Origin of the sequence: Paraburkholderia sp. GAS448, from assembly GCF_050435685.1 — a bacterium.
In the GTDB taxonomy this organism is placed as follows: Bacteria; Pseudomonadota; Gammaproteobacteria; order Burkholderiales; family Burkholderiaceae; genus Paraburkholderia.
The window spans coordinates 171,790-229,460 of the sequence record NZ_JBNDKT010000011.1 but is presented as its reverse complement, the minus strand read 5'-3'; the positions used below and the strand labels follow the sequence as shown (position 1 = coordinate 229,460).

Annotated in this window: 50 protein-coding genes (2 of these 50 only partly in view); 16 read left to right on the top strand and 34 right to left on the bottom strand. The window is 63.4% G+C overall.

The annotated features are described in order from the left end of the window. The 3 genes from guaA to guaB form a co-directional block, all read right to left on the bottom strand. Positions 1 to 242: the beginning of a glutamine-hydrolyzing GMP synthase gene (guaA, locus tag P3T23_RS21575; protein WP_429318152.1), read on the bottom strand. It extends 1,342 nt beyond the left edge of the window; the window shows 242 of its 1,584 coding nt (coding positions 1-242); its start codon is at positions 240 to 242; its stop codon lies beyond the left edge, outside the window. Positions 243 to 460: 218 nt separating this feature from the next. After that, a complete protein-coding gene (locus tag P3T23_RS21570; RefSeq protein ID WP_429318151.1) occupies positions 461 to 1,183 on the bottom strand; it encodes a hypothetical protein in 723 nt (240 codons plus the stop codon). Between the two features lie 6 nt (positions 1,184 to 1,189). Further along, positions 1,190 to 2,650: an IMP dehydrogenase gene (guaB, locus tag P3T23_RS21565; RefSeq protein WP_429318150.1), complete on the bottom strand. Its 1,461-nt coding sequence runs from the start codon at positions 2,648 to 2,650 to the stop codon at positions 1,190 to 1,192. Positions 2,651 to 2,944: 294 nt separating this feature from the next. Here guaB and P3T23_RS21560 point away from each other — a divergent pair, with 294 nt between their 5' ends. Then, on the top strand, positions 2,945 to 3,919 hold the full coding sequence (locus P3T23_RS21560; protein ID WP_429318149.1) for a DMT family transporter: 975 nt from the start codon (positions 2,945 to 2,947) through the stop codon (positions 3,917 to 3,919). Between the two features lie 136 nt (positions 3,920 to 4,055). On the opposite strand, the gene P3T23_RS21555 is transcribed toward P3T23_RS21560, so the two are convergent. Together P3T23_RS21555 and P3T23_RS21550 are read right to left on the bottom strand one after the other, a co-directional pair. Further along, positions 4,056 to 4,388, bottom strand: coding sequence for an RnfH family protein (locus tag P3T23_RS21555; RefSeq protein WP_429318148.1), 333 nt, complete (start codon positions 4,386 to 4,388; stop codon positions 4,056 to 4,058). Beyond that, positions 4,385 to 4,822: a type II toxin-antitoxin system RatA family toxin gene (locus tag P3T23_RS21550; RefSeq protein WP_429318147.1), complete on the bottom strand. Its 438-nt coding sequence runs from the start codon at positions 4,820 to 4,822 to the stop codon at positions 4,385 to 4,387. Before P3T23_RS21550 ends, P3T23_RS21555 begins: the two co-directional genes overlap by 4 nt. Before the next feature lie 100 nt (positions 4,823 to 4,922). On the opposite strand from P3T23_RS21550, the gene smpB reads away from it, so the two are divergent. Next, a complete protein-coding gene (gene smpB / locus P3T23_RS21545) occupies positions 4,923 to 5,369 on the top strand; it encodes an SsrA-binding protein SmpB (RefSeq protein ID WP_133662873.1) in 447 nt (148 codons plus the stop codon). A 114-nt stretch (positions 5,370 to 5,483) separates the two neighbouring features. Here the strand turns inward: smpB and P3T23_RS21540 are convergent, their stop codons facing one another. The 3 genes from P3T23_RS21540 to ppsA all read right to left on the bottom strand — a co-directional run bounded on the left by P3T23_RS21540 (position 5,484) and on the right by ppsA (position 9,401). Beyond that, the gene (locus P3T23_RS21540; RefSeq protein WP_429318146.1) at positions 5,484 to 6,413 is read right to left on the bottom strand and encodes an SPFH domain-containing protein; all 930 of its coding nucleotides are present in this window, start codon (positions 6,411 to 6,413) and stop codon (positions 5,484 to 5,486) included. 50 nt (positions 6,414 to 6,463) lie between these two features. Continuing rightward, positions 6,464 to 6,907: an NfeD family protein gene (locus P3T23_RS21535; RefSeq protein WP_429318145.1), complete on the bottom strand. Its 444-nt coding sequence runs from the start codon at positions 6,905 to 6,907 to the stop codon at positions 6,464 to 6,466. A gap of 88 nt (positions 6,908 to 6,995) precedes the next feature. Next, a complete protein-coding gene (ppsA, locus tag P3T23_RS21530) occupies positions 6,996 to 9,401 on the bottom strand; it encodes a phosphoenolpyruvate synthase (protein WP_429318144.1) in 2,406 nt (801 codons plus the stop codon). Positions 9,402 to 9,952: 551 nt separating this feature from the next. On the opposite strand from ppsA, the gene ppsR reads away from it, so the two are divergent. After that, positions 9,953 to 10,768: a posphoenolpyruvate synthetase regulatory kinase/phosphorylase PpsR gene (ppsR, locus tag P3T23_RS21525; RefSeq protein WP_429318143.1), complete on the top strand. Its 816-nt coding sequence runs from the start codon at positions 9,953 to 9,955 to the stop codon at positions 10,766 to 10,768. A gap of 30 nt (positions 10,769 to 10,798) precedes the next feature. On the opposite strand, the gene P3T23_RS21520 is transcribed toward ppsR, so the two are convergent. The 16 genes from P3T23_RS21520 to rpsB all read right to left on the bottom strand — a co-directional run bounded on the left by P3T23_RS21520 (position 10,799) and on the right by rpsB (position 26,785). Beyond that, a complete protein-coding gene (locus P3T23_RS21520; RefSeq protein ID WP_429318142.1) occupies positions 10,799 to 11,581 on the bottom strand; it encodes a TrmH family RNA methyltransferase in 783 nt (260 codons plus the stop codon). 60 nt (positions 11,582 to 11,641) lie between these two features. Next, the gene (rnhB, locus tag P3T23_RS21515) at positions 11,642 to 12,397 is read right to left on the bottom strand and encodes a ribonuclease HII (RefSeq protein ID WP_429318141.1); all 756 of its coding nucleotides are present in this window, start codon (positions 12,395 to 12,397) and stop codon (positions 11,642 to 11,644) included. After that, positions 12,394 to 13,563: a lipid-A-disaccharide synthase gene (lpxB, locus tag P3T23_RS21510; RefSeq protein ID WP_429318140.1), complete on the bottom strand. Its 1,170-nt coding sequence runs from the start codon at positions 13,561 to 13,563 to the stop codon at positions 12,394 to 12,396. Before lpxB ends, rnhB begins: the two co-directional genes overlap by 4 nt. Before the next feature lie 3 nt (positions 13,564 to 13,566). Continuing rightward, positions 13,567 to 14,355 (bottom strand): acyl-ACP--UDP-N-acetylglucosamine O-acyltransferase, encoded by a 789-nt coding sequence (lpxA, locus tag P3T23_RS21505; protein WP_429318139.1) that lies wholly within the window; start codon positions 14,353 to 14,355, stop codon positions 13,567 to 13,569. Between the two features lie 49 nt (positions 14,356 to 14,404). Continuing rightward, complete coding sequence (gene fabZ / locus P3T23_RS21500) at positions 14,405 to 14,869, bottom strand: 3-hydroxyacyl-ACP dehydratase FabZ (protein ID WP_429318138.1); 465 nt, start codon at positions 14,867 to 14,869, stop codon at positions 14,405 to 14,407. A 163-nt stretch (positions 14,870 to 15,032) separates the two neighbouring features. Next, the gene (gene lpxD, locus P3T23_RS21495) at positions 15,033 to 16,112 is read right to left on the bottom strand and encodes a UDP-3-O-(3-hydroxymyristoyl)glucosamine N-acyltransferase (RefSeq protein WP_429318137.1); all 1,080 of its coding nucleotides are present in this window, start codon (positions 16,110 to 16,112) and stop codon (positions 15,033 to 15,035) included. 20 nt (positions 16,113 to 16,132) lie between these two features. Further along, positions 16,133 to 16,663 (bottom strand): OmpH family outer membrane protein, encoded by a 531-nt coding sequence (locus P3T23_RS21490; protein ID WP_429318183.1) that lies wholly within the window; start codon positions 16,661 to 16,663, stop codon positions 16,133 to 16,135. Between the two features lie 41 nt (positions 16,664 to 16,704). After that, complete coding sequence (gene bamA, locus P3T23_RS21485) at positions 16,705 to 19,017, bottom strand: outer membrane protein assembly factor BamA (protein ID WP_429318136.1); 2,313 nt, start codon at positions 19,015 to 19,017, stop codon at positions 16,705 to 16,707. A gap of 67 nt (positions 19,018 to 19,084) precedes the next feature. Beyond that, a complete protein-coding gene (gene rseP, locus P3T23_RS21480) occupies positions 19,085 to 20,473 on the bottom strand; it encodes an RIP metalloprotease RseP (RefSeq protein ID WP_429318135.1) in 1,389 nt (462 codons plus the stop codon). Between the two features lie 7 nt (positions 20,474 to 20,480). Next, positions 20,481 to 21,686 carry a 1-deoxy-D-xylulose-5-phosphate reductoisomerase gene (locus P3T23_RS21475; protein WP_429318134.1) on the bottom strand — a complete coding sequence of 402 codons (1,206 nt, stop codon included), beginning with the start codon at positions 21,684 to 21,686 and terminating at the stop codon, positions 20,481 to 20,483. Positions 21,687 to 21,696: 10 nt separating this feature from the next. Then, complete coding sequence (locus P3T23_RS21470; protein ID WP_429318133.1) at positions 21,697 to 22,518, bottom strand: phosphatidate cytidylyltransferase; 822 nt, start codon at positions 22,516 to 22,518, stop codon at positions 21,697 to 21,699. Then, positions 22,512 to 23,294: a polyprenyl diphosphate synthase gene (gene uppS, locus P3T23_RS21465; protein ID WP_429318132.1), complete on the bottom strand. Its 783-nt coding sequence runs from the start codon at positions 23,292 to 23,294 to the stop codon at positions 22,512 to 22,514. The genes P3T23_RS21470 and uppS overlap by 7 nt, the downstream gene beginning before the upstream one ends. A 64-nt stretch (positions 23,295 to 23,358) precedes the next feature. After that, entirely contained in the window at positions 23,359 to 23,919 is a 561-nt protein-coding gene (gene frr / locus P3T23_RS21460) for a ribosome recycling factor (RefSeq protein WP_429318131.1), read from the bottom strand. A gap of 93 nt (positions 23,920 to 24,012) precedes the next feature. Continuing rightward, entirely contained in the window at positions 24,013 to 24,726 is a 714-nt protein-coding gene (pyrH, locus tag P3T23_RS21455) for a UMP kinase (protein WP_429318130.1), read from the bottom strand. Between the two features lie 234 nt (positions 24,727 to 24,960). Continuing rightward, positions 24,961 to 25,842, bottom strand: a complete 882-nt coding sequence (gene tsf / locus P3T23_RS21450) for a translation elongation factor Ts (protein ID WP_429318129.1) — start codon at positions 25,840 to 25,842, stop codon at positions 24,961 to 24,963. 190 nt (positions 25,843 to 26,032) lie between these two features. Beyond that, positions 26,033 to 26,785 (bottom strand): 30S ribosomal protein S2, encoded by a 753-nt coding sequence (gene rpsB / locus P3T23_RS21445; protein ID WP_133662855.1) that lies wholly within the window; start codon positions 26,783 to 26,785, stop codon positions 26,033 to 26,035. Between the two features lie 405 nt (positions 26,786 to 27,190). Between rpsB and map the strand changes: the two genes are divergently transcribed. From map to P3T23_RS21430, 3 genes are read left to right on the top strand one after another with little or no spacing between them, the layout of a single operon-like run. Further along, positions 27,191 to 28,000, top strand: a complete 810-nt coding sequence (map, locus tag P3T23_RS21440; RefSeq protein WP_429318128.1) for a type I methionyl aminopeptidase — start codon at positions 27,191 to 27,193, stop codon at positions 27,998 to 28,000. A 31-nt stretch (positions 28,001 to 28,031) separates the two neighbouring features. Then, positions 28,032 to 30,608, top strand: a complete 2,577-nt coding sequence (locus tag P3T23_RS21435) for a [protein-PII] uridylyltransferase (protein ID WP_429318127.1) — start codon at positions 28,032 to 28,034, stop codon at positions 30,606 to 30,608. A gap of 6 nt (positions 30,609 to 30,614) precedes the next feature. Then, positions 30,615 to 32,570: a pseudouridine synthase gene (locus P3T23_RS21430; protein ID WP_429318126.1), complete on the top strand. Its 1,956-nt coding sequence runs from the start codon at positions 30,615 to 30,617 to the stop codon at positions 32,568 to 32,570. A 105-nt stretch (positions 32,571 to 32,675) separates the two neighbouring features. Here the strand turns inward: P3T23_RS21430 and def are convergent, their stop codons facing one another. The 5 genes from def to P3T23_RS21405 all read right to left on the bottom strand — a co-directional run bounded on the left by def (position 32,676) and on the right by P3T23_RS21405 (position 41,602). After that, positions 32,676 to 33,209 carry a peptide deformylase gene (gene def, locus P3T23_RS21425; protein WP_429318125.1) on the bottom strand — a complete coding sequence of 178 codons (534 nt, stop codon included), beginning with the start codon at positions 33,207 to 33,209 and terminating at the stop codon, positions 32,676 to 32,678. Continuing rightward, positions 33,206 to 35,257, bottom strand: coding sequence for an NAD-dependent DNA ligase LigA (ligA, locus tag P3T23_RS21420; RefSeq protein WP_429318124.1), 2,052 nt, complete (start codon positions 35,255 to 35,257; stop codon positions 33,206 to 33,208). The genes def and ligA overlap by 4 nt, the downstream gene beginning before the upstream one ends. Positions 35,258 to 35,614: 357 nt before the next feature. Beyond that, complete coding sequence (locus P3T23_RS21415) at positions 35,615 to 36,859, bottom strand: cell division protein ZipA C-terminal FtsZ-binding domain-containing protein (protein WP_429318123.1); 1,245 nt, start codon at positions 36,857 to 36,859, stop codon at positions 35,615 to 35,617. 122 nt (positions 36,860 to 36,981) lie between these two features. After that, a complete protein-coding gene (gene smc / locus P3T23_RS21410; RefSeq protein WP_429318122.1) occupies positions 36,982 to 40,500 on the bottom strand; it encodes a chromosome segregation protein SMC in 3,519 nt (1,172 codons plus the stop codon). A gap of 148 nt (positions 40,501 to 40,648) precedes the next feature. Then, entirely contained in the window at positions 40,649 to 41,602 is a 954-nt protein-coding gene (locus P3T23_RS21405; RefSeq protein WP_429318121.1) for a DMT family transporter, read from the bottom strand. 289 nt (positions 41,603 to 41,891) lie between these two features. Here P3T23_RS21405 and dapC point away from each other — a divergent pair, with 289 nt between their 5' ends. The 6 genes from dapC to cls all read left to right on the top strand — a co-directional run bounded on the left by dapC (position 41,892) and on the right by cls (position 48,141). Then, the gene (gene dapC / locus P3T23_RS21400; RefSeq protein WP_429318120.1) at positions 41,892 to 43,112 is read left to right on the top strand and encodes a succinyldiaminopimelate transaminase; all 1,221 of its coding nucleotides are present in this window, start codon (positions 41,892 to 41,894) and stop codon (positions 43,110 to 43,112) included. A gap of 54 nt (positions 43,113 to 43,166) precedes the next feature. Continuing rightward, positions 43,167 to 43,994, top strand: coding sequence for a 2,3,4,5-tetrahydropyridine-2,6-dicarboxylate N-succinyltransferase (gene dapD, locus P3T23_RS21395; protein WP_429318119.1), 828 nt, complete (start codon positions 43,167 to 43,169; stop codon positions 43,992 to 43,994). Beyond that, positions 43,994 to 44,359, top strand: a complete 366-nt coding sequence (locus tag P3T23_RS21390; protein WP_429318118.1) for an ArsC family reductase — start codon at positions 43,994 to 43,996, stop codon at positions 44,357 to 44,359. The genes dapD and P3T23_RS21390 overlap by 1 nt, the downstream gene beginning before the upstream one ends. A 124-nt stretch (positions 44,360 to 44,483) precedes the next feature. After that, complete coding sequence (gene dapE, locus P3T23_RS21385; protein WP_429318117.1) at positions 44,484 to 45,623, top strand: succinyl-diaminopimelate desuccinylase; 1,140 nt, start codon at positions 44,484 to 44,486, stop codon at positions 45,621 to 45,623. A 16-nt stretch (positions 45,624 to 45,639) separates the two neighbouring features. Continuing rightward, positions 45,640 to 46,524, top strand: a complete 885-nt coding sequence (gene prmB, locus P3T23_RS21380) for a 50S ribosomal protein L3 N(5)-glutamine methyltransferase (protein WP_429318116.1) — start codon at positions 45,640 to 45,642, stop codon at positions 46,522 to 46,524. Between the two features lie 177 nt (positions 46,525 to 46,701). Next, positions 46,702 to 48,141 (top strand): cardiolipin synthase, encoded by a 1,440-nt coding sequence (gene cls, locus P3T23_RS21375; protein ID WP_429318115.1) that lies wholly within the window; start codon positions 46,702 to 46,704, stop codon positions 48,139 to 48,141. Between the two features lie 94 nt (positions 48,142 to 48,235). Here cls and P3T23_RS21370 read toward each other — a convergent pair whose 3' ends face one another. Then, positions 48,236 to 48,715: a glutathione peroxidase gene (locus P3T23_RS21370; RefSeq protein WP_429318114.1), complete on the bottom strand. Its 480-nt coding sequence runs from the start codon at positions 48,713 to 48,715 to the stop codon at positions 48,236 to 48,238. A gap of 123 nt (positions 48,716 to 48,838) precedes the next feature. On the opposite strand from P3T23_RS21370, the gene P3T23_RS21365 reads away from it, so the two are divergent. Then, a complete protein-coding gene (locus P3T23_RS21365; RefSeq protein ID WP_429318113.1) occupies positions 48,839 to 50,779 on the top strand; it encodes an ATP-binding cassette domain-containing protein in 1,941 nt (646 codons plus the stop codon). Positions 50,780 to 50,825: 46 nt separating this feature from the next. After that, positions 50,826 to 51,899, top strand: a complete 1,074-nt coding sequence (locus tag P3T23_RS21360) for a CaiB/BaiF CoA transferase family protein (RefSeq protein WP_429318112.1) — start codon at positions 50,826 to 50,828, stop codon at positions 51,897 to 51,899. A 63-nt stretch (positions 51,900 to 51,962) separates the two neighbouring features. Here P3T23_RS21360 and P3T23_RS21355 read toward each other — a convergent pair whose 3' ends face one another. The 3 genes from P3T23_RS21355 to alr form a co-directional block, all read right to left on the bottom strand. Continuing rightward, the gene (locus P3T23_RS21355) at positions 51,963 to 52,229 is read right to left on the bottom strand and encodes a DUF2866 domain-containing protein (RefSeq protein ID WP_133662838.1); all 267 of its coding nucleotides are present in this window, start codon (positions 52,227 to 52,229) and stop codon (positions 51,963 to 51,965) included. 174 nt (positions 52,230 to 52,403) lie between these two features. Beyond that, a complete protein-coding gene (gene radA / locus P3T23_RS21350; protein ID WP_429318111.1) occupies positions 52,404 to 53,780 on the bottom strand; it encodes a DNA repair protein RadA in 1,377 nt (458 codons plus the stop codon). A 50-nt stretch (positions 53,781 to 53,830) separates the two neighbouring features. Further along, a complete protein-coding gene (alr, locus tag P3T23_RS21345) occupies positions 53,831 to 54,901 on the bottom strand; it encodes an alanine racemase (protein WP_429318110.1) in 1,071 nt (356 codons plus the stop codon). A 218-nt stretch (positions 54,902 to 55,119) separates the two neighbouring features. Between alr and lplT the strand changes: the two genes are divergently transcribed. Both lplT and thiD read left to right on the top strand, forming a co-directional pair. Then, the gene (gene lplT, locus P3T23_RS21340; protein WP_429318109.1) at positions 55,120 to 56,427 is read left to right on the top strand and encodes a lysophospholipid transporter LplT; all 1,308 of its coding nucleotides are present in this window, start codon (positions 55,120 to 55,122) and stop codon (positions 56,425 to 56,427) included. A gap of 124 nt (positions 56,428 to 56,551) precedes the next feature. Further along, on the top strand, positions 56,552 to 57,358 hold the full coding sequence (gene thiD, locus P3T23_RS21335; RefSeq protein ID WP_429318108.1) for a bifunctional hydroxymethylpyrimidine kinase/phosphomethylpyrimidine kinase: 807 nt from the start codon (positions 56,552 to 56,554) through the stop codon (positions 57,356 to 57,358). Between the two features lie 107 nt (positions 57,359 to 57,465). On the opposite strand, the gene P3T23_RS21330 is transcribed toward thiD, so the two are convergent. Then, positions 57,466 to 57,671 carry the end of a DUF1853 family protein gene (locus P3T23_RS21330; protein ID WP_429318107.1) on the bottom strand. It continues 769 nt past the right edge of the window, so only the last 206 of its 975 coding nucleotides appear in the window; its start codon lies off the right edge, out of view; the stop codon is at positions 57,466 to 57,468.

Sequence of the window (57,671 nt, the reverse complement as noted above, 5' to 3'; positions counted from 1 at the left end):
CAGATACCCAGCACCGGCACACCGAGTTCGAACACGGCTTGCGGGGCGCGCGGCGTGTCGGCGTCGACAACCGAATTCGGGCCGCCCGACAGGATCACGCCCTTCGGCGCGAATTCGCGGATGAATTCGTCGCTAACGTCGTACGGGTGAATTTCCGACAGCACGTGCGCCTCGCGGATGCGTCGTGCGATCAGTTGGGTGACTTGCGAACCGAAGTCGAGAATCAGGATCTTGTCATGCATGGCAGCGGACGGAATCAAAAGTGAACGGATAGGGAAAGCCGCGCAGGAAGCGCGGCTGTGAATTCAAAAGCCGGCAACAAGCGGCGCGCGGCAGGGCGACTCTGGAACAGCCGTCAACGCAGCTCCAGGCAGGCGTCGCGACGGCTGGAACTCGCAGGTCTGGCAAAACGGGCAGGCAGAATGCGGGAGCGTCGGCAGGTGGCGCGAACGTTCGCCGGTCACCCATGGAACGGAGGCCGCGGCGCGCCGGGCGAATCGGCCGCGGCGTCGCGCGCTTCGTCGGCTGCGGTGTGGGGCTGCGTCGTGCGCGTCTCGACAGTCCGGGTCTCGGCCGTGACGACGCCAGGCTGGTGCGCCGCCGTGAAGTCCGGCTCGACCCGGCGGCCCGTTGCGGGAATCACCGGAGGTGAAACCTTCATCACAGGCTCCGTCTGGTAGACATTAGCCTCGCGCGCCTTCGCGGTCTGCGGTTCAGCCTTTTCGGCCTTCTCAGCCTGCTTCTGTTCGCGCCCGGTCGCCCCGGCCCCGGCGGCCTGCACCTTCTCGCGCCGCCGCACCGCCGCAGCAAGCCGCACGCCACCCAGGCCGAACAGCACGAGCGCCACGGCGACCACCGCGCCAACCAGCTGCCCGAAAGCACTCAGCGAAGGCGAACGCAAAGCAACCAGCCAGACCAGCATCAGGACGCCCGTCAGCCAGTTGACGTGGCCGACCGTCCGGGCGACAGCCCGAGTCATTGCACCGTCGATCGACGCATGCAGCGCGAGCCACGCGAGACCCAGCAGCGCAATCCCGAAGCCCTGCCCGACCAGCGCAGGCTCAACCTGCGCCAGTTGCAGCGCGTTGTACAGCGACGTCCAGGGCGTCAGCAGAAACAGCAGCCCGAATGCGAACAGCAGCAACGCATCGATGACGAGTACAACGCGCAGCAATGGCTTCATTGGCGATTAGTCCACGTGGTAGTTGGGGGCTTCCTTCGTGATCTGCACATCGTGCACGTGCGACTCGCGCATGCCCGCCGACGTGATTTCCACGAACGACGCCTTGTCGTGCATTTCGTCGATCGTACGGCAGCCGCAGTAGCCCATGCTGGCGCGGACGCCGCCGATCAGCTGGAACAGGATCGCGTTGACCGTGCCCTTGTACGCGACGCGGCCTTCGATGCCTTCCGGCACGAGCTTGTCGATGTTCGCGGAGTTGTCCTGGAAGTAGCGATCGGCGGCGCCGTCCTTCATCGCGCCCACCGAGCCCATGCCGCGGTACGACTTGTACTGGCGGCCCTGATACAGGAACACGTCGCCCGGCGCTTCTTCGGTGCCGGCGAACATGCTGCCCATCATCACGGCGTTCGCGCCGGCGGCCAGCGCCTTGCTGACGTCCCCCGAGAAACGCACGCCGCCATCGGCGACGACCGGCACGCCAGAGCCCTTGAGCGCATCCGACACGTTCGCGATTGCACTGATCTGCGGCACGCCGACACCTGCAACGATGCGCGTCGTGCAGATCGACCCCGGGCCGATACCGACCTTGACGCCGTCCGCGCCGTATTCGACGAGCGCCTTCGCGGCATCCGCCGTGGCGATGTTGCCGCCGATCACCTCGACATGCGGGAAGTTCTTCTTGACCCAGCGGACGCGCTCCAGCACACCCTTGCTGTGACCATGCGCCGTATCGACGACGATCACGTCGACGCCGGCCTGCACCAGCAGTTCCACGCGCTCTTCGTTGTCCGCCCCGACGCCGACCGCAGCGCCTGCGCGCAGCTTGCCGTGTTCGTCCTTGCAGGCGTCCGGGTGCTCGGTCTGCTTGGTGATGTCCTTGACGGTCATCAGGCCCCGCAGTTCAAACGAATCGTTGATGACCAGCACGCGTTCCAGACGGTGGCTGTGCATCAGCGCCTTGGCTTCGGCGAGCGGCGTGCCTTCCTTGACCGTCACGAGGCGTTCGCGCGGCGTCATGATCGTGCGGACCGGATCGTCCAGACGCTCCTCGAAACGCAGGTCGCGATTCGTGACAATGCCGACCAGCTGTGCACCTTCGACGACCGGAAAGCCCGAAATGCCATGCTGCCGCGACAGCGCGATCACGTCGCGAACCTTCATCTGTGGCGGAACCGTGATCGGATCGCGCACGACGCCCGACTCGAAACGCTTGACCTTGGCGACTTCGCGAGCCTGTTCGGCGGGCGTGAAATTCTTGTGAATGATGCCAACACCACCCATCTGCGCCATTGCGATAGCGAGGCGAGCTTCGGTGACCGTATCCATGGCAGCGGACACGAGGGGCATGTTCAGGGAAATATTACGGGTCAGCCGGGTCTTGAGGCTGGTGTCGCGCGGCAAAACGTCGGAGAAAGCCGGGACGAGGAGCACGTCATCGAACGTGAGTGCTTTTTGGATCAGACGCATGGCAAATCCTATAGGCGCAAAAGCGAATTATACGCGATACCTCCCCGGTTTTCACTGCGCGAACAGCAGCTTAGCGAATTTTCGAAGATTTTTTCGGGGTTCCGGGACCGGTCAATTTCGGTTCGCGGTTCAGGTCGCTTTCGATCCGGTTTCGTTTGCGCGTTCGGGTGCACAGCGCCGGATTGAGTTCGGTCCGGCACTTCCGGGGAAGCGAAATGCAGGATTGAACAAGACGGGCACTCCCCCTGCCGTGTTAACCTGCGCGCCTTTCCAGCAATTCGATTCGAGGTAGCAATGCAGCGCGGTGTGGCATATGGCGTGATGGCCGGGGCTTTATGGGGCATGGTTTTTCTGGTGCCGCGGCTACTGCCCGATTTTTCACCGCTGCTGCTCGGTGCGGGCCGCTACACGATGTATGGCGTCGTCTCGCTCGTCGCCGCGCTGCCGGCCGCGCGCTCGCTGCTCGCCCGCCTGAGCCGCGAAGACCTCCGCGCGCTCGTCACGCTGGCGCTTGCCGGCAACATCCTTTACTACATCCTGCTGACGAGCGCGGTGCATATGATCGGCATCGCGCCGTCGTCGCTGATCGTGGGCGTGCTGCCGGTCACCGTGACGCTGCTCGGCCGGCGCGACCACGGCGCCGTGCCGCTCGCGCGCCTCGCGCTGCCGCTTGCCATGGTCGTCGCCGGCATCGCCTGCATCAATATCGATGTCTTTACGGTCGACGGCGGCAGCCCCGGCAGCGTCCTGACGAAACTCACTGGCCTCGCCTGCGCAACCGGCGCGCTGGCCTGCTGGACATGGTTCGCGGTTGAAAACGCCCGTTATCTGCAGCGCAACACCCGTTTTAGCGGCAATGAATGGTCACTGCTGTGGGGCGTCGTGACGGGCGGGCTTGGTGCGGCGCTCTGGGTCGTGATCGCCCTGTTGCCTTCTGGCGCGCTCCAGATGCCGCTCGCGGACGAACGCTGGCATCTGTTCTGGATGCTGAATCTGGTGCTGGCGATCGGCGCTTCGTGGCTTGGCAACGGGCTGTGGAACGCGGCGTCAAAGCGGTTGCCGCTGACGCTGTCGGGTCAGTTGATTGTGTTTGAGACACTTTTTGCACTGCTCTACGGCTTTATCTACGACCACCGGATGCCGAGGCCGCTCGAAATAGCCGCCATCGCGCTGCTCGTGGCCGGCGTGAGCTGGTCGGTGCGGCAGCACGCGGATGATGGGTCGGACAGCACGACCATCGAGGAAAAAGCGCAGGTGTCGGCGCACTGATCCGTCGGGATCACGCACGCGGATGGCGGGTGCCGGGTGGCGGGTGGCGGGTGGCGGGTGGCGGGTGGCGGGTGGAGGTGGGCCAGCATTTTGCCGCTGCAGCGGCGACCGATGCACAGTTCGCGACAGCCAGGCACTAGCGCGAATCTTTCGCCAGCCACTTGCGTCCTTCGATCGAGCCCTCCTTGCGGGTTTTCTCGACGCGGCGCTGACGCGCCGACTTGGGATCGACAATCAGGGGCCGGTAGATTTCCACCCGATCGTATTGCGCGAGCACCGTGTCCATCGGCTTGAGCTTGCCGAAGATGCCGACCTTCTGCTTCGCGAGATCGATCTCCGGATGGCGCGCAAGAATGCCGCTGGCTTCGATTGCCTGCTGCAACGTAGAGCCCTCGGGCAATTCGAGCGGAATGAGTGTCTGCGCTTCGGGCAGCGCATAGCAGACTTCGATCGACAGCATCGCGCTCATGCCTTACCGTAGCGCTGGTTGGCGCGCTTCACGAACGATTCGACGAACGTGTTCGCGATGTGGCTGAACACCGGCCCGATGAGCTTCTCGAGGATGATGCTGGAGAATTCGTAATGCAGCGCAAACTCGATCTTGCAGGCGTCCGCGCGCAGCGGTGTGAAGCGCCAGAAGCCGGTGAACTTACGAAACGGGCCGTCCGCGAATTCCATATCAATACGTGTCGGCCGCTGCTGGGTATTGTGCGTGGCGAAATGCTGCTTGATGCCCTTGAAATTAATGTCGATTTTGGCTTCCATCCCGTTTTCGTCCTGCCGGCGGATTTCGACGCCACCGCACCAGGGAAGGAAATTGGGGTAGTCGGCCACGTCGGTGACGAGGTCGAACATCTGTTCCGCCGAATGGCGTATCAACACGGTTTTCTGGACATCTGCCATAAATTCCACGACGCGTGGCAAGAGTGGACAAGCGCCGCGGGCTTTCCTTGCCCCGCTTTGCTAAAATCGTGATTTTAAACGAGTTGGGCACTTTCCATTCATGAGCATCATCGACAACAGAAAAGCCTTCTTCGACTATTTCATCGAAGAACGCTACGAAGCGGGGCTCGTGCTCGAAGGATGGGAGGTCAAGGCGCTGCGCGCCGGGCGCGGCCAGATCAAGGAAGGTTACGTCGTGATCCGTAACGGCGAGCTGTTTCTGATCGGCGCGCACATCAGCCCGTTGCCGGAAGCCTCGACCCACATCCACCCTGACCCCGTCCGCACGCGCAAGCTGCTGCTGCACAGCGAAGAGATCAGCAAGCTGATCGGCAAGGTCGAACAGCGCGGCTATACGCTCGTGCCGCTGAATTTCCATTACAAGGGCGGCCGGGTGAAATGTGAAATCGGCCTCGCGAAGGGCAAGAAAATGCACGACAAGCGCGACGTCGAGAAAAAGCGTGACTGGGAACGCGAAAGAGCGCGCCTGATGCGCACGCCGACGTAAAAACGGCCGCTGTTTTACGCTAAGGATGAAAAAAGCCCGCACTACGATCACGTGCGGGCTTTTTTGTGTCGGCTCGCAGCGTCCGCGGCAGAGTCTCCGCCGCGAAGCCTCTGGTTAGCGCGCCTCGGCTGCTTTCCCACGATTCACGATCGTCAGCGCCGACGCGATCATCGTGCTCATGTCCGCCAGATTGCCCGGCACAATCAGCGTATTGCCCTGCTTCGCCAGATTGCCGAATGCGTTCACGTATTGCTCGGCAACCTTGAGGTTCACCGCTTCCATACCGCCATTCGACTGGATCGCCGCCGCGATCTTCTGGATCGCCTGCGCGTTCGCCTCGGCTACCGCGAGGATCGCCGCCGCCTGCCCCTGCGCCTGATTGATCGCGGCCTGCCGCTCGCCTTCCGACTTCTGGATCGCCGCCTCGCGCCCGCCCGACGCGATATTGATCTGTTCCTGCTTGCGCCCTTCCGACGCTGCGATCAATGCGCGCTTCTCCCGCTCGGCCGTGATCTGCGCCTGCATCGCGTGAAGGATCTCCTTCGGCGGCGTCAGGTCCTTGATCTCGTAACGCAGCACTTTCACGCCCCAGTTCGCTGCCGCTTCATCGAGCGACGAGACGATGCTGTGGTTGATGAAATCACGCTCTTCGAACGTCTTGTCGAGTTCGAGCTTGCCGATCACCGAACGCAACGTGGTCTGCGACAGCTGGGTGATCGCGAATACGAAGTTGCTCGATCCATACGACGCCTTCATCGGATCGGTCACCTGAAAATACAGCACACCATCGACCTGCAACTGCGTGTTGTCGCGCGTGATACACACCTGACTCGGCACTTCGAGAGGAATCTCCTTGAGGATATGCTTGTAGGCGATTCGATCGACAAACGGCACGACGATGGTCATGCCCGGCGTGAGCGTCGCATGATAACGGCCTAACCGCTCAAGCACCCACGCATGCTGCTGCGGCACGATCTTGATGGTTTGCGCCGCGATCACGATCACGATCAGCAGCACGACCGCCCCGACGATAGTCATATCCATCCTTGCACTCCTTATTATGTTTCGCTGATGGTTCAATCCACTGGTCGCGCTCAGGCCCGTACAGGCTGCTTCTTTGCCGCCACGATCAGACAGCTTCCGCGCAGCGCGGTAATCTCGTAGAGCCGCGCGTCTTCGGGTTCGCCCGGAGCGAGTTCGACGTCCCAATCCGCACCACGGTAACTGGCGCGGGCCCGTCGGTCGTGCCAGTCCGGCACGGTCAGCGTCGCACCGATGTCCAGGTTGACGTCGGGATTGCGCGACGCGTCCTTGCGCACCCTGCGGCCAAAGCGCGAACGTCGCAGCAGGAACACTGCCGCCGCCGCGACACCCGCCGCGATCGCTAGTTGCGGGTCCAGACCGATGCCCGCCCAGTGCGCGATCCCGGCCGCGACGAAACCCAGCGCGACCATCAGCATATAGAAGGTACCGCTGAACAACTCCAGTACGACGAGTACACCGGCACCCAGCCACCAGAACAGTCCACCTGTTGCCACGTCGGTCTCCCAAAAGCAAAACACCCCGGATATACCGGGGTGTTTATAGCACGAACGCGAGGCGCTTTTTCAACGCCTCACACCCCGCTTACTTCGTCGATGACTTTGCCAGCGCCTGCCAGGTCTCGATGACCGTGTCAGGGTTGAGCGAAATCGAGGCGATGCCCTCGTCCGTCAGCCATTGCGCGAAGTCCGGATGATCCGACGGGCCCTGACCGCAGATGCCGACGTACTTGTTCAGACGCAGACACGTTTCGATCGCGCGCTTGAGCATGAACTTGACGGCCGGGTCGCGCTCGTCGAAATCGACGGCCAGCAGTTCCATGCCGGAGTCGCGGTCGAGGCCAAGCGTGAGCTGCGTGAGGTCGTTCGAACCGATCGAGAAACCGTCGAAGAACTGCAGGAACTCTTCGGCGAGGATCGCGTTCGACGGCACTTCGCACATCATGATCAGACGCAGGCCCTTCTCGCCGCGCTTCAGGCCGTACTTCGCCAGCAGCCCGACGACGCGTTCCGCCTGCTTTAGCGTACGCACGAACGGCACCATGATCTCGACGTTATCGAGGCCCATCTCTTCACGCACCTTCTTCAGCGCGATGCATTCCATTTCGAATGCCTGCGCGAAGTCGTCAGCGATGTAGCGCGACGCGCCGCGGAAACCGAGCATCGGGTTTTCTTCGTCCGGCTCGTAGCGCGAACCGCCGATCAGCTTCTTGTACTCGTTCGACTTGAAGTCCGACAGACGCACGATCACGGGCTTCGGATAGAACGCCGCGGCGATCGTTGCGATACCTTCGGTCAGCTTGTCGACGTAGAACGCGCGCGGCGATGCGTGACCGCGTGCAACGCTTTCGACGGCCTTCTTCAGATCCTGATCGATGTTCGGATACTCGAGGATCGCCTTCGGGTGCACGCCGATGTTGTTGTTGATGATGAATTCCAGGCGCGCGAGGCCCACGCCGGCGTTCGGCAACTGCGAAAAGTCGAACGCGAGTTGCGGGTTGCCGACGTTCATCATGATCTTCACCGGAATCTGGGGCAGTTCGCCACGCTGGATTTCGGTCACTTCGGTTTCGAGCAGGCCGTCGTAGATCTTGCCCTCGTCGCCTTCCGCGCACGACACCGTGACAAGTGCGCCGTCCTTCAGCACATCGGTCGCATCGCCGCAGCCCACGACCGCCGGCACACCCAGTTCACGCGCGATGATCGCCGCGTGGCAGGTACGGCCGCCACGGTTGGTGACGATCGCCGACGCGCGCTTCATCACCGGTTCCCAGTTCGGGTCGGTCATGTCGGCGACCAGCACGTCGCCCGGCTGCACACGCTCCATTTCCGACGGATCGTGAATCACGCGAACCGGACCCGCGCCGATCTTCTGACCGATCGCGCGGCCCGTCGCGATCACCTGAGACTGGCCCTTCAGCTTGAAGCGCTGCTCGACCTTGCCCGCGGCCTGGCTCTTCACAGTTTCCGGACGCGCCTGCAGGATGAAGATCTTGCCGTCGCGACCGTCCTTGCCCCACTCGATGTCCATCGGACGCTGGTAGTGCTTTTCGATGATGACCGCGTACTTCGCGAGTTCGATCACGTCTTCATCGGTGATCGAGAAACGGTTGCGTTGCTCGTGCGTCACGTCGACCGTCTTCACGCGGCCCGCTTCGCCCGCCTTCGTGAATTCCATCTTGATGAGCTTCGAGCCGATCGAACGGCGGATGATCGGGTACTTGCCCTGTGCGAGGGTGGTCTTGAAGACGTAGAACTCGTCCGGGTTGACGGCGCCCTGCACGACGGTCTCACCGAGGCCATAGCTCGACGTGATGAACACGGCGTCCTTGAAACCCGATTCGGTGTCGAGCGTGAACATCACGCCGGCGGCGCCAACGTCCGAGCGCACCATGCGCTGCACACCCGCCGAAAGCGCGACTTCAGCGTGCGTGAAACCCTTGTGGACACGATAGGAAATGGCACGGTCGTTATACAGCGACGCGAAGACGTGCTTCATGCGATCGAGCACATCCTCGACGCCGACCACGTTCAGGTAGCTTTCCTGCTGGCCGGCAAACGAAGCATCCGGCAGATCTTCTGCCGTGGCCGACGAGCGGACAGCAAACGAAAGTTCTTCAGGCGAGCTGTTCTGGAGCGTGTCGAAGCCTGCACGGATTTCCTGTTCGAGACGCGGCTGCAGCGGCGCGTCGACGATCCACTGACGGATCTCCTTGCCCGCTTCGGCAAGCGACTTCACCTCGTCGACGTCGAGCGTCTCGAGACGTTTCGCAATGCGTTCGGTGAGATTGTTGTGATGCAGGAAATCGCGGAATGCGAGCGCCGTCGTGGCGAAACCGGTTGGCACGCGCACGCCTGCTTCGGCGAGTTGACTGATCATCTCGCCCAAGGAGGCGTTCTTGCCGCCCACGATCTCCACATCGGTCATCCGCAACTGCTCGAACGGAACTACATACGCCTGATCCTTTGTGACGTTGACTGCGTTAGTCATACAAGCCCCTAAGTGTGAAAAAAATTCACGGCTGTGCAAGTGGGCTCGGACGCGGCCGCCTGTAAGAAGCGGTGGCGCGTCTTGCACAACCTGTTGGAGAAGCAATCGCGTTTCCATCCCTCTGCGGGCGGCGGGTTGCGGCCCCAAACGTGCGCACGAAGCGCGACGAAACAGAAAATTCCGCGAACTTGAAGCGATTCCGCAAGCGTTACGAACCAAAAGCGTGACGATGAACGTCCGATAGCTGGGTGTTCGGCGCGGATTGCCTGCAATTGCTTATCCAACAGGTTGCCGCTATTCTACCGTGCCGACCCCCGAAATGTGGCGGTCGGCCGAGAATTGCGCCTCGAAACGCGCCCCGGACCGTCAGGCGGGCCTCAGCGAGGACTCAATCAAGACCTGGCGGAGCCCTGAGCCGCTCCGGGAACGTGTTTTCTGGCGTCCACAGCGCGCTGCTGCGACGCCGCTGCGAGCGGTCATTCGCCGCGCAGCGGTTCATGCGGCGATGTTTTCTTCGAGTGCCTGGCCGCGCTCATGTTCCCTGCCCTACGATGCCGCCAACCGTATTCATCGTCTCTGACGGTACCGGGATCACTGCCGAAACTTTCGCGCATTCGATCCTCTCCCAGTTCGACCAGAAATTCCGCCTGGTCCGCGTGCCTTTCGTCGACTCGACGGAAAAAGCCTATGCCACGCTCGAAAAGATCAACGAAGCCGGTCTGCACGAAGGCCGTCGGCCGATCGTGTTCACGACGCTCGTCGACAGTTCGTCAAACCAGATCGTCAAGGACTCGAACGCGCTCGTGCTCGACATGTTCCAGACCTTCGTCGAGCCGCTCGAACTGGAACTGGAGTTGAAGTCGAGCCACGCGATGGGCCGCGGACACCAGAACGCGGACACCGAGGAATACAAGAACCGCATCGAGGCGATCAACTTTTCACTCGCTCACGACGACGGCCAGTCGAACCGCAATCTGGCCGACGCGGATGTGATTCTGGTCGGCGTGTCGCGCAGCGGCAAGACGCCGACAAGCCTCTATCTCGCGATGCAGTACGGCGTGAAAGCGGCGAACTATCCGCTGATTCCGGAAGACTTCGAGCGCGCGAAGCTGCCGACGCCGCTGCTCGAGCATCGTCAGAAAATGTTCGGCTTATCGATCGATCCGCAGCGTCTGTCGGAGATCCGCAACGAGCGCCGGCCTGGCAGCAAGTATGCGGCGCTGGAAAACTGCCGCTACGAGATCAACGAGGCGGAAGCGATGATGCGGCGGGAAGGCATCAAGTGGCTGTCGTCGACGCACAAGTCGATCGAAGAGATTGCGACGACGATCCTGCAGGAAATCAAGCTGGACCGTCCGTCGTATTGATGGACAGGCGCGTGGCGCGCTGACTGGAGGTCACGCGCCGCGCTGCTGACGGCACTGCTCGAAGAGACACACAGCGGCGGCCGCCGCGACATTCAGCGATTCCATGCCGCCCGGCTGCGGAATCGTCACGCGGTGCGTGACTGCGGCGCGCCACGCGTTCGACACGCCCGCCCCTTCATTGCCGAACACCCAGGCGAGCGGCCCGGACAGATCGCAATCGTAAATGTCCTGCGCGCCGTGCGAATCGGTGATCGCGACCGGCACTGCAAGCCGCGCGATCAGCGGTTGCGCCTCGACATCTTCATGAATCTGCAGCAGAAAATGCGCGCCCATCGCCGAGCGCAGGACCTTCGACGACCACGCGTACGCCGTCCCCGGCGCGCAGAACACGTGCCCAATGCCAGCGGCCGCGGCACTGCGAAGGATCGAACCGACATTGCCCGCATCCTGCACACCGTCGAGCACGACGCACGTTTCATTCACCTGCTCTGGCAGCGGCGCGTCGATCTTTTCGACAAGCAGCAGAAGGCCCACACCGTGGACCACATTCGACAGTTGCCCGAAGAGCGCGTCCGGCAGCGTGACGACACGATGCTCGTCAATGCGCGAGACGATCGCCTGCGCTTCTTCATGACGCAACGCGCCGTCAGTCACGATGCAGGTTTCCGGCTGGCCAGCGGCATCGAGATATGCGCTTGCCAGGTGGAAGCCTTCGAGCAGCGCGTGGCCGCTGCGGCGCTGCTGGTGCGTCGAACCGGCCAGAGCCTTCAGGCGTTTGTAGAGCGGATTGTCCCGCGACGTGATGGCTTTCACAGGCAGTGAAGACGTTAGGAGAAGAACGGAAACCGGAAACGGAACGCCGTTGACCGGGCGTCAGAAGGCAGGCGCGCTGTCGTCAAAGGCGTCGTCGAATGCATCGTTGTGCAAGGCCGGCAGCACGACCGGCACATTTCCCGGCACTTTGACCTGCAGGCTCATGCGTGCATGCGCCTCCCGCACCGGCGCAAACGAGCGCCGATGATGCTCGCACGGCCCATGCGCGAGCAGTGCAGCGAGATGTTGCGGTGTGCCGTAGCCCGAATGCGCATCGAAGCCATACATCGGAAACGCCTGATGCAATTCGAGCAGCATGCGGTCACGGGTGACTTTCGCGAGGATCGACGCCGCCGATATGCTTTTCACCAGTGCATCGCCACCAACGATTGCCTCGCTTCGGATACTCAGCACCGGGCAGCGATTACCGTCGATTTTCACGAGCGTCGGTGTGACGGCGAGCCCCTCTACCGCGCGCTTCATCGCCAGCATCGTCGCGTGCAGGATGTTGAGCGTATCGATTTCCTCAACCGAAGCCGACGTGATGCAGTAGGCCAGCGCCCGGTCGACGATCTTGTCGTACAGTTCGTCACGCTTTTTTGCGCTAAGCGCCTTTGAATCGTCCAGACCGCGAATCATCGGCCGGTCGGGATCGAAGATCACCGCAGCGGCCACGACGGGCCCGGCCAGCGGCCCGCGCCCAGCCTCATCGACACCACAGACGATTTCCACCGGCGAATCGAAATTCAGACCCACCTGGATCGCGGCCGCGCCCGAAAGAGCGGCCTTGCGGCGCGGCGCACGGCCGGCCGTCATCGCCGCCCCCTGCGGGTGTCGATGACGCTCGCCACCACTTCCGCGGCGCGCTGGGCCGTATTCTGCTTCAGCACGTGATGCATTTCCGTGAAAATTTCCGTGAGCGTGCTCCGGTTGGCCTCGTCGCGCAACTGGGTCAGCGTGGCCTCGGCCAGCGCCTCGGGCGTCGCGAAGTGCTGGAGAATTTCCGGCACCACGAAGCGCCCGGCCAGAATGTTCGGCAAGCCGACGTACGGCAGATAACCCTGCCGCCGCATGATCTGGCCCGTGAGCCACGGCACCTTGTACGAGATCACCATCGGCTTTTTCAGCAGCGCGGCTTCCAGCGTCACCGTGCCGCTTTTGACGAGAATCGCATCGGCGGCGGTCATCGCAGTTTGCGACTGGCCGTCGGTGATCGTCAAGGCGAGGCGCGGGTGCGCGTCCACGAGCGGCTGCAGCAGCTCGCGCAGCACAGGCGTCGCCGCCGGCATCACGAAACGCACACCAGGTTCACGCTGCTGCATCAGTTCCATCGCATCGAAGAACGTCGGTCCGATCAGGCCGATCTCCGAGCGCCGGCTGCCCGGCAGCACGGCGATCACTGGCCCGCTTTCCGGCAGACCGAGCATGCGCCGCGCGCCGGCCGTGTCAGGCACGATCGGGATTTCGTCGGCGAGCGGATGGCCGACGTAGGACGCCGCCACCCCCGCTTTTTCCAGCAGCGCCGTTTCGAACGGGAACACGCACAGCATGTGGTCGACCGCTTTCGCGATCTTCTTGATGCGGCCGCCGCGCCACGCCCAGATCGAAGGGCAGACGAAATGAATGGTCGGAATGCCCGCGTCACGCAGCGGATGCTCGAGGCCGAAGTTGAAATCGGGTGCGTCGACACCGATGAACGCGTCAGGCGGTTCGGCCAGCAACTGGCGCTTCAGCTCGTTGCGAATGCCGAGGATTTCGGGAATGTGCTTCAGCGCTTCGACATAGCCGCGCACGGTCAGCTTTTCCATCGGCCAGTGCGCGTCGAAGCCGGTTGCGATCATGCGTGGGCCGCCGATGCCATAGTACTGCGTGGACAACGGCAGACGACTCGACAGACCGTCGAGCAGCGACGCCGCCAGCAGATCGCCCGATGGCTCGCCGGCCACCATTGCGAGCCGCAGCGGGCGGGGTTGCAGCGCCATCGGTTAGCGGATGATGCCGCGCTGCGACGCTTCGACGAAGTCGACCAGCGCCTGCACCGGAGCATCGCCGTCACCGCCTGCGGACGCGAGTTCGCGCAACTGCAGCTTCGCCTCTTCGAGCGACAGCCCGTTCTTGTAGAGCAGACGATAGGCCGCGCGCAGCGCCGAGATCGCGTCAGCCGAAAAACCGCGGCGGCGCAGACCTTCGACGTTGATGCCGTGCGGCTCCGCCTTGTTGCCAGCGGCGATCACGAACGGCGGAATGTCCTGTACCAGTGCCGACGCGCCTCCGAGCATCGCATGCGCGCCGATGCGCACGAACTGGTGCACGCCCGACATGCCGCCGATGATCGCATGGTCGCCGATCGTCACGTGGCCCGCCATCTGCGCATTGCTCGACAGGATCACATTGCTGCCGACGCGGCAGTCGTGGCCGATGTGCACATACGCCATGATCCAGTTGTCGTCGCCGAGCGAGGTCACGCCCGCGTCCTGCACCGTGCCGGTGTGGATCGTCGTGAACTCGCGGATCATGTTGCGGTTGCCGATCTCGAGCCTTGTCGGCTCGTCCTTGTACTTCATGTCCTGTGGCCTGCCGCCGACCGACGCGTAGTGGCCGATACGGTTGTCTTCGCCGATCGTCGTGTGACCTTCGATCACGCTGTGCGACCCGACTGTCGTCCGTGCACCGATCGTGACGTGTGCGCCGACGATGGCATATGGCCCGATTTCGACCGACTCGTCGAGCTGCGCGCCCGACTCGATGATCGCAGTGGGATGAATCCTGCTCATGCGCCCTCGCTTCTCATTCTGTTGCGTTGTCTGGATGCTGCGCGGTGACTTACTGGCCGTCGTCCGATTGCCGGACTGCGCACATCAGATCGGCTTCCGCCGCCACCTGGCCATCCACCTCGGCACGTGCCTTGAACTTCCAGATGCCGCGCATATGCCGCTCGAACGTGACGTTCAGGATCAGCTGGTCGCCCGGTTCGACTACACGCTTGAAGCGCGCGTTGTCGATACCGACGAACAGATACAACGTGTTGTCCGGATCGTGCGGCTCTTCGGCGAACGTCAGGAGCGCGGCCGTCTGCGCGAGCGCTTCCAGAATCAGCACGCCGGGCATCACCGGGCGCTTCGGGAAGTGGCCCATGAAGTACGGTTCGTTGATCGACACGTTCTTCAGCGCTTTGATGTTCTTGTGCGGCTCGAGTTCGAGCACCCGATCGACCAGCAGGATCGGATAGCGATGCGGCAACAGCGTGAGAATCTTATGGATGTCGAGATTGATTTTTTCGGTGCTCATGGTGTTTCTGCTCACGCATGGTCTGCGCGATGATGACTGCGGATGCTTATGCAGGCAGGTTGATAACGCATGCGGCCGTCGCGTTGCGCCGGTTGCCCCGACCCGGGCGGCGTCTCCTGCCACCCTGGCCAGCAACCCGTACGCGTAAGCCGTGCTCTTGCTGTTACCCCTTGTCGCCGGAAGCGCTCCCGGCAACAGTGGCTTCCAGCGCCTTGATTCGGTCCCGCAGTTTGTCGAGATTGCGCAGCAACGCCGCGCTCCTGTTCCAGGACGCATGGTCGACGGCCGGGAACGCGCTCGTGTACATGCCGGGCTTCAACAGTGACTTCGACACCCCGGACTTCGCCGTCACAATCACATGATCGGCCAGCGTCACGTGTCCGGCAATGCCTACCGCCCCGCCGATCATGCAGTGCCGGCCAATCGTCGTGCTACCGGCAATGCCTGCGCAACCCGCGATGACGGTGTAAGCGCCGATCCTGCAGTTGTGGCCGATCTGAACGAGATTGTCGATCTTCACGCACTCTTCGATGATCGTATCGGCCATCGCGCCGCGATCGATCGTCGTGTTGGCGCCGATCTCCACGTCGGGCCCGATCGACACGCCGCCGACCTGCGGAATCTTGACCCAGCTACCCGTGCGCGCGTCGCCTTCGCCGGTGAAATCCGGGGCGAACCCGAAACCGTCCGATCCGATCACGGCGCCCGCATGAATGATCGCGCGCGGACCGATCCGGCAGCCGTGGTAAACCGAAACGTTGGGATACAGATGCGAACCGTCGCCGATCTGGGTGCCACGGCCGATCACCACGTTTGCATCGAGCTGCACGTTCTCGCCGATCACGGCGCCCGCTTCGACCGTCACATTCGGACCGATCACCGCGCTCGCCGCGACTTTCGCCGACGGGTCGATCGTCGCGCCCGGATGGACGCCGGGTGCGGGCTTCGGTGCGGCGAGATCGATGAAAGCCTGCGCAAGGCGCGCGAAGTAAGCGTAGGGATTCGGCGTGACGATGAAGTTACGGCCCTCGCTGGAAGCGAGCCTGGCGAGGTCGCCGGCATTGATCAGCACGGCGCCCGCACGGGTTGTCTCAACCTGTGACAGATATTTCGGGTTCGCGAGGAATGCCAGTTGTTCCGGGCCAGCCTGATCCAGCGGCGCCAGGCTGCCGACGCGATGCGCCGGATTGCCAACTACTTCGCCGCCAAACCGCCGGGCAACTTCCTCGAGCGTAAAAGCCATGCGTGTGCTGCTCCTGCGTTTCAGTTGGCGTTGTTCGACGCCGCCAGTGCCTTCAGCACCTGATCCGTGATATCGATGCGCGGGCTGACGTAAACCGCCTCCTGCACGATCAGGTCGTAATGCTGCTGCTCGGCAATCTGCTTGATCACCTTGTTCGCACGATCCAGCACCGCCGCCAGTTCCTCGTTGCGACGCTGGTTCAGATCTTCGCGGAACTCACGCTGCTTGCGTTGGAAATCGGTGTCCAGTTGCGACAGGTCGCGCTGTTTCTGCGCGCGGTCTGAGGCCGACATCGACGGGCCGTTCTTGTCGAGCGAATCGGACATCGATTTCAGACGCTGCGCCATGTCCTGCAGATCCTTGTCGCGCTTTGCAAATTCGGCTTCAAGCTTGGTCTGCGCCGCCTTCGCCGCCGTCGACTCACGCAGGATCCGATCGGAATTCACCGCCGCGATCCTGGCTTCCTGCGCCTGTGCCGCGGCGCTTACGCCGAGTGTCATCGCCAGCGCCAGCATACACATAGCACGTTTCGAAAACATACCGGTTAGCAAAGTCATCCTCTCGATACTGTAAGTGATTCCGGACTGCGCGCTCAGAATGCCGTCCCGATCTGGAACTGGAACTTCTGGTACTGGTCGCCTGTGTGTTTCTGGAGCGGGAAGCCAAGGCTCAGCTTGAGCGGCCCGATTGGCGAAATCCAGGCAAGACCCACACCGTAGCCATACCGCAGCCCGTTCGCACCGGTCGAGTTCGCGGAAGCGCTGGCATCCGCCCACACGTTACCGGCGTCGAGGAACGTGAACACCCGCAGCGTGCGGTCATAACCCGTACCCGGCAGCGGGAACGTCAGCTCGATGTTGCCGACCACCATCTTCGAGCCACCGATCGGGTCATTCGTGGTCTTGTCCCGCGGACCCAGCGAGCTCGGCTCGTAACCCCGCACCGAACCAATACCACCCGCGTAGTAGTTCTTGAAGATCGGGAACGGCTTGCCGGAGAGGCCGTTACCATAACCGCCCTGGAAGTTGAAACCAAGCACGAAGCCACGCGCAAACGAATAATAGTACTGCGCCTGGATGTCGGCCTTGTAATACTGTGTGGCGCCGATCGGCGTGCCGTATTCCGCGTTGGCCTGCGTGAAGTAGCCGCGGCTCGGGACGAGCGCGCTGTCACGCGCATCGCGCGACCAGCCGACGGTAAGCGGTACGTTGTTCGATACGCGGCCAAACTCCTGAACGTATTGCTGGTACGAGGCCGGCGTGTTCGCGTCGACGTCGAGCGTGTTCTGTTCGAAGCCAGCGCCGAAGTAGACGGTATCGACTTCGGAGAACGGGATCCCAAACTTCAGATCAGCGCCCATCGTGACGATCTTGAAGCTCGAATCCGTCGAGTAATACAGCGGCTCGTAGGTCCGGTAGTAGACGTCCGTGATTCGTTTGATGCCGTCGACCGTGAAGTACGGGTCGACCTGCGAGACCGTCAACGTACGGTAAGTTTTCGCCGTATTCACGTTGACCGACAGACTCGTGCCGGAACCGAACACGTTGTCCTGCGACACGCCTGCCGACAGCACCACCTTGTCGGTCGACGAGAAGCCCGCACCCAGCGTAATCGCGCCAGTCGGCTTTTCGGCCACCTTGACGTCCACGTCGACCTGGTCGGGCGTGCCTTCCACCGGAGTCGTCGTCACGTCGACATCGGTGAAGTAGCCGAGACGGTTGATGCGGTCTTTCGACAACGCAAGCCGGTTCGAATCGAACCACGAGCTTTCGAGCTGACGCATTTCACGGCGCACGACTTCGTCGCGCGTTCGCGTATTGCCGACCACGTTGATCCGGCGCACATACACGCGGCGGCTCGGATCGACCTGCAGCGTCAGGTCGACCGTGTGATGTTCCTGATCGATCTGCGGCAGCGCGTTCACGGTGGCGAACGCATACCCGTACTCGCCGAGCTTGTCGACGATCGCCTTCGTGGCGGCCTGCAGCTTCTCGGCGGAGAACCGGTCACCCGCCTTGATCTTGACGAGCTTGTTGAGTTCCGCCTCGCGATCAAGCAGATTGCCCGCGAGCTTGATGCTTGAAATCGTGTACGGCTCGCCTTCGTGCAGCGAGATCGTCAGATACATGTCCTTCTTGTCCGGCGAGATCGAGACCTGGGTCGACTCGATGCTGAACTCCAGATAGCCGCGGTTCAGGTAGTACGAACGCACGTTCTCGAGGTCGCCGGTGAGCTTTTCCTTCGCGTACAGGTCGTTCTTCGTGTACCACGAGAACCAGTTCGGCGTGGACAGCTGCATTTCGTCGAGCAGCGTGCCGCTGCTGAACGTCTTGTTGCCGATGAAGTTGATCTGGCGGATCTTGGCGCTCGGACCTTCGACCACCGAGAACAGTACCGACACGCGGTTGCGGTCGATCGGAGTAATCGTGGTGGTGACCTCTGCGGCATAGAAGCCGCGCGTCAGGTACTGGCGCTTCAGTTCCTGCTCGGCCTTGTCGACGAGTGCCTTGTCGTAATAACGGCCTTGCGACAGCCCGACGGCGCGCAGCGCCTTGATCAGGTTATCCTTTTCGAATTCGTGGATGCCGGCGAAATCGATCGTGCCGATGGCCGGTCGTTCCTGAACCTGCACGACGACGACGTTGCCTTCGGTAGCAATCTTGACATCGTTGAAGAAGCCCGTTGCATACAGCGCGCGAATCGCTTCAGAAGCCTTGTCGTCGCTGAAGGTGTCGCCCTGCTTGATCGGCAGATACGAGAACACGGTACCGGGCTCGACGCGTTGCAACCCCTCGATCCGAATGTCTTGCACCACGAAAGGTGTCGTCGCGTGAGCCACCAGCCCATGCGCGGCAAATGCCGCGGCTACAACCGTCTTTGGAACAAAGCGATGAGGTTTAAACAACGTGCTTCCCCAGTATGTATAGCTGCATCGGGTCGGGCGGTCGCCATCGTGAACGCCGCCAGACACTTTAAAAATGGATTAAACGAGCCAGATCGTTGAAGAGCGCAATCGCCGACAGTGCGACGATGCAAACCAGCCCCGCTCTTTGCAAAACGAGCTGCCAGCGATCGGATACGGCCTTGCCGGTTACAGCTTCAACCAAATAATATAACAGATGCCCCCCGTCCAATACCGGAATTGGTAAGAGGTTTAGCACGCCAAGGCTGATACTGACGAGCGCGAGGAACGACAAAAACGCAGACGGACCAAGGCGCGCGCTCTTACCCGCATAGTCCGCGATGGTCACCGGACCGGACAGGTTCTTCAGCGACGCCTCGCCGACGATCATCCTGCCGAACATCCGCAACGAGTAAATCGCGATATCCCACGTGCGGCGCACACCGAGCTGGAGACTCTCAACCGGGCCGTAACGCACGTCGACAGACGGCACCTGGGTTGCGAGCGCCGCACCGATACGGCCGACGTTCTGCCCTGTCGCGCCGTCGCGCGACATCACTGGAACGAGGCTGATGTCATGCCGCGTACCCGCTTCCTTACCCTGCGCGCCACGCTCGATCTGCAGCGAGATCGTCTTGCCCGCGTGTGCCTTCACGTATGCGATGAAAGCCGTCGCGCTGTCGACCGGTTTGCCATCGACGGCACGCAGAAGGTCACCTGCAATGAGACCGGCATGTTGCGCCGGGCTACCCGGCTCCACGCCTGCCACCGACAACGTCCCGCCGCCCGGCTCGAAGCCGAGTCGCGTCATGAAGTCGTCGTCGACATCGTGTTCGGTGACGCCACTCAGGTCCAGCGCGAAATCAAACGTGCCGCGGCCGTCCTTCGCACCGAGCACGACGCGGCGCTGATCGAACGCCGCGCCCATCAGCTTCCACCGCAGGTCCGACCACGAGCGGACCGATTCGCTTTCGCTGGCGTTAGCATCGCGGATCGAGACGATCTTTTCACCGCCGTCGAAGCCCGCCTGCGCAGCCGGCGTATTCGGCGCCGGGGCCGCGACAATCGCGGCCGGCTCGGTCACCCCGCCTGCAAACACGGCGGCGAACAGCACGATGGCCAGCAGGAAATTGGCGATCGGGCCGGCCGCCACAATCGCGATCCGTTTCCCGACCGACTGCCGGTTGAACGCGCGCGGCAACTCGTCGGCAGGAATGGGCGCACCTTCCTCGCGCTCATCGAGCATCTTCACGTAACCGCCGAGCGGGAGCGCCGAGATCGTCCATTCGGTGCCGGTCTTTTTGCTGACCCACTGCACCAGGGGCTTGCCGAACCCGATCGAAAAACGCAGCACCTTCACGCCGCACAGGCGCGCGACGCTGTAATGGCCATACTCGTGGACGACGACGAGCACGCCAATCGCAACCGCGAAGGCAACGAGTTCGATCAACAGGTTCATGAACGCCTCACTGGACGGCGCGTTCCGTGCGGCGGGCACCCGCAGGCAGGCTGTCGATGAAAGTGGCAGCGGCACGGCGCGCGACGGCGTCGGCGTCGATCACGTCGTCGAGTACCGCCGCGCTGCGGTTCGGCAGCGCATTCAGCACGGCATCGACAACCTGGGCAATCGCCATGAAACCAATCCGGCGCGACAGGAACGCTTCGACGGCAACCTCATTGGCGGCGTTCAGCGCCGCACTTGCGATACCACCTTCGGCCAGCGCTTCCATCGCCAGCGCGAGACACGGGAAACGCGCGTAATCGGGTTTCTCAAATGTCAGCGACGCGACCTCGACCAGGTCGAGCTGCGCAACGCCGGAATCGACGCGATCCGGGAACGCCAGCGCGTGCGCGATCGGCGTGCGCATGTCGGGGTTGCCCAGTTGCGCGAGCACCGATCCATCAGCGTACGACACCAGCGAATGGATCACGCTCTGCGGGTGGATCAGCACCTCGATGCGCTCGCCTGGCAGACTAAACAGCCAGTGCGCCTCGATGACTTCAAGACCCTTGTTCATCATCGTTGCCGAGTCGACCGAAATCTTTCGGCCCATTACCCAGTTCGGATGTTTGCAGGCTTCGTCGGGCGTGACGTCGACGAGCGTCGACGGTTCGCGTGTGCGGAACGGGCCGCCCGAGGCTGTCAGGATGATTTTCGAAACGCCGCCATGCAGCGCAGCTTCGCGCGGCAGGCACTGGAAGATCGCGTTATGTTCACTGTCGACCGGCAGCAGGATCGCGCCGTGATCGCGCACGGCGTCCATGAAGATCGAGCCGGACATCACCAGTGCTTCCTTATTCGCAAGCAGGATGCGTTTGCCGGCGCGGGCGGCGGCAAGGCTCGGCGCGAGGCCCGCAGCACCGACAATCGCCGCGACCACCGTATCGCAGGCATCGCTCTTCGAGACGTCGACAAGCGCCTGCGGACCGTAGGTCACTTCAGTCTTGCAGCCGGCTTCGCGCAGCTTCGCCGCGACGCTCGCAGCGGTTTGGGCATCGCCGACCACGGCCACTTCGGGCCTGAAACGCACGCACTGCTCGACGAGCTTCTCGCCGTTGCGGTGCGCGGTCAGCGCATAGACAGAAAAACGCTCGGGATGACGCGCGACGACGTCGAGCGTGCTGTCTCCAATCGAGCCCGTGGAACCGAGCAGAGTTAATCTTTTTTGCATGTCTCTTTCTCTAGCCGAGCAGCAGCATCGCGAGCGGCAGCACCGGCAACAACGCGTCGATGCGATCCAGCACACCGCCATGGCCCGGCAGCAGACCGCTGGAATCTTTCACGCCGGCCTGGCGCTTCAGCATCGACTCGAACAGGTCACCGACTATGCTGAATACGACCAGCACAGTCAGCGCGATCAGGGCGCGCGGTGCGCCCAGGCGCTCCAGCAGCGCCGAATACAGGGTTGGCTCGAACGCATGCAGGAGCGCGGCCAGAATGGCGACGACCAGCACGGCGACCCAGCCGCCGAGCGCGCCTTCCCAGGTCTTACCCGGACTGATGGCAGGCGCGAGCTTGTGTTTACCGAACGCCTTTCCCGAGAAGTATGCGCCGATATCGGCCAGCCATACCACTAGCAGCAGCGACAGCACGAACGGCACACCTTCGATGCGGGCGGCTACAAGCGCGTGCCAGCAGGCCACGAACACGACAATACCGGCCACGAACAGGAACAGACGCCACGAGCCTTGCGCCAGCACAGGCCTGCGCAGCAGGACAAACGGCCCGGCCAGCACCCAGAACACGGTCGCCGCCTGAAACAGCGGCCGGGGCTGCTCGACGCCGGTGCCGAGCTTCGTGCTCGCGACCAGCGCTGCCGCGGTCACCAGCGCATAGATGACCGGCCCGGCGCCGCCGAGTTTCAGAAGGCGCGCCCATTCCCAGGCGGCGAAAACGACGACGAACGCGATCAGCGCGCCAAACGCGCCGACCGGCGCAAATAGCGTGACCGGCAGAAGCACAGCCAGCAGAACGATCGCCGTGATGACACGGGTCTTCAGCATGGAAGCGAATCGACGTTATTCGATTGCGGTTCGAGCTGGGCGCTCGTACGACCAAAGCGACGCTCGCGCTCCGCATAGGACGCGATGGCGTGCCCCAAGGCATCGGCGTCGAAATCTGGCCAGAATGTATCGGTGAAATAGAACTCGGTGTACGCGAGTTGCCACAGCAGGAAATTGCTGATGCGCTGCTCGCCGCCGGTGCGAATGAAAAGATCAGGCTCCGGCGCGTAAGCCATCGCCAGATGCCCGGCGAAAGCCTCCTCGGTCACGTCGACGGGCCGGCCTGCAGCCACCGACTGCTCGACCAGCTTACGCGTGGCCTGCATGATGTCCCAGCGGCCGCCGTAATTGGCGGCGATGGTCAGGGTAAGACGGGTGTTGCGCGCGGTTTTTGTTTCCGCGCGACGAATCAGGTCCTGAATGCGTTTATCGAACATCGACAGATCGCCGACGACGCGCAAGCGGATGCCGTTTGCGTGCAGCTTGCCGATTTCACGTTCGAGCGCCGTCACGAAGAGACGCATCAGGAACGAGACTTCGTCGTTCGGACGACGCCAGTTTTCGGAACTGAATGCGAACAGCGTCAGGTATTCGACGCCGCGGCGCGCGCATGCCTCGACGGCCGCGCGGACCGCGTCGACGCCGCGCGTGTGGCCCGCTACGCGGGGCAGTCGGCGCTGCGTCGCCCAACGGCCGTTGCCGTCCATGATGATCGCGATATGTCGCGGCACTGCTGCGACATCAGGCACGCGAACGGTAGAGCTGGTATAGGTCATGGCCGTCGGGACAGTGACTGCAAAAAGAAAGTGAAGACCGCGAAGGTTCTGGCGCCTTACGGCTTCAAACCGTCATGATCTCGGCTTCTTTCGTCGTGACGAGCTTGTCGATTTCCGCGACAAATCTGTCCGTCAGCTTCTGGACATCGTCGCCAGCGCGGCGCTCGTCGTCTTCGGAGATTTCCTTGTCTTTCACGAGCTTTTTCAGTTGCTCGTTAGCGTCGCGACGCAGATTGCGGATGGCGACCTTGGCCGTTTCGGCTTCGCTCTTGACGACCTTCGTCAGCTCACGACGACGCTCTTCCGTCAGCGCAGGCATCGGTACACGGATCACGTCGCCCTGGGTAGCCGGATTCAGACCCAGATCCGACTCACGGATCGCCTTTTCGACGACCGCCACCATCTTCTTTTCCCACGGCTGGACGCCGATGGTGCGCGCGTCGATCAGCGTCAGATTGGCGACCTGCGAAATCGGCACCGGCGAGCCGTAGTAGTCCACCTGGATATGATCCAGCAGCCCCGTGTGTGCGCGACCCGTGCGGATCTTCGACAGATCGTTGCGAAACGCTTCGATCGAGCGCTGCATCTTCTGGTCAGCGCCTTTCTTGATGTCAGCCACAGACATGATTAAACCTCCGAACCTTTAAAACGGTGCAGGCCGGCCAGCGCGCGCACCGGCGGCGGCCTGCGTTCAAGCCCACATTACGTGGAAGAGAGTTTACACGTGGACGAGCGTGCCTTCGTCCTCGCCCAATACGATGCGCTTGAGCGCGCCCGGCTTGACGATCGAAAACACGCGGATCGGCAGCTTCTGATCGCGGCACAGCGCAAAGGCCGTCGCGTCCATCACCTGCAGATTGCGACCGATGGCCTCGTCGAAGCTGATCGTCGTATAGCGCGTCGCCGAGGCGTCTTTCTTCGGGTCGGCCGAATAGACGCCGTCCACCTTGGTGGCCTTCAGCACGACTTCCGCGCCGATTTCCGAACCGCGCAGCGCCGCAGCGGTGTCGGTGGTGAAAAACGGGTTGCCGGTACCGGCCGCGAAGATCACCACCTTGCCTTCTTCCAGCTGACGGATGGCGCGGGGGCGAATGTACGGCTCAACAACCTGGTCCATGCGCAGCGCCGACTGTACGCGCGCCTCGATGCCCGCGTGACGCATGGCATCCTGCAGCGCGAGCGCGTTCATCATCGTCGCAAGCATTCCCATGTAGTCTGCCGTCGCGCGGTCCATGCCGGCTGCACCGCCTGCCACACCGCGGAAAATATTGCCGCCCCCGATGACGACCGCCAGCTGCGTGCCGAGCCGGACCACCTCGGCTACATCCGCCACCATTCTTTCGATCGTCGCGCGATTGATGCCGAAGGCATCATCGCCCATCAAGGCTTCGCCGGAGAGTTTGAGGAGGACGCGTTTATAGGCAGTGGGCATAGAGATATCCAGATCGCGCAGAAGAGGACGACAACAACTTGGAACTGTAGGGGTGAAATGCTGATTCGGGCAAGCGCCGCGAAATTGGCAAACCGGAAGGTTCACCGGCAGCGGCCGCCATGCCGGCCCAACCCCGGGATTCAACCCGGCGGCCGCCCCGCATGCAGCCTTGCGGCGCTGCCGGCCGCGGCAGGATCTTGCCCCACCGCGGGTCCAACCGTAGTGCCTTGATACTTATTGCTGCTTCGCAGCAGCGACCTGAGCAGCCACTTCGGCGGCAAAATCGTCCTGACGCTTTTCGATGCCTTCTCCGACCACGAACAGCGCGAACTTCTGCACGCTCGTGTTCGCTGCCTTCAGCATCTGCTCGATCGTCTGCTTGTCGTTCTTCACGAACGGCTGGTTCAGCAGCGACACTTCCTTCAGGTACTTTTGCACGCTGCCGTCGACCATCTTCGCGACGATTTCAGCCGGCTTGCCCGATTCGGCGGCCTTCTGCTCGGCGATGCTGCGTTCCTTGGCGATCAGGTCGGCCGGCACTTCGTCCGACGACAGCGAAACCGGCTTCATCGCGGCGATGTGCATCGCGACGTCCTTGCCGACCTGCTCGTCGGCGCCCGTGTACTCGACCAGCACGCCGATACGCGTGCCGTGCAGGTACGCTGCCAGCTGGTTCGAGGTTTCGAAACGCACGAAACGGCGGATCGACAGGTTTTCACCGATCTTGCCGACCAGCGCGAGACGCACGGCGTCGACCGTCGTGCCATCCAGCGGCAGTGCCGACAGTGCAGCCACATCAGCCGGGTTCTGCTTTGCGATCAGTTCTGCGATGGTCTTCGAGAAGGCCAGGAAGTCGTCGTTCTTCGAAACGAAGTCGGTTTCGCAGTTCAGTTCGACGATCGCGCCTGCGTTGCCGCCGATGAACGATGCGATCACGCCTTCAGCCGTCACGCGCGATGCTGCCTTGCTGGCCTTGTTGCCCAGCTTCACGCGCAGCAGCTCTTCGGCACGGGCCATGTCGCCCTCGGCTTCCGTCAGCGCCTTCTTGCATTCCATCATCGGCGCGTCGGTCTTCGCGCGCAGTTCTGCAACCATGCTTGCGGTAATTGCCGCCATCATTCGCTCCTTGAGTCTGTCTTTCACACGCCGCCCGCACTTCGATGCCAGCGGCAATAATTCGTTTCCGCATCAGCGCGAAATTTTTATCGCGCTGTTTCCAGACGTGCGCCCGCGCCCATCTGGGCGTCGCGGCTTAAAAAAAGGGGGCCTGTAGAAAGCCCCCTTTTTTGCCGGACACGGGGCAACCTTACGCCTCCGAGTTGACCTCGACGAACTCGTCGCCGTCGCCACCGCGTGCGGCCTGCACCACTTCGTTGACCGCATTCGCGCGGCCTTCGAGGATCGCATCAGCCACGCCTTGCGTGTACAGGGCGACTGCCTTGCTGGCGTCGTCATTACCCGGGATCACGTAGTCGATGCCTTCCGGCGAGTGATTCGTATCAACCACGGCGATGACCGGCACGCCGAGCTTGTTCGCTTCGGTGACGGCAATCTTGTGGTAGCCAACGTCGACCACGAAGATTGCGTCCGGAATGCCGCCCATGTCCTTCACGCCGCCGATCGACTTTTGCAGCTTCGCGATTTCGCGTTCGAACAGCAGCGCTTCCTTCTTGCTCATGCGCTCGAGTTCGCCTGCCTCAACAGCCGCTTCCATGTCCTTCAGGCGCTTGATCGACACCTTCAGCGTCTTGAAGTTGGTCAGCATGCCGCCGAGCCAACGGGCGTTGACGTACGGCATACCGGCGCGTTGCGCCTCTTCGGCGATTGTGTCGCGCGATTGACGCTTCGTGCCGACAAACAGAATCGTGCCGCGGTTCGCTGCCAGTTGACGCACATACTTCAGTGCGTCGTTGTACATCGGCAGCGTCTTTTCGAGGTTGATGATGTGAATCTTGTTGCGATGACCGAAAATGAAGGGGGCCATCTTCGGGTTCCAGAAGCGCGTCTGGTGACCAAAGTGGACACCGGCTTCCAGCATTTGACGCATGGTAACTGCCATGAAATTCTCCGCTAGGGTTAGGTCTTAAGCCGGCTGCCGTATCCGCCGCGCCGCCTTCGCCACCTCACTGTGACCAAGACCTGACGCCGCGAACACCCTGGGTGCGCCGGCTTGCGAATCTGCTACTCTTGCCACCACTTTCGCGGTGCATCAAAGCCACCCCCGACAATTCAAATAACCAGGGGCGACTTAGCCAAACATTATAGCACGTGACTATCGGACGACTCAACCCGCCCGGTATCCCCAAACCAGCCACGGGTTGCACCTTGCCGCCTCACCCCGCTCGAATACGCCCCGGAGCACCGGCAAACAGACGCCCAGCCCGGCAAACGCCCTCGCAAAAGCCTGCGGCAGGCCCCATATGGTGCGATAATCGTTGGATAAATCGCATTTCAGGCCCGACTCATGGCTATTACGCTCAAAAACGAAGACGATATCGCCCAGATGCGCGTTGCCGGCAGGCTCGCGAGCGAGGTGCTCGACTACATCACACCATTCGTGAAGGCGGGGATCACGACCGGCGAGCTCGACCGCCTGTGCCACGAATACATGCTGAAGGAACAGGGCACGATTCCCGCCCCGCTCAACTATCAGCCGCCAGGCTACCCGCCCTATCCGAAGGCCACGTGCATTTCCGTCAACGACGTCATCTGCCATGGCATTCCCGGCGACAAGGCGCTCAAGAACGGCGATGCGCTCAATATCGACGTCACCGTCATCAAGAACGGCTATTTCGGCGACACAAGCCGGATGTTCATCGTCGGCGAAGGCTCGATCCTCGCAAAACGCCTTGTCCAGACCACGTTCGAATGCATGTGGCTCGGCATCGAACAGGTTCGCCCGGGCGCCCATCTGGGCGACATCGGCCACGCGATCCAGCGGTATGCCGAAGCGCAGGGTTACAGCGTCGTGCGCGAATATTGCGGTCACGGCATTGGCACCGTCTTCCACGACGACCCGCAGGTCCTGCATTACGGCCGCCCGGGCACCGGCATCGAACTGCAAAAGGGCATGATCTTCACCATCGAACCAATGATCAACGCCGGCCGCCGCGATATCCGTACCATGCCCGACCAGTGGACGGTCAAGACCAAGGATCGCAGCCTGTCGGCGCAGTGGGAACATACGGTGCTCGTCACGGAAACCGGTTACGAAGTCCTGACCGTTTCCGCCGGTACGCCTGCCCGCCCGGCGCTCGTCGCCGCCACCGCCTGAGCGGCCCTTCCGTCCACTGACCCGTTTGCCCATGAGTGTTCCAGCGGTTGCTCTTTCCCAAGCCACATCGCTCAAGGCGGACTACAAGGTGGCCAAAGCCTCATTGCTGGAACGCTTCAGGACTGCGACCAACGTCGATTCGCTGATGCGCGCGCTCGCGCGCCTGACCGATCGTGCACTGCGTGGCGCCTGGGATGCCTGCGAGCTGCCAGCATCGCTCGCGCTGGTGGCCGTGGGTGGCTATGGGCGCGGCGAGCTGGCGCCGCATTCCGATATCGACATTCTGGTCCTGCTGCCCGACCAACCGGTCGCGCACCTCGAGGCCCGCATCGAGCGCTTTATCGGCCTCGCGTGGGATCTCGGGCTTGATCTCGGCAGCAGCGTGCGATCGGTCTCGCAATGTATCGAGGAAGCGGGCAATGACGTCACCGTGCGCACCTCGCTTCTCGAAGCGCGGCAGATTACGGGCAGCGCGACACTCTTCGAAGAATTCTCGCGGCGCTACCGGGACGCACTCGATCCCCGCGCCTTCTTCCAGGCGAAAATGCTGGAAATGCGGCAGCGCCACGCCAAATTTCAGGACACCCCCTATGCGCTCGAGCCGAACGTCAAGGAAAGCCCGGGTGGCCTGCGCGACCTGCAACTGATTCTGTGGATTACCCAGGCGGCCGGATTCGGCAGTAGCTGGCGCGAACTCGACGCACGGGGCCTCATCACAGACCGTGAAGCGCGCGAACTGCGTCACAACGAAGGCTTTCTGAAGGCGCTGCGGGCACGGCTGCATGTGATCGCCGGACGTCGCCAGGACATTCTGGTGTTCGACCTGCAGAACGCGGTGGCGGAAAGCTTCGGCTACAAGGCGACCGCGACCAAACGCGCCAGCGAACAGCTGATGCGGCGCTACTACTGGGCCGCCAAGGCCGTCACGCAACTCGCTACGATCCTGGTCCAGAACATCGAGGCGCAACTTTTTCCGACTACGAGCGGCGTCACGCGCGTGCTGTCGGACCGTTTCGTCGAAAAACAGGGCATGCTCGAAATTGCGGCCGATGACGTCTTCGAACGCGAGCCGAACGCCATTCTCGAGGCGTTTCTGCTATATGAGGAAACGCCCGGCGTGAAGGGGTTGTCCGCACGCACGCTGCGCGCGCTCTACAACGCGCGCGACGCAATGGATCAGCGCTGGCGGCGCGATCCCGAAAACCGGCGCCTCTTCATGGAGATCCTGAAGCAGCCGCAAGGCGTCACACATGCGCTGCGGCTGATGAACCAGACGAGCGTGCTCGGGCGCTATCTGCTGAATTTCCGTCGTATTGTCGGACAGATGCAGCACGACCTGTACCACGTCTACACGGTCGACCAGCACATCCTGATGGTGTTGCGCAACCTGCGCCGCTTCGCGGTGGCCGAGCACGCGCACGAGTATCCGTTCTGCAGCCAGCTGATCGCGAATTTCGAGCGCCCGTGGGTGCTGTACGTGGCCGCGCTCTTTCACGACATTGCCAAGGGGCGCGGCGGCGACCATTCGACCCTCGGCATGGCCGATGCGCGTCGCTTCTGCCGCGACCACGATGTCGGGGGCGCCGACGGCGACCTCGTCGTCTGGCTGGTCCAGCACCACCTGACCATGAGTCAGGTGGCACAAAAGCAGGACACGAGCGACCCTGAGGTCATCAAGCGATTCGCGGAACTGGTCGGCTCGGAGCGGCGGCTGACGGCCCTGTACCTGCTGACGGTCGCCGATATTCGCGGCACCAGCCCGAAGGTCTGGAACGCGTGGAAAGGCAAACTGCTCGAAGACCTGTACCGCAAGACGCTCGCCGTACTCGGCGGCGCGCGCCCGGATGCACACTCGGAACTGAAAGCGCGCAAGGAAAAGGCGGTAGCGCTGCTCAGGCTCGAAACGGTGCCAGAGAACGCCCACTGCCCACTGTGGGAGCAACTCGATGTCGGCTATTTCCTGCGTCACGACGCCGCCGACATCGCCTGGCAGACGCGTGTGCTCTATCGGCATGTGCAAACGCCGGTGCCCATCGTCCGCGCCCGTCCTTCGCCGATCGGCGAGGGGCTGCAGGTGCTCGTCTACGTGAAGGACCAGCCGGATCTGTTCGCCGCCATCTGCGCCTATTTCGACCGGAATGCGCTGTCAGTGCTCGATGCGCGCGTCAGCACGACGCGGCACGGTTACGCGCTGGATAACTTCCTCGTCGCACATACCGAGGAAGACGTGCATTATCGCGACATTGCCAATCTGGTCGAGCAGCAACTCACCGCGCGGCTCTCGGGCGAAGGCCCGCTGCTGCCGGAACCGTCGAAGGGGCGTCTTTCACGCCTGTCGCGGACCTTCCCTGTCACGCCGCGCGTCGACCTTCGGGCTGACGAGCGCGGCCAGTACTACATCCTGTCCGTGTCGGCGAACGACCGGCCAGGCCTTCTTTATTCGATCGCGCGCGTGCTGGCGGAACATCGGGTCGGCGTCCATGCGGCGCGGATCAATACGCTCGGCGAACGCGTCGAGGACGTGTTTCTGCTGGACGGTCACGGCCTCTCGGACAGCCGCCTGCAAATTCAGGTCGAGACCGAACTGCTGCGCGCGATTGCAGTGTGAGATTTCATGCGAGTCAAACTGACAGCCAAGCACCCGCGGCCGGCCACTGCCGATCGCGCCCCCGTTCGCTCCGGCAGCGCTGCCGCACGCAGCAAGTCGAAGCCTGTCGGCCCCAAGCCGACGTCCATGCTGGGAGCCGGCGCCCGCAAGGGCGCTGAAAGCGGCGGCGCACGTCGTGGCGGCCCGGCAGCCCCTGCTGGCGCAGTGAAGCGGTCTTTCGGCACGAGCGCTCCAGCGGCGGGCGGCAAGCGCACGCCGACGGGCGGTGGTCGCGCCGGCGCCGGCGATCGGCCTGCACGCGCCGAGGGCAACGCACCGCGCGAACGTACTTTTGGCGAACGCACCGAGCGGCGTTCGCAGGCCGATCGCCCGCCGCGCCGCGAAGGCGCTGGCGGCCCACCCCGACGGGCAGACAGCGAGCGTGGCGAACGCGCACCCGGTTCTTTCGCCGGTGCCCGCGACCGTGCGGATCGACCACCGCGTCGTGCAGACAGCGAGCGCACCGGTGGGGAACGCGCGCCGCGCCGTTTTGACAGCGAGCGAGATCGCAGCGACCGGCCGGCGCGCGCGCCCCGCGAGGACGGTGCAAAACGGCCATACAGCGGCGCCCGCGGCACGGACGAGACCAGGCGTCCGTTTTCGCCCCGCCCCGCCCGCTCTGCTGATGCCAGCCCACGCGGCGAGCGGCCCGCGCGTCGCGAACGCGACGAATCGCGCGACCGCAGTGAAACCGCGCGCCCGAAGTTCGGAGCGGATCGCGGCGCACCCGGCGCGCGACGCGATTCGGATCGCCCGGCACGCAGCGCCGAAGGCCGTCGCCAGGGTGACGATCGTCCGTCGTTCCCGAAAGAGCGTCCTTCGTCCGAGCGGAGCCCGCGCGGAGAGCGCACTTTCGCGAAACCGGTGAAGAGCGGTTATGCGGACCGGTCCGAACGCCCCGCGCGAGACGACCGCACAGCGGGCACGTCCGCGAGGCGCGGTTCCGGCGATCGTATCGAGCGCAGCGATCGGGGTGACCGCTCCGCTTCGCCGCGCGCCCCCCGCACGGGCGACACCGCCGGTGCCTACGCCCGCCGCCCGGCCGATCGGGAGCGCCCGGCACGTGACGACAAACCGGCACGACGCGCACCTTCCACCGCAACGAGACCGGAACGCACCACGCAAGCTGCTTCACATCCCGCCGAACGTGAATACGACGATCAACCGGGCGTGCTGCGTCTGTCGAAGCGCATGTCGGAACTGGGTCTGTGCTCCCGCCGGGAAGCCGACGAATGGATCGAGAAAGGTTTGGTGCTTGTCGACGGTGTGAGGATCGACACGCTTGGCACCAAGGTCCGTCCGGAGCAGCATATCGAGATCGACCCGGCAGCCCAGGCGGCCCAGGCAAAGCAGGTCACCATCCTGCTGCACAAACCGGTGGGCTACGTGTCGGGACAGGCCGAGGACGGCTATCTGCCCGCGGTGACACTGGTCACACCGGAAAACCACTGGGACGGCGATCGGTCGAATATCCGCTTTTCGCCCACGCAACTGCGCGCGCTCGCGCCCGCCGGCCGTCTCGACATCGACTCCACCGGCCTGCTAGTGCTCACGCAGGACGGCCGCATCGCCAAACAGCTGATCGGAGGGCATTCGGATGTCGACAAGGAATATCTGGTACGCGTGACGTGGGGCGAGCAGACCACGGATATCGACCAGAGCTTCCCCCCCGAAAGTCTCGCCCTGCTGCGTCACGGCCTGTCGCTCGATGACGTGCCGCTCAAACCGGCGATGGTCAGCTGGCAGAACGGTGAACAGTTGCGCTTCGTCCTGCGCGAGGGCAAGAAGCGCCAGATCCGCCGCATGTGCGAACTGGTCGGACTTGCGGTGGTGGGCCTGAAGCGGGTGCGGATGGGGCGCGTATTGCTCGGCGCGCTGCCGCAGGGGCAATGGCGCTATCTGGACGCGGACGAGTCGTTCTGAGCCGGTCGTTCGTCGACCTGCATCATCTTTCAGCCGAAGCAAAACGCCCGCGAATGCGGGCGTTTTGTTGAGTGCCCATGCAGCCGGTGTAGCGGAAACCGCACCTCACTCGTCGATGTTCGGATCGAGATCCGGGAACAGCACCTCGGTGAAGCCGAACTTCGAGAAATCCGTGATCCGCATCGGGTAAAGCTTGCCGATCAGGTGATCACATTCATGCTGGACAACCCGTGCATGGAAGCCTTCGGCAACCCGATCGATCGGTTTGCCGAACTGGTCGAAGCCGTGGTACCGGATCATCGTCAAGCGGCTAACCGCGCCGCGCAGACCGGGGACGGACAGACAACCTTCCCATCCCTCTTCCGTGTCCAGCGACACCGGTGTGATGACCGGATTGATCAGCACCGTTTCCGGCACCGGCGGCGCGTCCGGATAGCGTTCGTTCTGGCCGAAACCGAAAATCACCACCTGCAGATCGACGCCGATCTGCGGCGCAGCGAGCCCCGCGCCGTCTGCGTCGTGCATCGTCTCGAACATGTCTTTGACGAGCTCGTGCAACTCGGGTGTATCGAAATGCTCGACCGTCGCGGCGATGCGCAGAAGGCGCGGATCGCCCATCTTGAGGATTTCACGGATCATGTCAGGTGCCCCTCCAGGAGCTTGCGCATACCATCTTCGTCGAGTACGGGGACGCCGAGTTCCTCTGCCTTCGCGAGTTTGCTGCCCGCTTCGGCGCCGGCCACCACGTAGTCGGTTTTTTTCGACACCGACCCCGCCACCTTCGCGCCGGCCGCTTCGAGCATTTCCCTAGCTGCTTCGCGGGCGAGATTTGGCAACGTACCGGTCAACACGACCGTCTTGCCAGCCAGCACGCCTTGCGGCGCCTTCGGCGCTGGCGGACCCTCCGCCCACGTCACCTTGCCTGGCGCGCGCAACTGGTCGATCACCGTGCGGTTGTGCGCTTCCGCAAAGAACTGGTGAATCGATTCGGCGACCACCGGCCCGACGTCGTTGACCTCCAGCAGTTCTTCGACCGAAGCGTTCATGATCGGATCGAGCGAGCCGAAATGCTTCGCGAGATCCTTCGCCGTCGATTCGCCGACATGGCGAATTCCCAGCGCATAGATAAAACGGGCGAGCGTGGTGTGTTTTGCCTTTTCGAGCGAATCAAGCAGGTTCTGTGCCGACTTGTCCGCGAAACGATCGAGGGCCGCGAGCGTCGAAAAGCCGATGTTGAACAGATCGGCGGGCGTGCGGACGAGATTCTGTTCGACCAGCTGATCGATGATTTTCTCACCGAGGCCATCGATATCAAGCGCGCGGCGCTGTGCGAAATGCCACAACGCCTGCTTGCGCTGCGCCGGGCAGAAGAGCCCACCCGTGCAGCGTGCGATCGCTTCGTCCGGAAGACGCTCGATCGCGGACCCGCAGACCGGACAGTGCGTCGGCATCACAAACTCGTGCGCATCGTCCGGACGGCGATCGAGCAGCGCGCTCACCACTTCGGGAATCACGTCGCCGGCACGCCGGACAATGACCGTATCGCCGATACGGATGTCCTTGCGACGCACCTCGTCCTCGTTGTGCAGCGTTGCATTCGTCACGGTCGCGCCACCGACGAATACCGGCTCGAGCCGCGCCACCGGCGTGATCGCGCCAGTACGGCCGACCTGCACGTCGATGGCGAGCAGCCGGGTCAACGCCTCCTGCGCCGGGAACTTGTGCGCGAGCGCGAAGCGCGGCGCGCGCGACACGAAGCCGAGCCTGTCCTGCTCCTCGCGCCGGTTCACCTTGTAGACGACACCATCGATGTCATACGGCAAGCCGTCGCGCTTCTCGCCAACCGCGCGAAAAAACGACAGCAGCCCTTGCGCACCCTCGACCACGGAGCGCTCGCCGTTGACCGGCAAGCCGAGTGCGCTGTACCAGTCGAGCAATGCGCTGTGCGTCGCGGGCATCTCCATGCCTTCCAGCACGCCGATTCCGTAAGCGAAGAACGACAGCGGGCGCTGCGCGGTGATCTTCGGATCGAGCTGGCGCAGGCTGCCTGCCGCGGCATTGCGGGGATTTGCGAACTCGCGTTGCTCCGCTTCTCGCTGCCGTGCGTTGAGCCGTTCGAAATCGCGGCGGAACATCAACACTTCGCCGCGCACATCGAGCGTTGCCGGGATATGTCTGCCCTTCAGCGTAAGAGGAATCGAGCGGATGGTCCGGACGTTCTCCGTGACGTCTTCGCCCGTCGTGCCGTCTCCACGCGTCGAAGCCTGAACGAAGTGCCCATCGACATAGCGCAACGAAATCGCCAGACCGTCGAACTTGAGCTCGCACGCATACTCCACAGGCGACTTGCCCAGCGCTTCGGAGACGCGCTTGTCGAACGCGACGATGTCCTCGTCTGCGAAGCCGTTGTTGAGCGACAACATCGGCATCGAATGCAGGACCGGTTCGAAGCCGCGCGCCGCCTCACCGCCTACGCGCTGGGTGGGCGAATCGGGTGTGACGAGGTCCGGGTGCTCCGCCTCGATCTGCTGCAGTTCCTTGAAGAGCCGGTCGTATTCGGCATCCGGCAGGTCCGGCTGGTCGAGCACGTAGTACGCGTGGTTGGCGCGCTCCAGTTCAGCGCGCAGCCATGCGGCCCGGTCGGCCGGGGACGTGGTGGCAGGATCGGGGACAACGGTTCGGGCCATGCTGTGAAGGCGTTCGCTGAGGTCATTGAGATGTCAGATTATCGCAGGAAGCGCGGGCCGTGGCATCGCCCGGATGGCAAGGATTGTGCGCACGCCGGCACTTGCATATCGGGGCTTCCCGGTCTCTTCGGCAAGCGCTCGCTGGATCGCGTTGGCATCGATTCGATACGGCGCGGGACGCCTTTGCAGGCAATCACGCGTCACGATATCCGCGGACGAGAGCAGCCAATGATCGCCATCATGGAGGCATGGCTCGACAGCGCGAGACGGCTAAAGCAGTGGGGAAATGAAAAGCAGAGAGTTGCCGGGCGACATGGGCAAACATCGCCCGGCAGTCAGAAGATGAATGAAGTGGTGTTACTGGCTGAACAGCCGGCGCGTCGCCGGCGAGCCCGCGGGGATGCCCGCCTGCTCCAGTTTCGCGTACAGCGTCATCAACTGCTTTTCGATTGCGAGCAGCGAGCTTTCAGGCAGCGGGCGACGCTGATCGTCGACAACCCGGGCACCGATCCGCTCAGACAGTGACTTCGCGTAATCACACATCAGACGGAACGGCAGGATGTCCTCGTCCGCGACCGGCACGTCGAGCACCAGCGTAATCATCTGGCCGCCCTTGTAGGTCAGGTCGTCGCGCAGGAAGTTGGTGTCGCCGAACTGCAGCATGAAGACCGGGCTCTGCTTCGCATCGAGCTTCACGAAGCGCGTGCCATCGCGCGACAGCAGCAGGCCATCCTGCGAAGCCACCGCCTGCACATAATTCGCCGACCAGGGCGCACCGTCGGACATCACGTTGATCGACAATTGCGCATCGCATTGCGCGGCGAAGCCATCCAGCTCGCGCGCCATGGCGACGGTCTCCAGCATGTCCGGAAACTCCGGTGCAGCGTCGATCGCGTCGGCGAACTGCTGCACGCCGGTGACGAATTCGGAGAACTCCAGTTCGTTGAGCGGGCCGCTGCGATTTGCGAGCTGGGCTGCCGCCCGCAGTTCTTCGTAGCGAACGCCGTTCTGCAGCAACTCCCAGATGCCGCCGCCTTCGGGCTTGCCTTCGATATAAACCGGCTTGCTGCCCGCGCGACGCAAACGCTGCGCAAACGGGATCACTTTGTCGCCCGCCACGGGCCCCGTAGGACGGATCGGCACGATGCAGTCGATGCGCCGGTCCACCACGGCGGGCGGTGCGGAAGAGATGGTCGTCGCGGCAGGCAGGATCGGTTCGATCTGCTCCTTGCCGGAGGCCGGCGACACCTCTTCGTCGACCGGCTCCGGAAAGCCGTTCGGCGTCGTCGTTTCTGCCTGGATATCGGCAGGCGTATCGAGTGGCGCTACGCCCGCGCCCCCGAAGCTCGGCTCGACCCGAGCAGCGCTGGCAGCGTCGGCGGATTCGCCAAGCGATGGCTCGCGACGCGTGGTCGGCCGCGCGGGTTCGATGAATGGGCTCTGTTCTTGCTGGTCGTCTCGCGCAAAGGTTTCAGCGGTTTCGGGTGGCATCGGCCGTGGCATCCTGCGGCGCACCTTCGCGCCCTGCCACGCGTTGTACACCACCACGCCCCCGACCACCACGGCGCCTGCGCCGATCAAACCGAGTGTCAACTCGTCCATGCATGCTCCGTCAGCAATTCTTTTATCTGCGTCGCGGCGTACCGCGCCCGCCCCGCGCGGCATGGAGCCGCAGCGTGATGCAGGCGCGCCGCCTGCTCAAATCCGCTTGTTCGTTCAAAAGCTCAAACACCACTCTGGACAAAGCCCGATGCCGTTTCCATATCGACTGCAACGATGCGCGACACGCCCTGCTCCTGCATGGTCACCCCGATCAGTTGCTGCGCCATTTCCATCGCGATCTTGTTGTGTGAAATGAACAGGAACTGCGTCTTGTCGGACATCGCGCGCACGAGGTTGGCGAAGCGTTCGGTATTGGCGTCGTCCAGCGGCGCGTCCACTTCGTCGAGCAGACAGAACGGCGCCGGGTTCAACTGGAACATCGCGAACACGAGGGCTGTCGCCGTCAGCGCCTTTTCGCCGCCCGAGAGCAGATGAATCGTCGAATTCTTCTTGCCCGGCGGCTGGGCCATCACCTGCACGCCGGCGTCGAGAATTTCGTCGCCGGTCATGATGAGCCTCGCCTGACCGCCGCCGAAAAGACGCGGGAACAGTTCGCCGAAGTGCTTGTTGACTTCGTCGAACGTGCCCTGCAGCAGCGTGCGGGTTTCCTGGTCGATCTTGCGGATCGCGTCTTCGAGCGTCTCGATTGCGCTCGTCAGGTCGGCCGACTGCGCATCGAGGAAGGTCTTGCGCTCGCTTGCCGCCTTGAGTTCGTCGAGCGCCGCCATGTTCACCGGACCAAGCGCCGTGATCGCGTTGTTCAGTCGCGTGACTTCACCCTGCAGATACGACGGCTTCATATCCGGCGTGAGCTTCGCCTGCAGTTCAGCTTCATCGACGCCTGCGGCGGCGAGTTGCTCGACGAACTGCTCGCCGTTCAGGCGCGCGGCCTGCTCCTTGAGCTGCAGTTCGGTGATGCGGTCGCGCAAGGGTTGCAACGAGCGTTCGGCAGTCAGACGTGTCTCGTCCGCCGCGCGCAGTTTCGCCGTCAGGTCATCGAGCTCGAGGCGCGCCGCGTGCAGCGCTTCTTCCTTCACCGCACGCACTTCCAGCGCGTCCTGCAGCCCGGTGTGCGCGGTCTGCTGGTTGATCGTTTCGAGTTCGACACGCGCGTCTTCCAGCGATGCCGCCACGCGTTCGCTCTGCTCGTGCGCGACCTGGATGCTGCGTTTCAGCTCATCGATCCGGTTCGCCATGTTGCGCGCGGCAAACCGGGCGTCAGTCGCGGCCCGGTCGAGATCGCGCGAATGGGCACGTGCAGCGGTCAGCTCCTCATCGAGCGCTTCGAACGCGAGCTGGTTGTCCTCGAAGCGCGCCTGCAACTCGGCCAGCTGCGCATCGTGACGCTCGAAGTTCGCTTCCGACTCGCCACGCAACGCGCGCTGCTCTTCGATCTGGGCGGTGATCTCTTCGAGTTCCTCGCGGATCTGCGTGCTGCGTTGCGTGTAGCGCTCATGCGCCTGGGTCAGCTTCAGCACGTCCATCTGCAACGCGTGGACGCGCTGCGTTGCGCGCTCGGCCTGCGAGCGTACGTCGGACAAGGCCTGCGATGCCTGCGTGTGTGCCGCTTCCGCGCGGATGGCGGCGGCCTTCGCCTCATCGGCGAGGAGCGCCTGGGCGCGCACCTGGCGCGTCAGGTTTTCGATTTCCTGCTGGCGGGCCAGCATGCCGGCCTGTTCGGAGTCGGCAGCGTACAACTGCACGCCCACCCGCGTCACCATATGCCCGGCCTTGACGACAAATGCGCCACCTGCGGGCAGTTGCGAGCGCATGGCGAGCGCCTGAGCCAGATCGTCGGCGACGAACGCCTGACCCAGCCAGTCGTTCAGCACCGCACGCAAACCTGCATCGTCGATGCGCACGAGCGACAGCAACGGACGCAGCGCAGGCGGCGCGTCGACCGGCAGACCGGCAGCCGGCGGCGCGTAGAACGCGAGCTTGGCGGGCGGCGCATCGGTCGCGAAGGCCTTGACCCAGTCGAGATTCGACACTTCCAGCGCGGCGAGACGCTCGCGCAGGAGCGCCTCGAGGGCCGTTTCCCAGCCGGCTTCGACGTGCAGCTTTTTCCACAGACGCGGCAACGCGCCCAGCTCATGTTTGTCGAGCCACGGCTGGATCTTGCCTTCCGTCTGGACGTTTTCCTGAAGCTGCTTCAGCGCGGCGAGGCGCGCTTCGAGCTGGTGAATCTGTGCGCTTTCCGCCTGCACGCGTTCCTGAGCAGCACGGCGCTCGCCATCGAGACGCGGCAGCGTCTCCTGCGCATCCGCATGACGTGTCTGTGCGTCGTTGAGGATCTCTTCGTGCTCGGCGAGCTGCATGCGCGATTCTTCGAGGTGCGCTTCGTCCGGGGCGTCGAGGCCGCCTGCTTCCTGCTTCAGGCGCTCGTGACGCTGCTGCAACTGCTGCAGTTGCTGATCGGCATTACGTTGATGCGCGGCTTCGAGCTTGAGCGCCTGTTCGGTCTGCGCGATACCCGCACGCTCTTCATTGAGCTGCGTCTGCGCGTCGCGCCAGCGGGCTTCGAGGGCCGGCATCGCGTCGTGTTTCGCGGCCGCTTCATCTTCGGCGAGCGCGGCCTTTTCCTCCGCGACAGCCAGTTGCTCCTCGGCATCTTCAATGTCGCCCAGGGCCTTTTCGGCCTGCGACTGCCACTGCTCACGCTGCGCGGTCAGCGCCGCGATCTGCGCCTGCACGCGGTTGCGCGATTCGACGATGAACTTGATCTCCGCCTCGAGGCGGCTCACTTCGGCGTTCGCTTCGTACAGCGCGCCTTGCGCACCCTGCATCGCGTCGCTGGCGGAATAGTGCGCCACGCGCAGCGTTTCGAGCTGCGCTTCGACTTCGCGCAGCTTCGCGGTATGCATTTCGAGGTCGATCTGGGCCTGCTCGATGGCGCGTTGCTGGCGCTCCTGCTCGCTGCCCGCCTCGTTCTTGCGCAACAGCCACAAGAGACGCTGCTTCTCTTCGCCGTCCGCCTGCAATTCCTTGAACTTCGTTGCGACGACGGCCTGCGCTTCGAGCTTTTCGAGGTTCGTGCCGAGTTCGCGGACGATGTCCTCGACACGCGTCAGATTCTCGCGCGTGTCGTGCAGACGGCTCTCCGTTTCGCGCCGGCGTTCCTTGTACTTCGACACACCCGCGGCTTCTTCGAGAAACACGCGCAGCTCTTCGGGCTTCGCCTCGATGATCCGCGCGATCATGCCCTGCCCTATGATCGCGTAAGCGCGCGGACCGAGGCCCGTGCCGAGGAAGATGTCCTGGATGTCGCGCCGCCGCGCCGGCAGGTTGTTAATGTAATAGCTCGACGTGCCGTCGCGCGTCAGCACGCGCTTGACGGCGATTTCGGCATACTGGCCCCACTGGCCGGCGGCACGGCCATCGGCGTTGTCGAAGACGAGTTCGACGCTGGCGCGGCTGCCCGGCTTGCGCGCCGTCGAGCCATTGAAGATCACGTCCTGCATCGACTCGCCGCGCAGCTCGGAGGCGCGCGATTCGCCGAGCACCCAGCGCACGGCATCGATGATGTTGGACTTGCCGCACCCATTGGGACCGACCACGCCAACCAGCTGGCCCGGAACCTGGAAATGCGTGGGATCGACGAATGATTTGAAGCCAGCGAGTTTGATCGAGGTCAGACGCACGGCGATATCGCTGATTGAAAAGGGAAAATTGGAACGGACCGCGAACGCCGCTCGCGCCGTTCGCAAACGCTGCATAACGGCACGCGGCCACGCCGCGGTGCTGGCGCCGCAGGCGCGCGATATGGCGCGCCCCGACAGGCAGAGGCAATCATACCATCGCGCGTCCCCGTTCCTGACGGTCGGAATCGGACTGAGAACCGATTTCCGGCTTTGCTTTCGCGCGGTGCACCCAGCTCGACAGCGCCGAAGCCAGCACGATGCACGCACCGCCCGCCCATTCGCGCGGGCCGGGCGTCTCGCCGGCAAAGAGCCAGGCCGACAGTGCCGTGATCACGATCTCGAACAGCATGATGATCGATGCGCGGTTGGCCGGCACGCGCGACAGCCCGTACTGCACAAGCATGTTGTTCGACGCCAGCACGAAGCCGAGGCCAAGTACGAGCAACGCGGCCGTGCCGAGATTGGCGCCCATGGGCGGCGCCGGCATCGCCTCGAACAACGACGCAAACGCACCGAAAAGCGCCGCGCCACCGAAAATAACCGCGGTGCGCATTTCGGGTTTCATGTCGGGCAGCACGCGGCTTGTCTTCACGATCAGAACGTTGCACAACGCAAAGCCCATGCCGCCGGCGAGCCCCGCCCATTCGGCGAGGTTCCCCGGCACCGGAATGCCGAGCTGCGGCGACCACAGCATCATCATCGCGCCGGCCAGCGACAGCGCCGAGAGCGCGGCGCCCGACCACGTCAGACGTTCGCGCAGGATGAAATGGGCAAAGACGGCGGTCCACGCCGGCGTGAGATAGAAAAGCAGCAGCACGCGCATGACTTCGCCGTGAATCGATCCCCACACGAAGCCGATGTTCGTCACGCCCGCTGCCAGCGCCAGTGCCAGCAGCAGCCAGTGCCACTTCACCGTCGCGATCGCGCTCCGGCGCACCAGCAGCACGAAGAGACACCCGGCGCCGCTCGTCAGCGCGCTCGCCGCCGTGCCCGTGACTCCCAGCGTCGCGAGCATGCGCAGCGGATACCAGACGAGGCCCCATACCGAAGCGCCCATCATGATTGCGAGCGTGGGCCAGCCGGTTCGGATCCAGTTTTTCATTGTTCAAAGCTCCTGCTGCGGCGCGCCCCTGCACGACGGCCGGCGTAGCGCCGCCCATCCAAGGTCATTCCGCCTGTTACTGCCTGCATGCCCCCTCCTTGCTGCGACCGCCGCGCCGGGGTCCCTCCCCCGCGCCGTGCCTGCCGCGTCTCCTGCCGTGGGTCTTAAGCCCTGCCCCCGTTCGGAAGGCTATAATCGTCCGGTTCTCGCGGGCAGCCACGCTCATTGTGGTCGCCACGCGCTGCCGCCACCTGTCTTCGCCCGTCTTCGATCAGGCTCGATCCGCCAAGTGAACCCGCTACTCGACTCCCTCCAGCCCTATCCATTCGAAAAGCTCCGCGCGCTTTTCAAGGACGTCACGCCGCCCGCCGCGCTCGCGCACATCAGCTTCGGCATCGGCGAGCCGAAACATCCGACGCCTGCGCTGATCCGCGATGCAGTTGTCGCATCGCTCGGCGGTCTTGCGTCCTATCCGGCCACCCTGGGCTCGGAAGCGCTGCGCGAGTCGATCGCGCGCTGGGTCACGACGCGCTACCACCTGCCGCCCATCAATCCGGCTACCCAGGTGCTGCCTGTCGCGGGCTCGCGGGAGGCACTTTTTGCGCTCGCGCAGACGGTGATCGATCCGCAGCGCAAAATCGATGGCCAGCCTGCGATCGTACTCTGTCCGAACCCGTTCTATCAAATCTATGAAGGCGCGGCGCTCCTCGCCGGCGCCCAGCCGTACTTCGCGAATAGCGACCCGGCGCGCAATTTCGCCTGCGACTACGCGGCGATTCCTGCCGATGTCTGGGCGCGCACGCAGCTGCTGTACGTGTGCTCGCCGGGCAATCCGACAGGTGCCGTGCTGACGCTCGACGACTGGCGCGAGCTGTTCGCGTTGTCGGACCGCTACGGCTTCGTGATCGCCTCCGACGAGTGCTACTCGGAAATCTATTTCGACGAGGCGAAACCGCCCCTTGGCGGCCTGGAAGCGGCGCACAAACTGGGCCGCGGCTTCGAGCGCCTCGTGATGCTGTCGAGCCTGTCGAAGCGCTCGAATGTGCCTGGCATGCGTTCGGGCTTTGTCGCCGGCGACGCCGCGATCCTGAAGAAATTCCTGCTGTACCGGACCTACCACGGCACGGCGCTGTCGACCGTCTATCAGACCGCCAGCATCGCCGCCTGGAACGACGAAGCCCACGTGCGCGAAAACCGCACGAAGTACGTGCAGAAATTCGCCACCGTCACGCCCATGCTCGCCGACGTGCTCGACGTGCGTCTGCCGGACGCCGCGTTCTACCTGTGGGCCGACGTGTCGCGCACTGGCCTGTCGGATACCCAGTTCGCCCAGCGCCTGTACGCCGACTATAATGTGACGGTTCTGCCCGGATCGTTTCTGGCGCGCACCGCGCACGACACAAACCCGGGTCGCAATTTCGTGCGCCTCGCGCTCGTGGCCGGTGTCGACGAGTGCACCGAAGGCGCCCAGCGCATCGTCGACTTTTGCCATTCGCTCGGCACGTCGTGAGACAACTGAGCGGCACCCTCTTCATCAGATTTCAACTTTTCAGAAACCACGAACATGTCGCAACAACTTCAGCAGATCATCGATAACGCCTGGGAAAACCGCGCCGAGCTGTCGCCGAAGGCCGCGCCCGCCGAAGTGCGCGATGCCGTCGCGCATGCAATCGAACAACTCGACAAGGGCGCGCTGCGCGTCGCCGAGAAGAAGGACGGCGACTGGGTCGTCAATCAATGGCTCAAGAAAGCCGTGCTGCTGTCGTTCCGCCTCGAAGACAACGTGCCGCAACCGGCTGGCGGCTACACCCAGTACTACGACAAGGTGCCGTCGAAGTTCGCGAATTACACCGCTGAAGACTTCGCCGCCGGTGGCTTCCGCGTCGTGCCGCCTGCCATCGCGCGCCGTGGCTCGTTCATCGCGAAGAACGTCGTGCTGATGCCGTCGTACACCAACATCGGCGCTTACGTCGACGAAGGCACGATGGTCGATACGTGGGCCACCGTCGGTTCGTGCGCACAGATCGGCAAGAACGTGCATCTGTCGGGCGGCGTCGGCATTGGCGGCGTGCTCGAGCCGCTGCAGGCGAACCCCGTCATCATCGAAGACAACTGTTTCATCGGCGCGCGCTCGGAAGTGGTGGAAGGCGTGATCGTCGAAGAAAACTCGGTGATCTCGATGGGCGTCTACCTCGGCCAGAGCACGAAGATTTACGATCGCGAAACCGGCGAAGTCACGTATGGCCGCATTCCGGCAGGTTCGGTGGTGGTGGCGGGCAATCTGCCGTCGAAGGACGGCTCGCACAGCCTGTACTGCGCAGTGATTGTCAAGAAGGTCGACGCGAAGACGCGCGCCAAGGTCGGTCTCAACGAGCTGCTGCGAGGCGATTGATGGCTCGCGCCAACAAAACCGTCGTCTACGGCATCCCGAACTGCGACACCGTGAAAAAGGCCCGGGTATGGCTGGAAGAACACGGCGTCGAGTTCGAGTTTCATGATTTCAAGAAAGCTGGCGTGACTGCGCCGCTCGTGCAGGACTGGTTGAAGGACGTGTCGCTCGACGCGCTGCTGAACCGGCGCGGCACGACGTGGCGCGGCCTGTCCGACGACATGAAGGCCGCCGCCGATACCGAAGCCGGAGCGATCGCGCTGATGATCCACAAGCCTTCCGTGATCAAGCGGCCGGTGGTCGTAGTCAACGGGCGGGTCAAGACGCTCGGGTTTTCGGAAGATCAGTACGCGACGTTGTTTGCCTAGCCGTTCCGGTTGACCGCGACGGCCATGATGGAACCATCCGGAACCATCGGGCTGCCGCATCAGACAAGCTGTTGCCGGCGCGCGCGCCGGCATTTTTTCATCCAAAAGTGGTTGCAAAGTATCCATGTCCGGCACTCTTGCCCTTACTGAACAGCTGATCGCACGCGCGTCCGTTACGCCCGACGACCAGCATTGCCAGAACCTGCTGATCGAGCGCCTGTCCGCGATCGGCTTCGTTTGCGAGACGATCGAATCGCAGGGCGTGACGAACCTGTGGGCCGTGAAACGCGGCACCGACGGCACGAACGGCAAGCTGCTTGCGTTCGCCGGCCACACCGACGTCGTGCCGACCGGTCCGCTCGAACAATGGACGTCGGCGCCGTTCAAGCCGACCCATCGCGACGGCAAGCTCTACGGCCGCGGTGCCGCGGACATGAAAACATCGATTGCGGGCTTCGTGGTCGCGAGCGAGGAGTTCGTCGCGGCGCATCCCGAACATCGCGGCTCGATCGCGTTTCTGATCACGAGCGACGAAGAAGGCCCCGCCACCGACGGCACGATCAAGGTCGTCGAAGCACTGGAGGCGCGTGGCGAGAAAATGGACTACTGCGTCGTCGGCGAGCCGACGTCAAGTCAGACGCTCGGCGATATGGTCAAGAACGGCCGGCGCGGCTCGATGTCGGGCAAGCTGACAGTCAAGGGCGTGCAGGGGCATATCGCCTACCCGCACCTTGCGAAAAATCCGGTGCATCTGCTGGCGCCGGCGCTGGCTGAACTCGTCGCCGAACGCTGGGACGACGGCAACGAGTATTTCCCGCCGACCACCTGGCAGGTGTCGAATCTCCACAGCGGCACCGGCGCGAGCAACGTGATACCTGGCCACGCCGAGGTGCTGTTCAATTTCCGTTTCTCGACCGCGAGCACCGTCGAAGGATTGCAGCGCCGCGTGCATGGGATTCTCGATAAACACGATCTGGAATACGACCTGAAATGGTCGGTCAGCGGCCTGCCCTTCCTCACGCCGCGCGGCAACCTGTCGAACGCCGTCGAAAAGGCGATCTGGGACGAAACCGGCGTCAAGACCGAACTGTCGACCACGGGCGGAACCTCCGACGGCCGTTTCATCGCACGCATCTGTGAACAGGTGGTCGAGTTCGGGCCGCCGAACGGCAGCATCCACAAGATCGACGAGCACATCGAAGTAGCGTTCATCGAACCGCTCAAGAATGTGTACCGCCGTGTACTCGAACAACTGATCGCCTGACCAAGGACACTCTGCGATGACGCTCCCGTTTTCCACCGTCCGCGACCTGCTGCGTTTCGCGGTCACGCGCTTCAATCAGGCGGAACTGTCGTTCGGCCATGGCTCATCGAACGCCTACGACGAAGCCGCCTATCTGATCCTCCATTCGCTGCATCTGCCGCTCGATCTGCTCGATCCGTTTCTCGACGCGAAGCTGACCGCTACCGAAGTCGACGCGATTTTGCGCGTGATCGAGCGTCGCGCCACCGATCGCGTGCCTGCCGCGTACATCACCCAGGAAGCGTGGATGCATGGCTTCCGCTTTCATGTCGACGAGCGGGTCATCGTGCCGCGCTCGTTCATCGGCGAGCTGTTGCAGGATGGCCTGCAGCCGTATGTCGAGGATCCTGAGCAGGTCAGCGCGGTGCTGGAACTGTGCACTGGCTCGGCCTCGCTCGCGATCCTCGCGGCGCATGCGTTTCCGAATGCTGATATCGATGCGGTCGACCTGTCCGCGCCCGCGCTCGAAGTCGCCGCGAAAAACGTCGCCGAGTATTCGCTCGACGAGCGCATCGCACTCTTCGAAGGCGATCTGTTCGCGCCTTTGGCCGAGCGCCGCTATGACGTGATCATCGCGAATCCGCCGTACGTCAACGCGGAATCGATGAAGTCCCTGCCCGCGGAATACCGTCACGAACCTGAGATGGCGCTTGCGGGCGGCGCGGACGGCATGGACATCGTGCGCCGCATCATCGGTGAAGCCCGAAACTGGCTGACCGACGAGGGCGTGCTGGTCGTCGAAATCGGCAACGAGCGGGCAAACGTCGAAGCGGCATTCGGGGGCCTCGACCTCGTCTGGCTGTCGACGAGCGCCGGCGACGACAACGTGTTCCTGATCCAGGCCGCCGATCTGCCAGGCTGAGATCTGGCCCGTTCGTCACATGCCGTCTTCGGGACGGTCGCGCCGCGCTGCGCGGCGCGACGACGTCGCAGTTCGGGCGCGACGCACCCGACAGGTCGAGCATCAGGTTCGGTAAGATAAGAAGACTGCCTGCGGCGCTTCCACAGGGAGGCGTCGGCGGGAATATTTCGGACGCTTATGCAATTCGACCTGCTTCATCTGGGGACACTGGTCGCGCTCGCTCACGTGCTGGGCACGATCGCGGCCTGCCACGCCATCCTGAACACCCGCACGTCGCAAGGCGCGATCGCATGGGCGGTATCGCTCGTCGCGATGCCCTATCTGACGCTCGTGCCGTATCTGTTCCTTGGCCGCAGCAAGTTCGCGGGCTACGCGGACGCGCGCCGGATCGAGAACGAATCGCTGCGCACACTCTCGCATCCGACTGAGTGGGATACATGCGCATCGTCGAGCGGTCACCCTACCGAAGAACTGGGTCATCGCGTGATCCGCTCGCTGACGCTGCTGGGCGGTATGCCTTTTCTCTCGGGCAATACGGTTCGCACACTGGTCAATGGAGAAGCCACGTTCGCATCGATCCTTGAGGCGATCGACGCCGCGCAGAAGTACGTGATCGTGCAGTTCTTTATCGTGAAGGCCGACGCGCTCGGTGAAATGCTCAAGGACGCGCTGCTGGCGAAAGCCGCGCAGGGCGTGCGCATCTTCTTCCTGTATGACAGCATCGGCAGTTTCGACCTGCCGCACCGCTACACGGCGGCCCTGCGTGCGGGGGGCGTCGACGTGCACCCGTTCGCGACCAACCGGAAGTTCGTCAACCGTTTCCAGCTCAATTTCCGCAATCACCGGAAAATCGTCGTGGTGGACGGCGAACGAGCGTTTGTGGGTGGTCATAACGTCGGCGTCGAGTATCTGGGCGGGCATCCGCCGCTCTCGCCATGGCGCGACACGCACATCGAGGTGCGGGGCCCCGCGGTGGCAAGCATCCAGTTCGTCTTCACCGAAGACTGGTACTGGGCCACGCAGCAGTTGCCGCCGTTCGAAGCGCCGTCGTACGTATCGACGGACGAAGGCATGCATTGCCTCGTCATCCCCAGCGGGCCGGCCGACAAGGTGGACACCTGCTCGCTGTTTTTCGTCGAAGCGATCAATGCCGCGCAGGAGCGCATCTGGATCACGACACCGTATCTCATCCCCGACGAAGCCGTGTCCTCCGCGCTGCGGCTCGCCGCGATGCGCGGCGTGGACGTACGGATCCTGATCCCGAGCAGGCGCGATCACATTGTCGTATTCGAGGCGTCGAAGCTGTATGCCTACGATGCCGTGCGCGCCGGTGTGCGGATCTTTCGCTACCGGCCGGGCTTTCTGCACGAGAAAGTGGTGCTGATCGACAGCATTGCGGCAGCGGTTGGCAGCGCGAATCTGGATAACCGGTCGTTCCGCCTGAACTTCGAGATCATGGTGCTGACCGTCGACCGCAAGTTCGCCGCCGAAGTCGAAGCGATGCTTGTGAAGGATTTCCAGGAGGCGTTCGAAATCAACCGGGACGAATACAGAAAGGCCCCCGCCTGGCGAAGGGTGGCGATGCACGTGGCCCGACTGTTCTCGCCTGTGCTTTGAGCGCCTTTGGATTTCCGCCAGGATTGCGTCGCCGGCGTTCAATCCGTCACCCTGCGCGAAAGCACGCCAACGTGGCAACGCCAGAACACAACGCCTATAGCGCCTTCTCGATATCCGCGACGATGGCTTCAGGTTTGGTGAGCGGCGCGTATCGCTTGATGACGGCGCCATCGCGGCCAATGAGGAATTTGGTGAAATTCCACTTGATCGCCTCGAGCCCGAGCAATCCCGGCGCTTCGCCTGTCAGGTACTGGTAGAGAGGATGCGCGTTTGCCCCATTGACGTCGATCTTGTCGAACATCTGAAACGTAACGCCGTAGTTCTTTTCGCAGAAACTGCCGATCTGCGCGGCATCGCCCGGCTCCTGTTTGCCGAACTGATTGCACGGAAACCCCAGCACCTCGAGCCCACGAGCAGCGTACTGCTCATGCAGTTTCTGCAGGCCGGCATACTGCGGCGTGAAACCGCATTCGCTCGCGGTATTGACGATCAGCAGCACCTTGCCCTGATACCGCTCCAGCCCGATTGGCTCACCGCCCAGCGTGGTAGCGGAAAACGTGTAAATCGATGTCATGTGCCCTCCAGCGGAAAGCGCCCAGTCTAAGCGAAAAGCCGCCCGGCGACAGCCGGCCGAACGGCCGATGCCTGCATCACGCGGCACAGTCTAAAATAGCGTTTTTTCCCGGCCGGCCATCTTGTGATCCGCTTCAATCAATTCAGCCTCGCGCGCGGCACCAAACCGCTCTTCGAACAAACCACGTTCACGCTCAACCCTGGCGAAAAAGCCGGGCTGGTGGGTGCGAACGGCGCGGGCAAGTCAACCCTGTTCGCCGTCCTGCTTGGCGAACTGCACGCTGACGCCGGCGATTTCTCGATGCCGCCGACGTGGCAGATCGCACACGTCGCCCAGGAAACGCCCGCTGCCGACAAGACCGCCCTCGCCTACACGCTCGACGGCGATACTGCGTTGCGCGCGATCGAAGCGCGCATCGCCGCCGCGTCCGCTGCACACGATGGTGCGGCCGAAGGCGAAGCGCACGCCGCCTTCGCCGACGCCGACGGGTACACCGCGCCGGCACGGGCGGAAGCATTGCTGCTCGGCCTCGGCTTCACGCTCGAACAGACGCGCGAGCCGGTCAGCAGTTTTTCCGGCGGCTGGCGTATGCGCCTGAATCTGGCCCAGGCGCTGATGTGCCGCTCCGACCTTCTGCTGCTCGACGAACCGACGAACCACCTGGACCTCGACGCGATCGTGTGGCTCGAAGAATGGCTGCACCGCTATCCGGGCACGCTGATCGTGATCTCGCACGACCGCGAGTTCCTCGATTCAGTCTGCAATGTCACATTGCACCTCGAGAACCAGCAAATCAAGCGCTACGGCGGCAACTACTCGCAGTTCGAAATCCTGCGTGCCCAACAGATTGCGCTGCAACAAAGCGCGTATGAAAAGCAGCAGAAAACCGTCGAGCATCTGCAAAGCTACATCAACCGCTTCAAGGCCCAGGCCACCAAGGCGCGTCAGGCGCAGAGCCGGGTGAAGGCGCTGGAGCGGATGGAGCTGATTGCGCCGGCGCACGCCTCTTCGCCGTTCACGTTCGAATTCCGCACGCCAGACTCCGCGCCGAACCCGATGATGGTGATGGAAGGCGTGCTGTGCGGCTACCGGTCAGAAGAAGGGGGCGAGATCCCGATCGTCCGGCATGTCACGCTATCGATCCAGAACGGGCAGCGTATCGGTCTGCTTGGCGCCAACGGCCAGGGCAAGTCGACGCTGATCAAGACCCTTGCCGGCACGCTTGCCCCGCTCGGCGGTCACGTGCGCGAAGGCAAAGGCCTGCGCATTGGCTATTTCGCGCAACATCAGCTCGAAACACTTCGGCCGGACGACTCACCCTTGCAGCATCTCGCCCGCCTCGCGCCCGACACGCGGGAGCAGGAACTGCGCGACTTCCTCGGCAGCTTCAATTTCTCAGGCGACATGGCAACGGCTGCAATCGCACCGTTCTCGGGCGGCGAAAAGGCCCGTCTCGCCCTTGCGCTTATCATCTGGCAGAAGCCAAACCTCCTGCTGCTCGACGAACCAACGAATCACCTCGACCTCGAAACGCGGCATGCGCTCACGATGGCGCTGGCGCAGTTCGAAGGCACGCTGATCCTCGTATCTCACGATCGCCACCTGCTGCGGGCCACCACTGACCAGTTCATGCTCGTCGCGAAACACCGGCTGGAGCCGTTCGACGGCGATCTGGACGACTATCGCGACTGGCTGCTGCAACATGCCGCCGACCAGCGCGCGGCGGCCAAAGCCGCGTCCGCGTCGGGCACGACTGAAGGCACCGGCGATGCGGCCGTAAACAGGAAGGAGCAGCGCCGTCTGGAAGCCGAAACGCGGCAGAAGCTGGCTCATCTGAAGAAGCCGCTGCAGTCGCGCATCACGAAGATCGAAAAAGAGATGGATACGCTGAACGCGGAGAAAGCGACGCTCGACGCGTTTGTCGCCGATCCAGCCAGTTACGAGCCTGATTGGAAAGCGAAACTGACGGATACCATCCGGCGTCAGGCGGATGTCACCGCGCGCCTCGAAACACTCGAAGCCGAATGGCTCGAAAAACACGAGGAACTCGAACAAATCGGCTAGCGGCGCTCATCATGGGCGCCGCACCGGCATCGATGAGAGGTTGGCCTTGCCGTCTCCTGCTGCATTGAAAGGCTTGCGCGTGCTCGACCTGACGCGTCTGTTGCCCGGCCCGGTTGCGACACTCCGGCTCGCCGAGCTGGGCGCCGACGTCCTGAAGATTGAGGCCCCGGGCGTCGGGGACCACGCCCGCACGATGATGCAAAGCCCGGCGGACCGGCTCGCCGGCAGGCCGGGGGCGTTCTACCGGCTCGTCAACCGCGGCAAGCGTGAGACCCGGCTGGATCTGAAATCGGAAGCCGGTCGCACGGTGCTACGTGCGTTGGCGCGTGAAGCGGACGTGCTGGTCGAGAGCTTCCGGCCTGGTGTCATGGAACGGCTTGGCGTCGGCTATGACCTGTTGCGGGTCGAAAATCCGAAGCTCGTCTATTGCGCGATCACAGGTTACGGGTCTGAAGGACCGTACGCGGCTTTCGCCGGACACGATCTGAACTATGTCGCCTATGCAGGCGTCCTCGATCAGCTGGTTGCGCGCGACGGCACGCCGATCATGCCTAATTTCCAGATCGCCGACCTGCTGGGCGGTGCCCTCTCGGCGGTCACGCAGATACTCGCGGCGCTCTGGCACGTCGCGCGGGGAGGAAACGGCCGCTTCATCGACATCTCGATGACACACGCCGTGTACGCCAACAATATCGTCGCCCAGATCGCGCTCGCCAACGAGGGGGCAGCGCCACGTGCCGGGGGCGGTCTGCTGAATGGCGGCGTGCCCTGCTACAACCTGTACCGCACGCTCGATGGGCGCTGGCTTGCGATCGGCGCGCTGGAACACAAATTCTGGGAAACGTTGTGCGCGGCGCTAGGCCGCGAAGACTGGACAGACCGGCACTGGAGCCTCGGACAGGCGATCGGTGGCCCGGACGCCGTCGCGCTGACGCAGGAACTGGCCGCCGTGATTGTTGGTGAGACGCTTGACGACTGGCTCGCGCTGCTGGAACCGCTCGACTGCTGCGTCGCCCCGGTGCTGACAGCCGCCGAGGCAGCGCGGCACCCGCTGTTCAACCCCGAGTTCGCAGGGTCACCGGACGACCAGGATGATCTGGACCCGTACGCTGCACCCTAGATGACCGCCCAGGACGGTACTTGTTGCCAACCTGGCCCGCATTACACCGGCCGCCGGACACTTTCAACGCCGCGGCAAGGTCTGCCGGGGCGCGGACTCGTCGTCGATGAGCACGTGCTTGCGCCCTTCGACGTGCCGTTCGATAGTGGCGCGCACTTCATCGGCGGTCACATCTTCGGCGACGACCCGACGCGAAATCTGCCCGGCCGTGTCGATCCATTCGACAATGCGGCAACCGCGGCCACCCCACGGTTGGCGGATCGGCTCCGACACACGACAGCCGCGCAGATTCATGAGGCGCTCGGCCACGGATTCATGAGACTGTTTCAAGACGCCATCCTTTCCGCTCTTGACGGACTGCTAACCCGGGCAGGATAGGGAAAACGCGTGTCCTGCGGGTTACAGGCGGCGTAGAGATATTTACGACACATTACGCCGTAAGGCACGCCGATTGCCCGTCGCGCTGGCCCAGCGGGAGGCGCCAGCCGGCCTCAGCTACCGCCCTCAGTCGAGATCCCGGACCTGATCGATAGCCTGCTCGATCCGCTCGACAGCAATGACGCGCAGACCGTCAATTGCCTGTTTGGGCGCATTCGCCTTTGGAATCACCGCGATCGTAAAGCCGAGCTTGGCCGCCTCCTTCAGGCGTTCCTGGCCGCGCGGCGAGGGTCGGATCTCGCCGGCAAGTCCGACTTCTCCGAACACGAACAGTCCCTTTGGCAGCGGCTTGTTGCGCAGCGACGACTGAATGGCGAGCAGCACGGCAAGATCGGCGGCCGGCTCGGTAATCTTCACGCCGCCGACCGCGTTCAGAAACACATCCTGGTCAAAACAGGCGATGCCCGCGTGCCGATGCAGTACCGCGAGCAGCAGCGCGAGACGATTCTGTTCGAGCCCGACAGCAAGCCGCCGTGGGTTGGGCACATGGGCTGTATCCACCAGCGCCTGGATTTCGACGAGCAGCGGCCGCGAGCCCTCCTGCGTCACGAGCACGCACGAACCCGGCACCGTCTGCTCATGCTGCGACAGAAACAGCGCCGACGGATTCGCCACGCCGCGCAGCCCGCGCTCAGTCATTGCGAACACACCGAGTTCGTTTACCGCGCCAAAGCGGTTCTTGAAGGCTCGCACCAGCCGGAACGACGAGTGCGTGTCGCCTTCGAAGTACAGCACGGTGTCGACGATGTGCTCGAGCACGCGAGGACCGGCGAGGTTGCCCTCTTTGGTCACGTGGCCGACCATGATGATCGCCGTGCCTGACTGCTTGGCCACACGCGTCAACTGGGCCGCGCACTCCCTGACCTGCGCGACCGAACCGGGCGCCGATGTGAGCGCGTCTGAATAGATCGTCTGGATCGAATCGATGACCGCGACATCGGGACGCTCGGCCTCGATCGTTGCCTGAATCTTTTCCAGCTGGATCTCGGCGAGCAGTTTGAGTTCGCTCGCCTTCGACTGCGGGTCGAGCAGCGAAAGCCGTTGCGCGCGCAACGCAATCTGTGCGGCGGACTCTTCGCCGCTCACATAGAGCGCACGCCGCTCGCTGGCGATTTCCGCGAGCGACTGCAACAGCAACGTCGATTTGCCAATGCCCGGATCGCCGCCGATCAGCACGACACCGCCCGCCACCAGCCCCCCGCCCAGCACCCGGTCGAACTCGCTCACGCCGGTCGAAAAGCGCGGCACGTCGGATGCGTCGATGTCCGCGAGCCGCTGCACCGCAGCGCTTTTCGCGAGCGACTGGAACCGGTGTGCCGAGGGGGATTCCGCAATGCTTTCGACGAGCGTGTTCCACGCGCCACACGCGGGGCACTGCCCTTGCCACTTGGGCGCCTGCCCGCCGCACTCGGTGCAGGTGTACAACGTCTTCTGTTTAGCCACGCGCCCTTCCCGTTACTGCACTGTTTTTATCGTTGTCCGGCGGGACGCTGTTATTCGGCACGCACGGGCACGCGCTGCGCCACGGCGCACATCAATTCATAGCCGATCGTTCCGCACGAGCGGGCGACGTCGTCGATCGGCAGGTTCGCACCCCACAGCTCGACGCGCGAGCCGACGTTGGCAGTCGGGCACGGGGTCAGGTCCACGGTGATCATGTCCATCGATACCCGGCCCACCAGACGGGTCAGCACACCGTCGACGATCGCCGGCGTACCTTCCGGCGCGACGCGGGGATAGCCGTCGGCATAGCCGCACGCCACCACGCCGATGCGCATCGGTCCGCGGGCCGCAAAGGTCGAACCGTAGCCGACGCTTTGCCCCTCGGCGAGCGTCTGCACGGCGATCAGCTCGGAGGCAAGCGTCATGGCCGGCTGCAGCCCGGTTCCCTGGATGTCCGCCGTCACACCTGATGGCGATGCGCCATAAAGAATGATGCCCGGGCGCACCCAGTCGAAATGGGCAGCGGGATGCCACAGCGTCGCCGCCGAGTTCGACAGGCTGCGCGCGCCCGCAATCCCCTCTGCGCCGCGCTCGAAGGCTTCCATCTGGTACGCGACGCCGCGCTCGCTGTCGGCGTCGGAGAAATGCGTCATGAGCGTGATCTGGCCGACGCCCTGACATGCACGGGCCCGCTCCCACGCGGCGCGAAAACGCTCAGGCGTATAGCCGAGACGGTTCATGCCGCTGTTCATCTTCAACTGGATATTGACGGGCTTCGACAGACGCGCCATTTCCAGCATGCGCATCTGCTCGTCCGAATGCACTGCCGTGCTCAGGCTGTAACGGTCGACGACATCGAGATCGGTCGGACGGAAAAAGCCTTCCAGCAGCAATATTGGACCGGCCCAGCCCAATTCACGCAACTTCACGGCTTCTTCGAGGTCGAGCAATCCGAAGCCGTCGGTTGCACGCAAACCCGGGAACACCCGCGCGAGCCCGTGACCATACGCATTAGCCTTCACGACGGCCCAGATCCGGGACTTCGGCGCGTAGCGGCGGACGACGGCGAGATTATTGGCGAGAGCGGCGGTATGAATGGTGGCTGAGAGCGGGCGCGGCATGGGATGTTTTCGTAAAGACGCTTGCGAATCAGCGGCTTACAGTGCGTTTTCAGCGCTCTGGAGCCCGCTGGACGGTGCGATCAAGGATTCTGCTAGTCTGAATACAGCTATTTTCGTGATATAAAGCCGTGCGCACAACCCATTTCGAACGGAATAAGCCCGGACGCACTCCACACGGCCGGGGCGGACGGACCGCAGCGAGGACAGCATCGCATCAGATGAAAAAAGGTTTTTACACCATCATGGCCGCGCAGTTTTTTTCCTCGCTGGCCGACAATGCGCTTCTGATTGCTGCTATTGCACTGCTGAAAGATCTTCACGCCCCGAACTGGATGACGCCGCTGCTCAAGCTGTTTTTTGTGCTGTCGTACGTCGTTCTGGCTGCCTTCGTAGGGGCCTTCGCCGACTCCCGACCGAAGGGTCAGGTGATGTTTGTGACCAATACGATCAAGGTCGTCGGCTGCATCACGATGCTGATCGGAGCGCACCCGCTCATTGCTTACGGCATCGTTGGATTTGGCGCCGCCGCCTACTCTCCCGCGAAATACGGCATTCTCACGGAGCTGCTGCCACCTGACCGGCTCGTCGCGGCGAACGGGTGGATCGAAGGCACGACGGTCGGATCCATCATTCTGGGCACCGTTCTAGGCGGCGCACTCATCAGCCCGCACATCGCAGCCCCCATCCTCCGGCACCACATCCCCACGATCAACACTCCCGCCGAAGCCGCGATGCTCGTGATCGTGGTGTTCTATGTGATCGCCGCGCTCTTCAACCTTCGTATTCCCGATACGGGCGCCCGCTATCCGCGACAGGAACGCGGCCCAATCAAGCTCATTACCGATTTCGCCGACTGCTTCCTGATTCTGTGGCGCGACAAGCTCGGTCAGATCTCGCTCGCCGTCACGACGCTCTTCTGGGGTGCGGGCGCGACGCTTCAGTTCATCGTGCTGAAGTGGGCGGAAGTGTCGCTCGGCATGTCGCTGTCGGAAGGCGCGATCCTGCAGGCGGTGGTCGCGGTCGGCGTGGCGGCGGGCGCGGTCATCGCCGCCGCGAAGGTGCCGCTCAAGAAGTCACTGTCGGTGCTGCCGGTCGGCATCATCATGGGCATCGCCGTGATGCTGATGGCGTTCTATACGAAGGACCTGTTTCCGTCGCACTGGGGCCTCTATTTCGGCAGAATGCACGTCTCCGGCTATCTGCTGATTGCCTATCTGTTCCTGATGATCGTCGGCGGCCTGTCGGGCTTTTTTGTGGTGCCGATGAATGCGCTGCTGCAGCATCGCGGACACGTGCTGCTCTCGGCCGGTCACTCGATCGCCGTGCAGAACTTCAACGAAAATCTCTCGGTGCTCGTCATGCTGTGCCTCTACGCGGTACTCGTGTGGCTCGACGTGCCGGTATCGGTGGTGATCGTGCTGTTCGGCACCTTCGTCTGCCTGATGATGTGGCTCGTGATGCGGCGGCACCTCGCCAACCAGCGCGCCTTCGATTCGGTCGCGCTGATAGGCGAAGTCAAGCACTGACCTGACACGCGGGTCCGGCGTTACGGCGCTCACGCGCTTCGGGCGTCCGGCCCAACCCTGTTCTACGGCTGTTCTACGGCTGTTCTCGGCGCATGCTTTTTTCACGCTTCCCGCACGTTCTACGATGACTCAACCGATTCCCAACGTCCTGACGATCGCGGGTTCCGATTCCGGCGGCGGCGCCGGGATTCAGGCCGACCTCAAGGCGTTTTCCGCACTCGGCGCGTATGGCGCAAGCGTGATCACGGCGCTGACCGCCCAGAACACGCGCGGCGTGACAGCCATTCATACGCCCGATCCGGCCTTCATCACGGCACAGCTCGACGCCGTGTTCGACGACATCCGCATCGACGCAGTGAAGATCGGCATGCTCGCCAATGCGCAGATCGCGCGCGCAGTCGCCGATGCCTTGCGACGTCACCGGCCGAAATACGTCGTCCTTGATACCGTGATGATTTCGAAGAGCAATCACGCGTTGCTCGCCCCCGATGCAGTGGCCGCCGTGCGCGACGAACTGTTGCCGCTCGCTGACCTGCTCACGCCGAACCTGCCGGAAGCGGCTGCGCTGCTCGGTGAGACAGCCGTCACCGATGAAGCCGGCATGATCCGCCAGGGCGAGGCGCTACGTGCGCTCGGCGCGCGCGCGGTGCTGATGAAGGGCGGTCATCTTTCCGCTGTCGACAGTCCCGACTGGCTGATTCAGGACAGCGGCACGCTGCGGCTCGGCGGCCCACGTGTGCCGGTCAAGAATACGCACGGGACCGGCTGCACGCTGTCATCGTCGATTGCCGCGCTGATTCCGCAACGCGGCGATCTCGCGAGCGCGGTCGCGGACGCCAAGCAATATCTGACGGGTGCGCTGCAGGAAAGCGACCGGCTCGATGTCGGCAGCGGCGTCGGCCCGGTGCATCATTTTTATCGCTGGTGGTAACGCTGGCGATCAATATGCAGGCGAGGCGGCGTGCAGGTTCAGCCGTTGCGTCCTAAGCGCCCGCGCCCGTTCAACCACTACCGCGCGAAGCGTCGCCCTCCGATCGGTCACTGACGCGCGAACGCCTGCCCCCGCCCTGGCCAGTCATCGGGAACGATGAAGCCACGCGAGCGTTCCAGCCAGCGGCCGGTCTCGTCGTGTGCGAACGCGGCGACCATCGTGGGGCCGGTCTGCCGCTCGAGCCGGCCGAATAGCGTGGCCGCGTCGACGAACGCGGTTTCCGGGGTAACCTCCCCCGTTTCATAACGCCGCG

Excerpts from the sequence above, each read along its gene's own strand:
- uppS (WP_429318132.1), bottom strand. The coding sequence starts at position 23,294 with ATGACCTATACCAGCTCTACCGTTCGCGTGCCTGATGTCGCAGCAGTG.
- P3T23_RS21540 (WP_429318146.1), bottom strand. The coding sequence starts at position 6,413 with ATGGATATGACTATCGTCGGGGCGGTCGTGCTGCTGATCGTGATCGTG.
- smpB (WP_133662873.1), top strand. The coding sequence starts at position 4,923 with ATGAGCATCATCGACAACAGAAAAGCCTTCTTCGACTATTTCATCGAA.
- P3T23_RS21435 (WP_429318127.1), top strand. The coding sequence starts at position 28,032 with ATGAGTGTTCCAGCGGTTGCTCTTTCCCAAGCCACATCGCTCAAGGCG.
- P3T23_RS21550 (WP_429318147.1), bottom strand. The coding sequence starts at position 4,822 with ATGGCAGATGTCCAGAAAACCGTGTTGATACGCCATTCGGCGGAACAG.
- ppsR (WP_429318143.1), top strand. The coding sequence starts at position 9,953 with ATGCCGCCAACCGTATTCATCGTCTCTGACGGTACCGGGATCACTGCC.
- rseP (WP_429318135.1), bottom strand. The coding sequence starts at position 20,473 with ATGAACCTGTTGATCGAACTCGTTGCCTTCGCGGTTGCGATTGGCGTG.
- fabZ (WP_429318138.1), bottom strand. The coding sequence starts at position 14,869 with ATGAGCACCGAAAAAATCAATCTCGACATCCATAAGATTCTCACGCTG.
- lpxD (WP_429318137.1), bottom strand. The coding sequence starts at position 16,112 with ATGGCTTTTACGCTCGAGGAAGTTGCCCGGCGGTTTGGCGGCGAAGTA.
- thiD (WP_429318108.1), top strand. The coding sequence starts at position 56,552 with ATGACTCAACCGATTCCCAACGTCCTGACGATCGCGGGTTCCGATTCC.
- P3T23_RS21390 (WP_429318118.1), top strand. The coding sequence starts at position 43,994 with ATGGCTCGCGCCAACAAAACCGTCGTCTACGGCATCCCGAACTGCGAC.
- rpsB (WP_133662855.1), bottom strand. The coding sequence starts at position 26,785 with ATGGCAGTTACCATGCGTCAAATGCTGGAAGCCGGTGTCCACTTTGGT.
- P3T23_RS21560 (WP_429318149.1), top strand. The coding sequence starts at position 2,945 with ATGCAGCGCGGTGTGGCATATGGCGTGATGGCCGGGGCTTTATGGGGC.
- P3T23_RS21470 (WP_429318133.1), bottom strand. The coding sequence starts at position 22,518 with ATGCTGAAGACCCGTGTCATCACGGCGATCGTTCTGCTGGCTGTGCTT.
- prmB (WP_429318116.1), top strand. The coding sequence starts at position 45,640 with ATGACGCTCCCGTTTTCCACCGTCCGCGACCTGCTGCGTTTCGCGGTC.
- P3T23_RS21370 (WP_429318114.1), bottom strand. The coding sequence starts at position 48,715 with ATGACATCGATTTACACGTTTTCCGCTACCACGCTGGGCGGTGAGCCA.
- guaB (WP_429318150.1), bottom strand. The coding sequence starts at position 2,650 with ATGCGTCTGATCCAAAAAGCACTCACGTTCGATGACGTGCTCCTCGTC.
- alr (WP_429318110.1), bottom strand. The coding sequence starts at position 54,901 with ATGCCGCGCCCGCTCTCAGCCACCATTCATACCGCCGCTCTCGCCAAT.
- P3T23_RS21415 (WP_429318123.1), bottom strand. The coding sequence starts at position 36,859 with ATGGACGAGTTGACACTCGGTTTGATCGGCGCAGGCGCCGTGGTGGTC.
- ppsA (WP_429318144.1), bottom strand. The coding sequence starts at position 9,401 with ATGACTAACGCAGTCAACGTCACAAAGGATCAGGCGTATGTAGTTCCG.
- dapD (WP_429318119.1), top strand. The coding sequence starts at position 43,167 with ATGTCGCAACAACTTCAGCAGATCATCGATAACGCCTGGGAAAACCGC.
- P3T23_RS21475 (WP_429318134.1), bottom strand. The coding sequence starts at position 21,686 with ATGCAAAAAAGATTAACTCTGCTCGGTTCCACGGGCTCGATTGGAGAC.
- P3T23_RS21570 (WP_429318151.1), bottom strand. The coding sequence starts at position 1,183 with ATGAAGCCATTGCTGCGCGTTGTACTCGTCATCGATGCGTTGCTGCTG.
- lpxB (WP_429318140.1), bottom strand. The coding sequence starts at position 13,563 with ATGGCGCTGCAACCCCGCCCGCTGCGGCTCGCAATGGTGGCCGGCGAG.
- dapE (WP_429318117.1), top strand. The coding sequence starts at position 44,484 with ATGTCCGGCACTCTTGCCCTTACTGAACAGCTGATCGCACGCGCGTCC.
- frr (WP_429318131.1), bottom strand. The coding sequence starts at position 23,919 with ATGTCTGTGGCTGACATCAAGAAAGGCGCTGACCAGAAGATGCAGCGC.
- pyrH (WP_429318130.1), bottom strand. The coding sequence starts at position 24,726 with ATGCCCACTGCCTATAAACGCGTCCTCCTCAAACTCTCCGGCGAAGCC.
- P3T23_RS21405 (WP_429318121.1), bottom strand. The coding sequence starts at position 41,602 with ATGAAAAACTGGATCCGAACCGGCTGGCCCACGCTCGCAATCATGATG.
- map (WP_429318128.1), top strand. The coding sequence starts at position 27,191 with ATGGCTATTACGCTCAAAAACGAAGACGATATCGCCCAGATGCGCGTT.
- ligA (WP_429318124.1), bottom strand. The coding sequence starts at position 35,257 with ATGGCCCGAACCGTTGTCCCCGATCCTGCCACCACGTCCCCGGCCGAC.
- lpxA (WP_429318139.1), bottom strand. The coding sequence starts at position 14,355 with ATGAGCAGGATTCATCCCACTGCGATCATCGAGTCGGGCGCGCAGCTC.
- cls (WP_429318115.1), top strand. The coding sequence starts at position 46,702 with ATGCAATTCGACCTGCTTCATCTGGGGACACTGGTCGCGCTCGCTCAC.
- def (WP_429318125.1), bottom strand. The coding sequence starts at position 33,209 with ATGATCCGTGAAATCCTCAAGATGGGCGATCCGCGCCTTCTGCGCATC.
- P3T23_RS21555 (WP_429318148.1), bottom strand. The coding sequence starts at position 4,388 with ATGAGCGCGATGCTGTCGATCGAAGTCTGCTATGCGCTGCCCGAAGCG.
- rnhB (WP_429318141.1), bottom strand. The coding sequence starts at position 12,397 with ATGACGGCCGGCCGTGCGCCGCGCCGCAAGGCCGCTCTTTCGGGCGCG.
- tsf (WP_429318129.1), bottom strand. The coding sequence starts at position 25,842 with ATGGCGGCAATTACCGCAAGCATGGTTGCAGAACTGCGCGCGAAGACC.
- lplT (WP_429318109.1), top strand. The coding sequence starts at position 55,120 with ATGAAAAAAGGTTTTTACACCATCATGGCCGCGCAGTTTTTTTCCTCG.
- P3T23_RS21430 (WP_429318126.1), top strand. The coding sequence starts at position 30,615 with ATGCGAGTCAAACTGACAGCCAAGCACCCGCGGCCGGCCACTGCCGAT.